38 protein-coding genes and 2 tRNA genes (1 of these 40 cut by a window edge) are annotated in these 46,352 nt (G+C 51.1%); 29 read left to right on the top strand and 11 right to left on the bottom strand.

Features of this window, described 5'->3' with window-relative positions:
• Positions 1-380: 380 nt before the first annotated feature.
• Positions 381-800, bottom strand: coding sequence for a UmoC family flagellar biogenesis regulator (gene umoC / locus AAZR23_RS19700; RefSeq protein ID WP_434694429.1), 420 nt, complete (start codon positions 798-800; stop codon positions 381-383).
• A 150-nt stretch (positions 801-950) separates the two neighbouring features.
• Positions 951-2,837, bottom strand: a complete 1,887-nt coding sequence (locus AAZR23_RS19695; protein ID WP_434694428.1) for a glycoside hydrolase family 3 protein — start codon at positions 2,835-2,837, stop codon at positions 951-953.
• Positions 2,838-3,011: 174 nt separating this feature from the next.
• On the opposite strand from AAZR23_RS19695, the gene AAZR23_RS19690 reads away from it, so the two are divergent.
• On the top strand, positions 3,012-5,171 hold the full coding sequence (locus AAZR23_RS19690) for an autotransporter outer membrane beta-barrel domain-containing protein (RefSeq protein ID WP_434694427.1): 2,160 nt from the start codon (positions 3,012-3,014) through the stop codon (positions 5,169-5,171).
• A gap of 59 nt (positions 5,172-5,230) precedes the next feature.
• Here the strand turns inward: AAZR23_RS19690 and AAZR23_RS19685 are convergent, their stop codons facing one another.
• Positions 5,231-5,674 carry a PACE efflux transporter gene (locus AAZR23_RS19685; RefSeq protein WP_166706921.1) on the bottom strand — a complete coding sequence of 148 codons (444 nt, stop codon included), beginning with the start codon at positions 5,672-5,674 and terminating at the stop codon, positions 5,231-5,233.
• Positions 5,675-5,778: 104 nt separating this feature from the next.
• On the opposite strand from AAZR23_RS19685, the gene AAZR23_RS19680 reads away from it, so the two are divergent.
• From AAZR23_RS19680 to AAZR23_RS19650, 7 genes are all read left to right on the top strand, one after another.
• A complete protein-coding gene (locus AAZR23_RS19680; protein WP_166706922.1) occupies positions 5,779-6,675 on the top strand; it encodes a LysR family transcriptional regulator in 897 nt (298 codons plus the stop codon).
• Positions 6,676-6,715: 40 nt separating this feature from the next.
• The gene (locus tag AAZR23_RS19675; protein WP_166706923.1) at positions 6,716-7,342 is read left to right on the top strand and encodes an ATP-binding cassette domain-containing protein; all 627 of its coding nucleotides are present in this window, start codon (positions 6,716-6,718) and stop codon (positions 7,340-7,342) included.
• Positions 7,343-7,421: 79 nt separating this feature from the next.
• Positions 7,422-9,002: an alpha/beta hydrolase-fold protein gene (locus tag AAZR23_RS19670; RefSeq protein WP_434694426.1), complete on the top strand. Its 1,581-nt coding sequence runs from the start codon at positions 7,422-7,424 to the stop codon at positions 9,000-9,002.
• Positions 9,003-9,083: 81 nt separating this feature from the next.
• On the top strand, positions 9,084-10,520 hold the full coding sequence (gene phoA, locus AAZR23_RS19665; protein WP_434694425.1) for an alkaline phosphatase: 1,437 nt from the start codon (positions 9,084-9,086) through the stop codon (positions 10,518-10,520).
• Between the two features lie 404 nt (positions 10,521-10,924).
• Complete coding sequence (locus AAZR23_RS19660) at positions 10,925-12,580, top strand: Na/Pi cotransporter family protein (RefSeq protein WP_166706925.1); 1,656 nt, start codon at positions 10,925-10,927, stop codon at positions 12,578-12,580.
• A complete protein-coding gene (locus AAZR23_RS19655; protein ID WP_431739823.1) occupies positions 12,552-12,872 on the top strand; it encodes a hypothetical protein in 321 nt (106 codons plus the stop codon). Before AAZR23_RS19660 ends, AAZR23_RS19655 begins: the two co-directional genes overlap by 29 nt.
• 179 nt (positions 12,873-13,051) lie before the next feature.
• Positions 13,052-13,312, top strand: coding sequence for a DUF1435 family protein (locus AAZR23_RS19650; protein WP_004237051.1), 261 nt, complete (start codon positions 13,052-13,054; stop codon positions 13,310-13,312).
• A gap of 41 nt (positions 13,313-13,353) precedes the next feature.
• On the opposite strand, the gene AAZR23_RS19645 is transcribed toward AAZR23_RS19650, so the two are convergent.
• From AAZR23_RS19645 to rsmC, 3 genes are all read right to left on the bottom strand, one after another.
• Positions 13,354-13,440, bottom strand: a tRNA-Leu gene (locus AAZR23_RS19645).
• Positions 13,441-13,488: 48 nt separating this feature from the next.
• Positions 13,489-13,575: transfer RNA gene (locus AAZR23_RS19640), tRNA-Leu, on the bottom strand.
• A 102-nt stretch (positions 13,576-13,677) separates the two neighbouring features.
• On the bottom strand, positions 13,678-14,691 hold the full coding sequence (gene rsmC, locus AAZR23_RS19635) for a 16S rRNA (guanine(1207)-N(2))-methyltransferase RsmC (RefSeq protein WP_046894020.1): 1,014 nt from the start codon (positions 14,689-14,691) through the stop codon (positions 13,678-13,680).
• 91 nt (positions 14,692-14,782) lie between these two features.
• Between rsmC and AAZR23_RS19630 the strand changes: the two genes are divergently transcribed.
• From AAZR23_RS19630 to deoD, 12 genes are all read left to right on the top strand, one after another.
• On the top strand, positions 14,783-15,193 hold the full coding sequence (locus tag AAZR23_RS19630) for a DNA polymerase III subunit psi (RefSeq protein WP_046894021.1): 411 nt from the start codon (positions 14,783-14,785) through the stop codon (positions 15,191-15,193).
• Entirely contained in the window at positions 15,162-15,614 is a 453-nt protein-coding gene (gene rimI, locus AAZR23_RS19625; protein WP_054423847.1) for a ribosomal protein S18-alanine N-acetyltransferase, read from the top strand. Before AAZR23_RS19630 ends, rimI begins: the two co-directional genes overlap by 32 nt.
• Before the next feature lie 99 nt (positions 15,615-15,713).
• Positions 15,714-16,946: a flagellin lysine-N-methylase gene (gene fliB, locus AAZR23_RS19620; RefSeq protein ID WP_434694424.1), complete on the top strand. Its 1,233-nt coding sequence runs from the start codon at positions 15,714-15,716 to the stop codon at positions 16,944-16,946.
• 125 nt (positions 16,947-17,071) lie between these two features.
• On the top strand, positions 17,072-18,661 hold the full coding sequence (prfC, locus tag AAZR23_RS19615) for a peptide chain release factor 3 (RefSeq protein ID WP_046894183.1): 1,590 nt from the start codon (positions 17,072-17,074) through the stop codon (positions 18,659-18,661).
• A gap of 227 nt (positions 18,662-18,888) precedes the next feature.
• The gene (locus tag AAZR23_RS19610) at positions 18,889-19,326 is read left to right on the top strand and encodes a BON domain-containing protein (RefSeq protein ID WP_166706929.1); all 438 of its coding nucleotides are present in this window, start codon (positions 18,889-18,891) and stop codon (positions 19,324-19,326) included.
• Positions 19,327-19,358: 32 nt separating this feature from the next.
• Positions 19,359-20,435, top strand: a complete 1,077-nt coding sequence (locus AAZR23_RS19605; RefSeq protein WP_434694423.1) for a patatin-like phospholipase family protein — start codon at positions 19,359-19,361, stop codon at positions 20,433-20,435.
• A gap of 4 nt (positions 20,436-20,439) precedes the next feature.
• Entirely contained in the window at positions 20,440-21,234 is a 795-nt protein-coding gene (locus AAZR23_RS19600; protein WP_434694421.1) for a TatD family hydrolase, read from the top strand.
• Between the two features lie 359 nt (positions 21,235-21,593).
• Positions 21,594-22,859, top strand: a complete 1,266-nt coding sequence (locus AAZR23_RS19595) for a NupC/NupG family nucleoside CNT transporter (RefSeq protein ID WP_171819742.1) — start codon at positions 21,594-21,596, stop codon at positions 22,857-22,859.
• Between the two features lie 445 nt (positions 22,860-23,304).
• Positions 23,305-24,084: a deoxyribose-phosphate aldolase gene (deoC, locus tag AAZR23_RS19590; RefSeq protein ID WP_107680475.1), complete on the top strand. Its 780-nt coding sequence runs from the start codon at positions 23,305-23,307 to the stop codon at positions 24,082-24,084.
• A gap of 92 nt (positions 24,085-24,176) precedes the next feature.
• Positions 24,177-25,499 carry a thymidine phosphorylase gene (deoA, locus tag AAZR23_RS19585; RefSeq protein WP_107680476.1) on the top strand — a complete coding sequence of 441 codons (1,323 nt, stop codon included), beginning with the start codon at positions 24,177-24,179 and terminating at the stop codon, positions 25,497-25,499.
• Between the two features lie 62 nt (positions 25,500-25,561).
• On the top strand, positions 25,562-26,785 hold the full coding sequence (deoB, locus tag AAZR23_RS19580; protein WP_046894029.1) for a phosphopentomutase: 1,224 nt from the start codon (positions 25,562-25,564) through the stop codon (positions 26,783-26,785).
• A 68-nt stretch (positions 26,786-26,853) separates the two neighbouring features.
• Positions 26,854-27,573 carry a purine-nucleoside phosphorylase gene (gene deoD / locus AAZR23_RS19575; RefSeq protein WP_024475051.1) on the top strand — a complete coding sequence of 240 codons (720 nt, stop codon included), beginning with the start codon at positions 26,854-26,856 and terminating at the stop codon, positions 27,571-27,573.
• A gap of 854 nt (positions 27,574-28,427) precedes the next feature.
• On the opposite strand, the gene AAZR23_RS19570 is transcribed toward deoD, so the two are convergent.
• The 5 genes from AAZR23_RS19570 to AAZR23_RS19550 all read right to left on the bottom strand — a co-directional run bounded on the left by AAZR23_RS19570 (position 28,428) and on the right by AAZR23_RS19550 (position 37,300).
• Positions 28,428-31,214, bottom strand: a complete 2,787-nt coding sequence (locus AAZR23_RS19570) for a M16 family metallopeptidase (protein WP_434694419.1) — start codon at positions 31,212-31,214, stop codon at positions 28,428-28,430.
• A complete protein-coding gene (locus tag AAZR23_RS19565; RefSeq protein ID WP_434694417.1) occupies positions 31,204-32,904 on the bottom strand; it encodes an ABC transporter ATP-binding protein/permease in 1,701 nt (566 codons plus the stop codon). The genes AAZR23_RS19570 and AAZR23_RS19565 overlap by 11 nt, the downstream gene beginning before the upstream one ends.
• A gap of 42 nt (positions 32,905-32,946) precedes the next feature.
• Positions 32,947-35,733, bottom strand: coding sequence for a secretin and TonB N-terminal domain-containing protein (locus AAZR23_RS19560; RefSeq protein WP_434694415.1), 2,787 nt, complete (start codon positions 35,731-35,733; stop codon positions 32,947-32,949).
• 65 nt (positions 35,734-35,798) lie between these two features.
• Positions 35,799-36,761 carry a FecR family protein gene (locus AAZR23_RS19555; protein WP_218427345.1) on the bottom strand — a complete coding sequence of 321 codons (963 nt, stop codon included), beginning with the start codon at positions 36,759-36,761 and terminating at the stop codon, positions 35,799-35,801.
• Positions 36,758-37,300, bottom strand: a complete 543-nt coding sequence (locus AAZR23_RS19550; protein ID WP_046894033.1) for an RNA polymerase sigma factor — start codon at positions 37,298-37,300, stop codon at positions 36,758-36,760. The genes AAZR23_RS19555 and AAZR23_RS19550 overlap by 4 nt, the downstream gene beginning before the upstream one ends.
• A 192-nt stretch (positions 37,301-37,492) precedes the next feature.
• Here AAZR23_RS19550 and AAZR23_RS19545 point away from each other — a divergent pair, with 192 nt between their 5' ends.
• The 9 genes from AAZR23_RS19545 to ureE form a co-directional block, all read left to right on the top strand.
• Entirely contained in the window at positions 37,493-38,269 is a 777-nt protein-coding gene (locus AAZR23_RS19545; RefSeq protein ID WP_166708902.1) for an energy transducer TonB, read from the top strand.
• Between the two features lie 670 nt (positions 38,270-38,939).
• The gene (locus AAZR23_RS19540) at positions 38,940-40,535 is read left to right on the top strand and encodes an ABC transporter substrate-binding protein (protein ID WP_434694412.1); all 1,596 of its coding nucleotides are present in this window, start codon (positions 38,940-38,942) and stop codon (positions 40,533-40,535) included.
• Entirely contained in the window at positions 40,535-41,503 is a 969-nt protein-coding gene (locus AAZR23_RS19535) for an ABC transporter permease (RefSeq protein WP_112549986.1), read from the top strand. The genes AAZR23_RS19540 and AAZR23_RS19535 overlap by 1 nt, the downstream gene beginning before the upstream one ends.
• Positions 41,500-42,306, top strand: coding sequence for an ABC transporter permease (locus tag AAZR23_RS19530; RefSeq protein WP_107680484.1), 807 nt, complete (start codon positions 41,500-41,502; stop codon positions 42,304-42,306). Before AAZR23_RS19535 ends, AAZR23_RS19530 begins: the two co-directional genes overlap by 4 nt.
• Entirely contained in the window at positions 42,306-43,094 is a 789-nt protein-coding gene (locus tag AAZR23_RS19525; RefSeq protein WP_046894038.1) for an ATP-binding cassette domain-containing protein, read from the top strand. The genes AAZR23_RS19530 and AAZR23_RS19525 overlap by 1 nt, the downstream gene beginning before the upstream one ends.
• A 400-nt stretch (positions 43,095-43,494) precedes the next feature.
• Positions 43,495-43,797 (top strand): urease subunit gamma, encoded by a 303-nt coding sequence (locus AAZR23_RS19520; RefSeq protein ID WP_025153862.1) that lies wholly within the window; start codon positions 43,495-43,497, stop codon positions 43,795-43,797.
• A 29-nt stretch (positions 43,798-43,826) separates the two neighbouring features.
• Positions 43,827-44,249 (top strand): urease subunit beta, encoded by a 423-nt coding sequence (locus tag AAZR23_RS19515; RefSeq protein WP_080948011.1) that lies wholly within the window; start codon positions 43,827-43,829, stop codon positions 44,247-44,249.
• 67 nt (positions 44,250-44,316) lie between these two features.
• Positions 44,317-46,035: an urease subunit alpha gene (locus AAZR23_RS19510; protein WP_046894041.1), complete on the top strand. Its 1,719-nt coding sequence runs from the start codon at positions 44,317-44,319 to the stop codon at positions 46,033-46,035.
• Positions 46,036-46,120: 85 nt separating this feature from the next.
• Positions 46,121-46,352, top strand: the 5' end (the start) of a protein-coding gene (gene ureE / locus AAZR23_RS19505) for an urease accessory protein UreE (RefSeq protein ID WP_052926008.1). The gene runs 446 nt beyond the window's last position; the window shows 232 of its 678 coding nt (coding positions 1-232); its start codon is at positions 46,121-46,123; its stop codon lies off the right edge, out of view.

Genomic DNA, 46,352 nt, shown 5'->3' with positions numbered 1-46,352 from the left:
AAGTGAAGAAGCCACCCTTTGGGTGGCTTTTTTGCGTTTGGGCGAAAAGAAAAAACATCTTTTTCACCTGAATACGTGTTCTGAACCGGATAGCATGAACCAAATTTTGCTAAGATAGTGGCGGACAAATACACATTCCTGACATACTGCTTTCATACTTTCATACTTTCATACTTTCTGTTTCACTGAACCCATAGAAGTCGCCGGACTATCTGAATAATACAGAAAATAACAGGGAGGTTGTCATCGTTTACGGGAGTTACTGTTTTCCGCCGGATGCGGTGCGACAGGTGTGAACTGACAGGATAATTTGCCGGTAAAATGAGTTGAAAAAGCAGCAGAAGGCGGATGGATAAACTATCTGCTGCGATTCCTTAAAATTAATTTTCCTGCAATTGCTGCGTTCGCCATTCAGTCAGTTCAATCTGGCAGGCTTTCATTATATCGCCCGCACCACTACCGCCAAACGTTGCATCATAGCGATACCGGCATTCAGAATCGCGGAAAGTAATAAAGGCAGATTGTGATGCATTCAGCGAGCGGATAGCTTCTTCGCTTCCGGCAGAATTGAGTGATGTAATTTCCTGTTTTTTCTGTAGCAGAACAGTATTCAGCTGTGTTTCAGCAGTATTCAGTTTTTTATCCAGACAGCCTGCAAGTTTTGTCCGTGGCATATCTCCGATAGTCTGATAACACTCTGCCAGTGGATCAGCTTTTTTTTCCTCTGCAGCGCTTACAGCAGAAAAACCAATACTCATACTGATAACGCCTGCAATTACTGCCATACGGGATAGATACATTTTAACGCCTTATTTTATATTCGTTATTACCGGAGAAGCTCCCGGTTCATAAACTCATCCTGAGGAGCATTCCATGAAAACACGTCTAAAACAGAATTTAAAAATAATATAATACCTGTGCCGGCTGACATGGCTGTTTGTGCTGTTATGTTATTGAGTATTCTGTTTGTCATAGGTTTCTCCCGTACCATAGGGATATAAAACAATGCCACTTTCCGGATCTTTAATATCTACAGGTAAACGTCCGGCGGGAGAGTTAAGCGGTTCACTGTTTTTTCCGGGGAACAGTGTCCTCAGGCCACTCCGGATATTAGTTTCCAGCGCGTTGCGCTGGCCATTCGTAATATCAAAGCCGGTAATACCATAGATGGCGATATTGGCTTTTACATTATTCAGATACGCAATATCATAAGGATCACGCGCAGATATCACGACTACTGGAATACCGGCACTATTGGCAGAATCAATAATAAATTGTGCGTCAGTATTCCGGTTTTTCAGATTGTAGGTAACCAGCAAAATAAGATCCTGTCCGCTGATCATGCTGTTTATTTTCTTTTCTGAGAGTCTTTTTTTATCCGTTTTTATTTTTTGTGTACTGACATGAATATGGGTTTCTGTTTCCCGCGCGATATCATCTAAGTGTTTCTTAATTAACTGATTACGGGGATGTTCATCAGAAATAACCAAAATCCGGTTATTCTGTTTCAGATGATAAGGCAGAATACCGTCATTTTTTATGACAGTAACCGCTTGTTCTGACACATAGTTTTCCTGATTTTTATGCTGTTCTGAAGCAACAACATGCTGTGCTATCAGCGGATCAGCGGCTGATCCACTGATAGCTTTATTCAGCTTCATCAGAACAACTCTCCGGACTGATTCATCTATACGCTGCTGCAGTTCCGGGTTCTTTTGTGCCTGTTCATCCAGATAACGGTACAGATTATCCAGGCGCTTAACAGCATCCTCGTCCCACATTTTCACCGGCATCAGAATAATATCAGCGCCTGCTGTCAGTGCGCGTTCCACGGCGAAATTGAGATTAAAATTATCGCTAATGGCTTTCATATCCATGGCATCCGTAATGATCAGCCCCTGAAAATGAAGTTCATCACGTAATATACCGGTCAGGATAGGTTTGGATAATGTCGCCGGTGTACCGGCTTCTGATCCGTCACGGGTTATTATTTTTGTGTCGTCCAGGGCAGGAACAATAATATGGGCTGTCATAACAGCATCAGCCCCGTGCTGTAACGCGTAAGTAAAGGGGGGTAATTCTGTTTGCCGCCAGCTTCTTTCATCTGATGTCACAACAGGAAGGGCAACATGTGAGTCTGCTGAGACATTGCCGTGCCCGGGAAAATGTTTTAATGCAGTGATAATGCCGTGCTGATGAATTCCGTCGATATAGGCCACTGACAGAATTTCTGTCAGTTCTTTTCGGTCAGAATAAGCCCGTACCCCGATAACCGGATTATTTTGATTATTGTTGATATCCGCGACCGGGCCAAAATTCATGTTAAATCCCAAAGCAGATAACTCACTGCCATGAATATCGCCTGTCAGTTTTGCTAATTCCGGATCTCTGGCTGCACCGAGGGCCATATTGCCCGGCATTTCAGTACCGACCCGTAACCGGGTGATATAACCGCCTTCCTGATCCGTACTGATAAATAAAGGCAGTTTGTAACGGGATGACTGAATATCATTAATTAACTGTACCGTCTGAGGCGTATCAATCAAATTTTCACGGAATAATATCACGCCACCTAATCTGTAATGAAAAATAATTTTTTTAATATCATTATTTATATTAATAACCGGAACAGGAACAGGGCTCCGGAATATATCCCAATAGCGAAAATCGAGTATCATCAACTGACCGATTTTTTCTGTCTGACTCATGCCGGCGACAATATATTCAGCGCTCTGTTCAGGATTATATCTGAGTTTTTTAAGTTCCTGTGGTGTCAGCGGAGCCGCTGCCAGCTGAAAATGCAGCAATAATATAAATAACAGTATACTTTTTTTCACATTGACATCCTTTTCATGATGTTATTTTTGTTGTTTATTTTCACCGGAATTTTTTATTTTCTTATTAATCAGACCGCTAATAATTCCTTTTATGCTGATAGCCCGGTTTGCCGGATTTTTGCTCTAATTTCCGTTTGTCAGCAGGATATAACGGATAAATAAGGAAATCAAAAAATGATGAAAAAAACAGCATTGGCTCGTGCTATCTGTGGTGTGTTATTACTGAATTCAATCACAGCTTCTGCGGCCATAACGTATAAATATGAAAAGGATGTTACCGGACGAACTGTTTATGATAATCAGGTCGGTATGAATCCGAATCTGCGACCGGGTGATCCTTATTACGATGGGAAGCAGGTTATTGGCCGGGGCGGAAAGTCAGTCAATAGCTGGATTTTTGATCGCGGTACAGTTGAGGTGGATGACGGTGGCATACTGGATAAAGCTAAAGTGGGTGCCCCGAGAACAGCCGCTGAGCTGAACAACGGAAGTCGCCAGAATTTATATGAGCCGACCAATCTTGACGGGGAAGTCCGTATATTTGGCGGCGGAAAGGCAACGGATACACAAATTATTGGTAAGGGAATCGTTAACGTTTATGAAAATGCGCTTGTCAGTAATACATCAGTAAAAGAGATGGGGGTTCTGCGTTTTCATGTCGGCGGGGAAAGCCGGGATGATCTGAATGTTGAGCGGCAGGCATTTCTCATTCTGGATAATGATAATTTTGATAGTACCGGAAAAAATACTTTAATAGAAAAAGTTAATCTTGCGGGTAATCTCTTAATTCAGGATATGAGAACAGAGAGAGACAATAAAGATTTTAATATAGAATGGGAAGGCCGTAATATCAGCATTGATCCGATAAGCTATTTTCAGGTCGCAAATATTGATAGTCTTCATTTAGACCATGGTTCTGTCAGTCTGAAGCCCAAAATAAATGGCACGAATGCGATATTTAATGAACTGGTTGTAAAAGATCTCAGCGGACAGGGAACATTTTCATTCCATTCTCAGATCGCGGATGATATCAGTGATAAATTGGTAGTAACCAATAATGCAACCGGCGATTTTAAGGTTAATGTTTATGATACAGGAAAAGATATTTCCGATCCGGATGAAACCGTTGAACTTATTGAAATTAACAAAGGTGATGCGGAATTTAAACTTGCCGGGAATAATGGCGTGGTTGATCTTGGTATTTATAAATACCGTCTGATTAAAGGTATAAAAAGTAACGGAAAATCAACCTGGTATTTAGCAACCAAAGCCGATCATATTCCGTATCCTGATATTGATCCTGACGGTGAAACCCAGGGGATACCGGATATCGATGAAAATGATGAGTATATTCAGGAAATAGATACAGAAACCGGAAAAGATGTTACAGCTGATACCAGCGTACCTGAATTGAGAGACGTGTTGTCCAACAGTGCACTGGCCGGATTATCCATGGCGTCAGTAAATCGTCAGATATTGCGCAGTGAAAATATGAGCGGGCCATCGCGTCGTCATATCACTGATCACTTGTCGGATAAAAAATACGGCGCCTGGGCAAATTATCGCTACGATAATTCAAAATTCAGTGACAGTGAAAGCCGTGCATTCAGAAACAGCCTGAATATTCTGGAAATCGGTTACGACAAACTCAATAAAGCGCGTTACGGTGATATTGCATTCGGTTTATTTACCAGTGCGGGAAAGACCAAATCGACATTTGATTATACGCCGGGGCAGGGACATACCGACAGCTTTGCTATCGGCGGGTATACCTATTGGCAGTATCAGGACTGGTATATCTCCGGGATGCTGAAAGGCTCCCATTTTAAAAATCAGCTGAATACACAAAGCAGCGGAGGGGCGGCGGTCAGCGGTTCCTTTAAGCAAAATGCACTGACAGTCAGTGCGGAAGCGGGTAAAAAACTGAATATTACGCCGGATATCAGTTTAACGCCTTATGGCCGGATAGATTACAGTCGTTTCAGTCAGGCTAAATACGCATTATCCAACGGTATGGATATTCATGAACATAACAGTGACAGTGTGAACGGTGAAATGGGTTCGCGTCTGAGCATGGATACACAAATTGGTGATATTAAAATAAGTCCTTTTATGAATATCGGTGTTTCACATGAGTTTGTGAAAAACAATAAAGTGACACTGAATAAAAAAGATTTTTCAGCCAGAAATGAAACCACCACCGGTAAATATCAGATGGGTGCCACTATTGCATTAACACCGGATACCCTGATAACCGGCAGCCTGGGTTATCGTCATGGTGATAAAAATGAATCCCCTGTTAATGCTTATATCGGATTGAAAGTCAGTTTTTAATTTTTGTGCCGATACAAAAACCACCATACCGTATCTCCGGTATGGTGGTTTTTATTGCGTTAATGCGTGGTACTTTCTTTCCGGGGTAATGCGGAGGCCGGAACTCCGAAGAGTTTGTCAAATGCCCAGTTAAAGAAAAACGTGTAGATCGGGATAAAAATAATCAGGGCAAAATCGAGCAGGAAAGCCTGTATTAAACTTACCGATAACCACCATGCAATCAGCGGAATAAGGAAAACCACCAGTGTCAGCTGAAACAGAACGGCGTGTACCAGTCTGCGGCGGAATGTCCGGATACGGGAGATCTGCCGGGATTCCCATAATTCAAACAGGGTATTAAAAATAAAATTCCAGCTGACGGCGATGGTGGTAATAGCCAGTGCCAGCGGCCCGGTAACACCGGCGGAATTACCGGAAAGGACTGCCAGTGCTACTGATGAAATAGCCCAGCCGATGAGTTCATAGGTGGTGATAAAGACCAGTTTTCGTTTTAAACCCTGCATAGTTATATCCTGCTGCTTACTGTGAAGAATTCAGCGAAAGTAAATCAATAGAGATGATAATAAAAGTCAGCTACTATCAGATTTTCTGACAGGCAGGAGGGGATATGCCGTTTAATAGTGATAATTTACAGCTCTTTCTGACGGTACTGGAAAAGGGATCATTTTCAGCTGCCGCGAGAGCACTGCACCGCGTGCCGTCTGCTGTCAGTATGGCTGTCAGTAATCTGGAGGCGGAACTGGGATTTGCGTTATTTGAGCGATCAGGACGGGCACCGGTTCCGACTGAAAGGGCGATGGCGCTGGCGCCGTATGCCAGAGAAATAACCGATAAAATTCATCAGCTGAATGTGTTTACCCGCGAACTGACACAGGATGTGGAGAGTACCCTGGCGGTGGGTGTCGCAACCTGTGTGAATCCGAATTGCCTGTTTTCTGCATTGCAGATACTGAATCAGCGTTATCCGTTGCTGAAGACGGAAATTTTATCCGGATCACAGGATGACATTCTGCCGCTGCTGCATCAGGGGCGTATCCAGCTGGCACTGGTCTTCGGCGGGCTGTATGTGGACCCGCTTGAGCAGTTTCACTGTATCGGCCATGAAGCCCTGGTGGCCACGATTTCTGCCGCACATCCTTCTCTTTCACAGCAACAGTCTGTTTATATTGAGGATTTGGTACAGGCGAAACAAATTGTTATTGCCAGTCTTCACCATTCTCTCAGTGATGTGCGTTCACAGATGGCGACGAAAACCTGGCAGACAGATAATTTTATGATGGCGCTGGGGCTGGTTAAAGCCGGTATCGGCTGGGGGAATCTGCCGGAATCCATGATCCGGGAAGATGTGGCGGCCGGTACACTGAAAGTGCTGTCATTCCGCAATACCCGCAATGGTCTGGTGCTGCCGGTGCATATCGTCAGCAGGAAAGGAGATGTGCTGAAACGCGGTGCACAGGAGTGTATCGGACTGCTGACGGAAAGCCGTGTGTCCGCGGGAAATTAATTGTTATGATAACGGGATGAATCAGCAGAGAGGTACGCGTATGTTCGAAGTCCGTGATTTACAGGTTATTCAGGGCGGGAAAACATTGTGGGATGGCTTTTCTTTCCGGCTGAATGCCGGGGAGCGTCTGGGGATTTCCGCACCCAGCGGGTTTGGTAAAACAACGCTGGGACGGATTCTGGCACAGTGGCAGCAGCCGCATTCCGGTGAGCTGCTGCTGGACGGAAAGCCGGTACCGGAAAACGGCTATTGTCCGGTGCAGCTGGTGCCCCAGCATCCGGAGAAGTGTTTTAATCCGTACCGCACAACCGGTGCCGGGTTATACGATGCCTGGAAACCGGATGCGGAATGGCTGGAAAAGCTCTGTATTGAGTCTCACTGGCTGGAACGGCGTCCGGATGAACTGTCCGGCGGCGAGCTGGCGAGAATTGCACTGCTGCGGGCGTTAGACCCGCGCACCCGCTTTCTGATCGCCGATGAGGTGACCGCTCAGCTGGATGCACATATTCAGGCGCAGGTCTGGCAGGTACTGATTGAAGAATCGGAAAATCGGCCGCTCGGGCTGGTGGTGTTCAGTCATAATAAAGCGTTACTGGAGAAGGTATGTACGTCGGTTTGGGTTGCGGGGGAACAGGAAGGCATGCAATTACCTGATTTGGCAGTTTGACTTTTCCGGCCGGTAACATAAAAATACGAAGCTGATAAATAATAATGATAATTATTACTGATTTTGAAGGATCAGCGACGTGAAAAAAACTCTGCTCTGCTGCGCGGCATTCTCCGCATTTTCCGCGCAGGCCTCTTCTTCCTGCCAGTCATTGTCTGTTCCGGATGAGAAACAGACGATGATTGTCACCGGGACTTTTGATCACAATGGGCAGGCGTGTGTGCAGGTGCCGCTGTCTGAAAAGCAGGTTGTGATCGCGGAAAGTGAGAATATCCGTGATTTGTCACTCTATGACAGTCAGATGACACCCCGCCGGACACTGATTACGGACAATCCTGTCACAGAAATGCAATCTGTGTCATTCACGTTACCGTTTGATGACACCTGGACGCTGGCACCGCAGGGTGTACCCGGTTCAGAATGGAAGTTAGCACTTACAAACTATTCATATCAGCCGGTGGCTGAAAATATCTCTCTGCCGGTGGACAGCGTGCGTTTACAGCAGCTGATAACCCTGATCAACGGGCGTGATACCTCTGCATTCTGGCAGGCAGTGACAGAAACGCCGCTGGTTGAGGAATATGATGAGCATCACAAGCGAATCACTTTCCTCTGGCGTAGTGCGAAAGTGAACGCTTACATACTTGGTGCACCTTCCGGGCAGCATGATCCGATGGCCAGACTGAATGATACTGATATCTGGTATCGCTCCTATATTGTCCCTGCCGGGACATTCAGCCAGTATAAAATTGCCCCCGACATTCCGTTGCTTGACGGTTCTGTTGAAGGCGCCCGCCGTAAAGCGCTGCTGAGTACTGCACAGGCTGATCCGCGTAATCCGCTGAGTGCGGGGGCTGACGGGGCAGATGAGTTTAACCGTCATGCTATCATTGCATTGGATAACAACCGGATATGTGATTTCCGGACGGCCGGGCAGCAACCGGTTTCCGGCACGGTGGCATTACATTCACTGCGCAGTCAGATCCTGAATAATCAGCGGGAAATTGCCGTTTACACGCCGGCCGCTCCGGGAAAAGAGCCCTGGCTGCTGGTGCTGTTTGACGGGCAGATATACCGCAAGAACTATCATATCGTCACATTTATTGACCAATGGCTGACCCGCGGGGAAATTCCGCCGCTGTATGTGGTGATGGTGGACAGTATCAGCAGTGAGCAGCGCGGCAAAGAATTGCCGCCGAATGAGCAGTTTCCGCAGTTTCTGGATAAAGAGCTGATGCCGTGGCTTGTACAGCAGGGTATTGATATCCCGGCGGCGCGGACAATTATTTCCGGCAGCAGTTACGGCGGCCTGGCTTCTTCCTGGAATGCCATGAAATTACCCCATCGTTTCGGTAATGTGCTGAGTATGTCCGGTTCCTATTGGTGGTCACCTGAAGGAGAACCACCGGAATGGCTGATTCGTGAGTTTGCAGGTACTCACAAACTTCCGCTGCGGTTTTTCCTGGAGGCCGGTGTTTTTGAAACCCGCGCCGGAGCCGGCGGAATTTTACACAACAACCGGGCACTGCATCAGGTGTTACAGGAAAAAGGCTATGACGTTGTCCGTGAGGAGCGTCCGGGCGGGCATGATTATGTTTCATGGTGTGAAACGCTGCAGTCCGGACTGATACACCTGACTGACACAAAGGGGTCACAATAGTGTCACGCTGATGTCATAAGAGCGGATTAGGCTGTCCTGCGTTGATAACTGATAATTTTATTAATGACAAGGATTCTGCTCATGCTTCATGCGACGATGAAAACACGGGTTGCGGCCGCCGTTCTGGCACTGCTGACAGGTTCTGCATTACCGGCGGTTGCCGCAGGGAATGCAGATGCCATTCTGGCACAGGATCGCGCTGCGAAAGGCAATATCACGGAGTTCGGCGGTGCACGCCGCCTGTCGTCCGATCAGACTGAGGCGCTGAAAGCCGCTATCGGTCAGACTAAAGCAAAAAATGTGATTCTGTTTATCGGCGACGGTATGGGGGATTCCGAAATTACCGTGGCGCGTAACTACGCAGAGGGTGCAGGCGGCGTGTTTAAAGGGATTGATGCCCTGCCGCTGACCGGTCAGTACACCACATATGCGCTCGATAAGAAAACACAGAAACCGAATTATGTTACTGACTCCGCCGCGTCCGCGACAGCCTGGGCGTCCGGTGTGAAAACCTATAACGGAGCGCTGGGCATTGATGTCACCGGCAAACCGCACACCACGATTCTCGAGCTGGCAAAGAAAAACGGCAAAGCGACCGGGAATGTTACTACTTCTGAAATTCAGGATGCCACGCCGGCAGCCCTGATCTCTCATATCAGCCAGCGTAAATGCTACGGTCCGGAAGAAACGGCTGAGCGTTGCAGTGCCGATGCCCTGGAAAACGGCGGATTGGGCTCTATCAGTGAGCAACTGCTGAATGCCCGCGCGGATGTCACACTCGGCGGCGGGGCGAAGAGTTTCCGTCAGACAGCAAAAGCTGGTGAATATGCCGGGAAAACGCTGGAAGAGCAGGCAGCAGCTCGCGGTTATCTGGTCGTGAAAGATGCTAAATCACTGGCGGATATAAAAGCGACAAATCAGGATAAACCGGTACTCGGTTTATTCAGTGACGGCAATATGGAAGTCGCGTGGGAAGGTCCGAAAGCCTCTTACCGCGGCAGTCTCGATAAGCCGGTGGTGGAGTGCAAACCAAACTCAAAACTTGACCCGGATGCACCGACACTGGCTCAGATGACGGAAAAAGCCATTGACCTGCTGAAAGATCACGAAAACGGTTTCTTCTTACAGGTGGAAAGCGCATCTATCGATAAACAGGATCACGCTGCAAATGCCTGTGGTCAGATCGGCGAAACCGTTGCACTGGATGAAGCGGTACAAATCGGTATGGAATACGCCAAAAAACATGGTGATACACTGGTGATTGTCACCGCTGACCATGCCCATTCCAGTCAGATTATTGAAGCTGATGTGGTATCACCGGGGCTGACTCAGGCACTGCTGACCAAAGACGGCAGCGTGATGGCAGTCAACTACGGTAACTCGGAATCAGATTCGCAGGAGCATACGGGTGCCCAGCTGCGTGTGGCGGCATACGGTCCGGGGGCGGCGAATGTGGTAGGTCTGACGGATCAGACAGATTTATTCTTCACCATGCGGGATGCGATGGAACTGAAGTAATCTGCGGTACCTGATATTCACAATGTTCTGAAATGCTTTTCTTCATGTTGATAGTTTTACGTTGATGGTATTACGTTGATGGTTTTACGTTGATGGTATTATTTTGCTGATTTCAGCAGTGGCTGCCGCCGGTACTCTGTACCGGCGGTTTTTTATTATCTTTTGTAACATGATGATTTTTGAAATATATTTACCATAAGGTATACTTATCCGATGTCTCCGCCCGGGGACAGACATCCTGTATTCCGTAAAACTGTGTGTTTTATGCGATTTTTTTCTTCTGATGGCAGCGGTGTTTATTACTATTATCACATTGTGACACGGTGATCGTGTGATATACCGTTGATCTGATCGTTTTAACGGGAACACCATACTAATGACAACACCAGGCTGACGAAAACATTATGCTGACATTACTCCATCTTCTTTCATCCGTTGCGCTGCTGGTCTGGGGGACACACATTGTCCGGACCGGGATTATGCGCGTTTTTGGTGCGGATTTGCGGAGTCTGCTCGGAAAAAGCATCCGGAAAACATCACGGGCGTTTCTGGCCGGTCTGGGTGTGACTGCACTGGTGCAGAGCAGTAACGCCACCGCATTACTGGTGATCTCATTTGTGGCGCAGGGCATGATTGCGCTGCCGCCCGCACTGGTGATTATGCTGGGGGCTGATGTCGGAACGGCGCTGATGGCGCGGGTGCTGACGTTTGACCTCTCCTGGTTATCACCACTGCTGATTCTGGCGGGGGTCAGCACGTTTCTCAGTCAGAAAAAGAGCCGGACGGGACAACTCGGGCGTGTTGGTATCGGGCTGGGTCTGATTCTTCTGGCACTTCAGCTGATCGTTACCTCCGCAGAGCCGATTACACAGGCTTCTGCGGTTCAGGCCGTTTTCACTTCACTGAGCGGGGATGCGGTGCTGGCTCTGCTGGTTGGCGCGCTGTTCGCCATGGTCAGTTATTCCAGCCTGGCGGCGGTTCTGCTGACAGCCACTCTGAGTGCCACCGGTCTGGTGCCGCTGCATATCAGTCTGGCGATAGTGATCGGTTCCAATCTCGGCAGTGGTTTTCTGGCGCTGATGAGCAGCCGGGGCCAGAATGCCGTTGCCCGTCAGGTCATGCTCGGCAGCCTGTTTTTCAAGCTGATTGGCTGTGTGCTGGTACTGCCGTGGGTAAAACCGCTGGCACTCTGGATCGGCCAGTACAATCTGCCGGCGGCGGAAGTGGTTATCTGGTTCCATGTTGTGTATAACCTGGCCCGCTGTGTGCTGATGCTGGCACTGGTAAAACCGATGGCACGATTGTGTCAGCGGCTGGTCGCTGAACCGGAGGCGGCAGAAGACACGGCGGCCCCCCGTTATCTGGATCAGAGCGCACTGGATACGCCGTCTCTCGCACTCGCCAATGCGGTACGGGAAACCCTGCGGCTGGGGGATGTGATTGAGCAGATGTTACAGCGCTTTGACAGCCAGCTTGCGGGAAAAGGTGAACAGAAACGGCTGATCGGCCATCTGGAAGAGGAAGCGGAACTGCTGCACAGCAGTATCAAGCTCTATCTGGCGCAGTTGCAGCAGACTGAGCTGGGAGAGAGTGATTCCCGGCGCTGGGCGGAAGTGATTGATACCGCGATGTCGCTTCAGCAGTCTTCCCTGATTATCGGGCGGATGTCGCACGATGTGGCGAATCAGACTGCTGATCCGCAGCGCATCTTCTCAAAAGACGGCTACAGTGAACTGACCACCATGATGTCGCGGCTGCAAAATAACCTTAATCTGGCGATGTCAGTGTTTGTGTCCGGGGATGTGGATAATGCGCGGCGGTTGCGCCGGGCAAAACACCGGTTCCGTCTGCTGAATCAGCGTTATTCTTTTGCTCACGTGGAACGGCTGCATGTCAATAATCTGCAGAGTATCGGCAGCAGCCGGTTACATATCGGGCTGCTGGGGGATATGAAGCGTCTGAATTCTCTGTTTTGCTCTGTGGCCTATCATGTGTTAGAAGGTGTCGCAGATATAAAAGCAGAGACAACAAATGATGACACTTCTCACGAGACTGCTTGAACGGCAGGAGATTCCGCAGGTCTGGTCAATCGACCGGACTGAACTGATTGAACATCTGTACCTGCATCAGAAAGGTGAACTGGTGCTCTCTGCGCAGCGTCAGCTCTTTGCCTGCTGTAAAACAGCGGCAAAAGAGATGGGCGCGAAAGGGTTTTATATTTCATCCATTCCGTCAGAAAATACCGTGCATTTTTATCAGCACCCGGGATGCGAACTGATTGCAAAGCCGGACCCGGCGCTGTTTGCCCTTGAACCGGAAGATATCCATTTCGTGTTTTTTTTCCGTGACTGATCATTTAACACATTAATATCCGGTCAATTTATAGACGCATTAATTATAGGTGTATGATTTTAAGGTATATAATCATGCACCTTTTTTGCATTTTATGTGAAAAAGCGGTTGCAACGGGCAGCAGATTATTTATGATAACAGGAATGATTCTCATTTCGTTATTGTAAGGAGTGGCTGTGATGCAAATCAAACACCCGCTTTCATCGTTTTTCTGGCAGCAGTTAACCGGGGTCGGTGGCATGATGCTGGCGCTGATACCGGTTGTGTTGTTTTTATCACAGGGGCATGAACAGGATGCTGCCCGCATTGCATTAGCGGTAGTGATTCTGCTGACAATGCCGATGCTGTATAACCGCGTATTGCGTCATTTCCTGCTGATTCCGGCAGGTATTGCATTTGTTCTGGGAAGTCTGCTCTGGTTTGAGCATCTGAGGATGTGATATCCGGAAGTAAAGATTATTGCAGAAGATTATCATAACAGTGGTGCGAAGGGGGGGACTTGAACCCCCACGTCCGTAAGAACACTAACACCTGAAGCTAGCGCGTCTACCAATTCCGCCACCCTCGCAGGTACTGTCATTCAATCTGCTGTCAGTTGTGTGTGATAAGATCTGATTGGTGCGAAGGGGGGGACTTGAACCCCCACGTCCGTAAGGACACTAACACCTGAAGCTAGCGCGTCTACCAATTCCGCCACCCTCGCAATTCAGAACTATCTTGTTACTGATAGCATGGAGGCGGATTTTAGCGGTTTTATCCGCGCCGTCAATAATTTTTTATCAAAATTGGTGACTTCGCTTAATTATTAGGCATTTGTAGCCAGGTAGATCTTAAATTTGCCGGTTTGCGCCAGCACCTTATGCTGACCAAACGTGCTGTCCAGCAGATCCGGGTACGGCAAAAAGGCGTTCGCCACGATGCAGAGTTTTCCGCCGCGGTTCAGTCGGGCTTTGGCACCGGAGATAAGGCGTTGTGCCGCGCTGTAGCTGGTGTTCAGTCCGTCGTGGAACGGCGGGTTAGCGACGATCCAGTCATAGCGGTCGCTGATATCAGAATACACATCACTGGCGATAACACGCCCTTCCAGCTGATTGTGCGCCAGCGTTTCGCGTCCGGCCTCAAGAGCGGCGGCAGAGACATCACTGAGTGTAAGGGTCAGTCCCGGATTGCGTTTAGCCAGTACGGTCGCGATAACACCACTGCCGCAGGCGATATCCAGCAGTGAGCCGGTCACCGGCTGATTCAGTGATTCCAGCAGCAGTGCACTGCCGACATCAATATTATCCTGACTGAATACCCCCGGCAGCGTCACGATTTGCGCACCTTCTGCGGTATAACTGCCGAACCACTCTTTCAGGGCAAAGTGTGCCGGCGTGGTCAGTTCACCGTAATAAAGACCGCAGCGGCGGGCGCTGTCGATTTTACGGAGTGCCGTGAACGGCTCTGTCATTTTTTCCGCACTGCGGACACCACTGCGGTTTTCACCGACAATAAAAATATTGCTGCCAACCGGCAGACAGGAAAAAATCTGCGTCAGCTGGAACAGGGCTTCCTGTTTACTCTTCGGCCAGAAATAGATCAGTGTGTCGCACTGTGCAGCCGCTTCCGGGCTGACGGTCAGTGCAAATGCAGCGCGATCACCCAGCGGTGCACGTAAAGCCTGCCACTGATGATACTGACTGGTGCTGACATACACTGATTGTGCGGAAAGCTGTGCGGCAAGGGGATCCTGAATGTCCCCGGCAAGCAGGACACGGCTCCCGGTAAATTCGTCTGCATGACGTAAAATCACTTCACTGGCCGGGGTAAGCATGGACATCCGTTAACTCCTGTAAATCATAATTCGGCAGCATTGGCGCGGGCAGCGCGCTTTGCTAAGATAGTGTCGTTTGTTATTTCAGGGATACATTATGACGCGACGAGACAGAATGCTGGCTCAGATGGGGATCACCCAATGGACGCTGCGTCAGCCGCAGCGCCTGAAAGGGGAGCTGTCTGTACAGATCCCGGCTTCGGCACGTCTGCTGATCATAACCGATGAGCAGGCAGATCTCACCTGTGATTTACTCAGCGATATATTTCGCAGCCTGAATATCACGGCGGAAGATGTTTACTGCATCACGCCGGATAATGTACAGAGTATCCCGGCGCAGACAAATTGCCTGTGCTGGCTGCCGGGAACGGAAGCTGAACTGCCGGATTCACTGCCTTCATTACACTCACCCCGTATTGCCGATCTGTATCAGGATGCGCAGGCAAAACGGGGTTTATGGACACAAATTTATCATTATGATCACGCTGTCACCGCTGCTTCCCGCTGATTTTGCCGCCGCATTCCGTATTGAGCAGGCCGCTCACGCCTATCCCTGGAGTGACGCCACATTCCGCAGTAATCACGGCGAACGCTACCATAACCTGAAGCTGGAAACAGACGGGGAACTGGCCGGATTCGCTATCAATCAGACTGTGCTGGATGAAGCAACACTGTTTAACATTGCCGTTTCACCTGAACATCAGGGAAAAGGCTATGGCCGTCAGCTTTTGGAAAAAGTGATTGAGGATCTGACCGCAAAAGGGATTGCGACACTCTGGCTGGAGGTCAGGGCGTCAAACAGACCGGCGATTGCGCTGTATGAATCGCTCGGTTTTAATGAGGTTTCTGTCCGGAAGAATTATTATCCGGCGGCGCAGGGCAAAGAAGATGCGCTGATTATGGCGCTTTATCTGAGTTTCGGAATGTAATAGCAGGATAAACCGGATAAAACGGTGTTTTTTTATCCTTTTCGGTAATTTTCTGCGTGCTACCGTGATGGTATATATCTATCACAGGTACGCCTCCTCATGTTTATCCATAAAATTATCACACCGATATTTATCCGGCGCTTTGAATGCGCCGGTTCTGAGTGTCTTTCGCACTGCTGCCAGGACTGGTTTATCAGTATTGATAAGAAAACCTATAAAAAATATCACAGTGCTGACAGCATTGAGATTAAACAGATTTCTCAGGAACATGTGCTTAAATCGGAGCGCACCGATGCATATGCCTATATCCGGCTGACTGACGAAAAACAGTGCCCGTTTCTGACGGAAAAACGCCTGTGCGGGATCTACAGTAAACTCGGGCCTTCCGCGATGAGTGATACCTGCCGCGAATATCCGCGCAGTGAAGCAAAATATCAGAATGCGACATTTAAACGTTTGTCACTCTCCTGTCCGGAAGTTGTCCGCCAGTTGCTGTTTTCCGCTGATGCCATGCAGCTGACGGAAGAAGACCTGTATCTGAAAAAAGTACCTGATGACGCGGCACTGACTGATCCGCAATACCTGGTGTATCTCTGGTGTCTGAATCTGGTGCAGGCACCGTCACCGGAGTTTGAGGATAACCTCTATGCCGTTATGCAGCTGCTGACGTTTATCAGTAAACTCAGTTATGACATTGAGGCGAATTTTGACCGTATTCAGGGCGTGTATGAATTTCTGCTCAATGCAACGGAAAACGGGGAACTGACAGCAGAACGCAGAGCATTGCCGCATCCGGTCAGTTTTCAGACCGCAGTGCTGAGTGTTTACGGTAAATTTATCCCGAAACTGTCCCGCAGCGGTACTTTTTTACTCTCCACCTATATCAACACGCTGAACCAACTGGGAATGGATGAGCAGCAGACCACAGAACGCACAGAAGAAAACATGGCGCGTCTGCGGGCGGAATGGAAGGTACAGCAGCAGAACAGCTGTCTGAATGAACCGTACTCACTGCGCAATCTGTTTTCTTATCTGCTGTATCACAGCCAGTTTCCGCACGCGGATAATTTCACCGGTGAGGTTACCGGTACCCGTAATGCAATGTCTCATTTCAGTCTGCTGGTGATGGATTATTTTTATCTGCGCACCAATCTGGCGGCACTGGCGGCAACGGAAAAACGGCCCCTGAAAGAAAGTGATGTGCAGTTGCTGATGGGCGCCTATTTTGCCCTGAAAATGCATATGGGTGATATTAATACGTACTTGCTGGCACTGATGGATCGTTGTCAGATGAGTGATGCGGTCGCCTGCATCTGCCTGCTTGATAACTGAACCCGGGGCATTTTTCAGGCTTTTGTTGTCTCACGGGGCAATCCGGGCGAAAATAAGCGCCATTAATGAGAAATCAGGGGCGGGAACCGCGTGTTTCTGTCCCGCAGCCCCAGAAGAACACTCAGATGTCAAATAATGCATTTTTACAGGAAGTGGCCAAGCGCCGCACCTTTGCGATCATTTCGCACCCCGATGCCGGTAAAACTACCATTACCGAAAAAGTCCTGCTGTTCGGACAGGCTATCCAGAAAGCCGGTACGGTCAAAGGCCGCGGCTCTAACCAGCACGCCAAATCTGACTGGATGGAGATGGAAAAACAGCGCGGGATCTCTATCACCACATCGGTGATGCAGTTCCCGTATCACGATGCACTGGTAAACCTGCTGGACACCCCGGGGCATGAAGACTTCTCCGAAGATACCTACCGTACCCTGACGGCGGTTGACTGCTGCCTGATGGTTATCGATGCGGCAAAAGGGGTCGAAGATCGTACCCGTAAGCTGATGGAAGTTACCCGTCTGCGTGATACGCCGATCCTGACTTTTATGAACAAACTTGACCGTGATATCCGTGACCCGATGGAGTTACTGGATGAAGTGGAAAACGAGCTGAAAATTGCCTGCTCACCAATCACCTGGCCTATCGGCTGCGGTAAGCTGTTCAAAGGGGTCTATCACCTGTACCGCGATGAAACTTATCTGTATCAGACCGGTCAGGGGCATACCATTCAGGAAGTCCGCACCGTAAAAGGGCTGAATAACCCGGATCTGGATGCTGCTGTCGGTGAAGAGCTGGCAGCACAACTGCGTGATGAACTGGAACTGGTGCAGGGCGCATCCCATGAATTCGATGAGGAACTGTTCCTCGCCGGTGAACTGACACCGGTCTTCTTCGGTACCGCACTGGGGAATTTCGGGGTGGATCATATGCTGGACGGCCTGGTTTCCTGGGCACCGGCACCGATGCCGCGTCAGACCGATGTCCGCGAAGTGACGGCGAAAGAAGACAAATTCACCGGATTTGTGTTTAAAATTCAGGCCAATATGGATCCTAAACACCGTGACCGTGTGGCTTTCCTGCGCATTGTGTCCGGTGTGTATGAAAAAGGGATGAAACTGCATCAGGTGCGTCTCAAAAAAGATGTCGTGATTTCTGATGCGCTGACCTTTATGGCCGGTGACCGTGCGCATGTGGATTGTGCGTATCCCGGCGATATTATCGGGTTGCATAACCACGGTACTATTCAGATTGGTGATACCTTCACACAGGGCGAGATTCTGAAATTCACCGGTATCCCTAACTTTGCACCGGAACTGTTCCGCCGTATCCGTCTGCGCGATCCGCTGAAACAGAAACAGCTGCTCAAAGGGCTGGTTCAGTTGTCTGAAGAAGGCGCGGTACAGGTCTTCCGTCCGCTGGCAAACAACGACCTGATTGTCGGGGCGGTGGGTGTGCTTCAGTTTGATGTGGTGGTTGCCCGTCTGAAAAGCGAGTACAACGTCGAAGCTATTTATGAGGCGGTTAACGTCTCTACCGCCCGCTGGGTGGAATGTGACGATGCGAAAAAACTGGAAGAGTTCAAACGCAAAAACGAACTGCATCTGGCACTCGACGGCGGCGATAACCTTTCTTATATCGCACCGACGATGGTGAACCTGAATCTCACCGCAGAACGCTATCCGGATGTGAGCTTCCACAAAACCCGTGAGCACTGACAGAAAAATAACGCGCCTCCGGGCGCGTTCAGGCCGTTGACAAACCCGCAGGGGTTGGCGACGACCGCCAGAGGTTGTAAAAATAAACCAGGAAAATCAATCTGTTGATTTTCGGCTGATAATACAAAGCAGGAAAACCGCGTTTTATCCTGCTTTGTCAGCAATCTCAGCGCGCCTCCGGGCGCGTTTTTTTTATGCCGGAGTTAAGATACACTGACGGAGAGATTATGTTCATCATGAAAATGAAGAAGGATAAGATAATGCGCAATACCATGAAATCACTGGCCGTCCTGCTGGTCAGCGGTGCGCTGTTCAGTGCATCCGCAATGGCGGAAGAATCCCTGAGTCAGAAAGCCGGACAGGCGTGGGACAGTGCTTCTCAGTCTGCTGGAGATCTGAGTAAACAAGCGGAGCAGAAATTTGACGGTGCGGTAAAAGATGCCTCACTGCTGGTGGATGACAGCACGATTACCGCCAAAATCCGCGGTCAGCTGTTAAGCGCTGATGGCATTGACAGTAATGATATCGCGGTGAAAACCATTAATGGTACTGTGTATCTCTCCGGGTTTGTCACCACAGAGGCTCAGCGCACACAGATTATTAATATTGCCAAAGGTATTCCCGGCGTCCGTGCGGTGGAAGTCAGCATCGGACAGTATAAATAACCGGCCGGCTGTTCGTGCCGGGGGATGAGAGAATGGGAACGTATATCCCGGTGACACCCGGGAAAATCGCACCACTGGCCTGGTTGCCTGATCCGCTTCAGGCAACCGGAAAACTGGCGCTGGTCTGCGAAGGCGGCGGACAGCGCGGGATCTTTACAGCCGGTGTGCTGGATGAATTCCTTAAAGCCGGGTTTAACCCGTTTGACTTACTGATAGGGACATCTGCCGGTGCGCAAAACCTGTCAGCATATCTGTGCGGCCAGCGCGGGTATGCCCGTCATATCATTACCCGTTATACCACTGATAAACAATTCTTTAATCCGCTGCGTTTTATCCGTGGCGGAAATCTTATTGATCTCGACTGGCTGATTAACACGACGTCGGCGGAATGCCCGCTGGATACCGCACATGCCTTGCGGCGTTTTGAGCAGGGGCAGGAGTTTTATATGTGTGCCAGCCGGGCGGATAACCTGGATGCCGCCTATTTTAGTCCGCAGGCCGGAGACTGGCTGGAATATATCAAAGCGTCCAGCGCCATCCCCGGGTTTTACCGCGAAGGGGTGGAGATTGACGGCATTACATATCATGACGGGGGGATCAGCGATGCTGTGCCGGTTATTGAGGCGTGGCGGCGGGGGGCTACCCGGATTGTGGTGATCCGTACTGTCCCGTCACAGCTCTATTACACGCCGGAGTGGGTGAAACGCATGGAGCGCTGGCTGGAAAAAAGTCATCTGAAGCGGATGGTGGCGATGATGAAACAGCACGCCAAAAGCTATTACCGGACACAAAAGTTTATTCAGTCACCGCCGCCGGGTGTTGAAATTGCTGAAATTTATCCGAATGCGCCACTGGCGAGCAATGCGCTCGGCAGCCGGGTAAAAACCCTGATGCAGGATTACCGCCTGGGCCGCCGCAGCGGACGCTATTTTCTCGCGACACTCGGTAACCGCTGGGCTGCTTATGAGCCGGTACGGACATCTGTACTGCGTGTTCCGCCTGCTTCTAACGACAATGATTCACAATTACCGGTTACTGATGGCTCCGCAGCAGTATTACACTCACCGGATTATTCACCGGGACACTCACCAGAAAAGCCGGCGGATTAAATAAATGCCATTTATTGATACTCACTGCCATTTTGATTTTCCGTTTTTTACGGATGACCTTGCCCGTCACAAAGCCGCAGCGGCACAGGCCGGGCTGACTGATATTATTATCCCGGCGGTCAGTCATTGGAATCTCGGTACTGTCGCCGGGTTATGCCGCTCATCCGGCAGTGAGCCTCCCCGCCTGCATGCCGCATTCGGTCTGCATCCGCTTTATATTGCGGAACATACATCAGCGCATCTGGAACAGCTTGAGTCGCTGATCAGCGAAAGCGGCGCAGAATGCGCGGCTGTCGGGGAGATCGGTCTGGATCGCTATATGGACGACCCGCAGTGGGATAAGCAGCTTGATTTTTTTATCGCTCAGCTGAAGTTAGCTGCGCGGGCGGATAAACCGGTTATTCTGCATTCCCGTAAAACCCATGACACGCTGGCGGCTGTTCTGCGCCGCCATCCGGTTCCCCGCGGTGGTGTGGTTCACGGTTTTGCAGGCAGTTTTGCCCAGGCAGATGCTTTTGTGAAACTGGGGTATTACATCGGCGTCGGCGGTACGATTACTTATGAGCGGGCGCAGAAAACCCGGCGGGCAATCGCACAGCTCCCGCTTTCTGCGTTATTACTGGAAACTGATGCTCCGGATATGCCGCTCAGCGGTTTTCAGGGCGAACCGAACCGCCCGGAGCGGATTGTCCGTACGTTTGAGGTGCTCTGTTCACTGCGCAGTGAATCTCCGGAGGAGATTGCTGCTCAGATTTATCGCAATAGCTGTACACTTTTTTCCCTGCAATCATCTGATTAAGATTCCTGAATCGATTTTCCCCCGATTTTGTTCTGTTGCAGCCGGTATTCCGTGTGCCAAAACACCTGAAATCACCTACAATTGTAAGCAGATGTTATTTCATGTTAGTTATCTGATTAAATATCCGTCAATTCCCGGATTCTCAGGGATTTTTCAGAGAAAAACAGTTCAATAATGTGATTGTCATCATGTTTTCGTATTTTTTGTTACTTTTTTCAGTCGTTATTTGTGACGCAAGTTGATTGTTAACCGGACTGACCGGGTATAATCAGCGCCACAGGGTCCTGCTCTGAGCTGCATGCGGAACAGGACTATTAATCTTCATTATCGTGAACAGGGATACTTCCATGCAACTCCTTATGAGTCTGGTCGGGATGGCAGTGCTGATCTTTATCGCAGTACTGTTTTCCAGTGATCGCCGGGCAATCAAACTGCGGACTGTTATCGGTGCCTTTATTATTCAGGTGCTGATCGGCGCGCTGGTTCTTTATGTCCCGATGGGACGCAAAATCCTCCTTGCAATGTCTGACGGTGTCGCCAGTGTTATCGGCTACGGCCAGAAAGGGATGGACTTCATTTTCGGCGGCCTGGTCTCTGACAAAATGTTTGAGGTATTCGGCGGCGGCGGTTTCGTCTTTGCCCTGCGTGTTCTGCCGGTTATTGTGTTCTTCTCCTCGCTGATTGCTGTTCTGTATTACCTCGGTATTATGCAGTTTGTGATTAAAATTCTCGGCGGCGGCTTACAGAAACTGCTGGGCACATCCCGTACCGAATCCCTGTCCGCGACAGCCAACATCTTTGTGGGACAAACAGAAGCCCCGCTGGTGGTGCGTCCGTATATCTCCGGGATGACCAATTCCGAACTGTTCGCGGTAATGTGTGGTGGTCTGGCATCCGTGGCCGGTTCTGTTCTCGCCGGGTATGCGCAGATGGGCGTTCCGCTGGAGTACCTGATCGCAGCATCCTTTATGGCGGCACCGGGTGGTCTGCTGTTTGCGAAACTGATGGTACCTGAGACCGAGCACTTTGATGACCGTACCGAAGCCATGGCCGGTATGGCGGAAGAAGAGCGCCCTGCCAACATCATTGATGCGGCGGCAAGCGGTGCCTCTTCCGGTATGCAACTGGCGCTGAACGTAGGTGCAATGCTGCTGGCGTTTATTGCGCTGATCGCGTTAATCAACGGGATCTTAGGCGGTGTCGGCGGCTGGTTTGACTATCCGCAGCTGTCACTGGAACTGATCCTCGGCTGGCTCTTCTCACCAATTGCTTTCCTGATCGGTGTACCGTGGAATGAGGCGATGACTGCCGGTTCGTTTATCGGACAGAAAATTGTGGTCAACGAATTTGTTGCCTTCATGAACTTCGGTGAATACATGAAGCCGGATGCGCAGGTTATTGCTGCCGGTTTACAGCCGCTGTCTGATCACACCAAAGCGATTATCTCCTTTGCACTGTGCGGCTTTGCCAACCTGTCTTCAGTCGCGATCCTGCTGGGCGGCCTGGGCGGTATGGCGCCTAACCGCCGTAAAGACGTGGCACGTCTGGGTATGAAAGCGGTAATGGCCGGTACACTCTCCAACCTGATGAGTGCAACCATCGCCGGCTTCTTCCTGGCACTGTAACTGCTCCTCCCGCACAGGTGAATCCGGTTCACCTGTGCGTTTTACTGATTCGGTGTACTTGTCTTTCTGTCTCTCCCTGTCTATCTGTTTCCTGCGCTATACTATGCTGTGAATATGTGCTGTTATTTTGTGCATATCAGGCTGTTATTGTGATTTTTATCACATAACTGTATGTATTGATGTAAATGCCGTTATATAAACGTGATGAAAGGCACGTATTATAGTGCCAAGACATGCTCCAATAAGGCATGGATACCTTATAACGGATTCGGTGTTCTGTTTACAGTCACCTGTATTACAGCGCGGTGAGAAGGACCTCAGCGTTAACTCTTATCACAAGAGAGGCAACGTCTTCACGGAACCAAGTCCCGCTCGCCAACACATTTTGCATCGTTCAGATATTGCGTCTGCCCGCTAATGGCGCAGACATACGTTGGAGAGTTTTATGACCGATTTAACCGCCGCAGCGCAGCGCGCGTTGTCTTTAATGGATTTAACCACCCTGAATGATGATGATACTGACGCGAAAGTCACTGCGTTGTGTCATCAGGCGAAAAGTCCGGCAGGCCAGACTGCGGCTGTCTGTATTTATCCGCGTTTTATCCCGTTAGCCCGTAAAGTTCTGCGTGAGCAGGGGACGCCGGAAGTGCGTATCGCAACTGTCACCAATTTCCCGCACGGTAATGATGATATTGAAATCGCGCTGGCGGAAACCAATGCCGCGATTGCTTACGGCGCAGATGATGTGGACGTGGTATTCCCGTACCGTGCTCTGATGGCCGGTAATACGCAGGTTGGTTTTGATATGGTAAAAGCCTGCAAAGAAGCCTGTGCCAAACACAATGTACTGCTGAAAGTGATCATCGAAAGCGGTGAGCTGAAAGATCCGGCATTAATTCGTCAGGCATCTGAAATCTCCATCAAAGCCGGTGCTGACTTTATTAAAACCTCCACCGGTAAAGTCCCGGTCAACGCCACGCCGGAAACCGCGGAAATCATGATGACAGTGATCCGTGATATGGGTGTTGGTAAAACCGTTGGTTTCAAACCGGCCGGTGGTGTCCGCACTGCGGAAGAAGCCGCGCAGTATCTGGCGATGGCTGACCGCATCATGGGGGAAGGCTGGGCCGACTCCCGTCACTTCCGCTTTGGCGCATCCAGCCTGCTGGCCAGCCTGCTTAATACGCTGGGCTATGCAGACGCCAAATCTGACAGCAAGTATTAATCACATTTACCGGGCTGCTTTGCAGTCCGGTTTTTTGATTAACCCGGCACCTCAGGTACCGGGACGGATCCGGTATTTTTAAGGAGAACACCGTGTTTCTGGCTCAGGAAATTATCCGCAAAAAACGGGACGGACATCCGCTCTCTGATGAGGAAATTCGTTTCTTTATTAACGGCGTACGTGATAATTCAGTCTCTGAGGGACAAATTGCGGCGCTGGCGATGACTATTTATTTCCATGATATGAACCCGCAGGAGCGCGTCTCGCTGACACTGGCGATGCGGGACTCCGGATCGGTTCTGGACTGGAAACACCTTAATTTACCGGGACCGGTTGTGGATAAACATTCCACTGGTGGTGTCGGGGATGTAACCTCCCTGATGCTCGGACCGATGGTCGCTGCCTGCGGCGGCTATATCCCGATGATCTCCGGCCGCGGTCTGGGGCATACCGGCGGTACGCTCGACAAACTGGAAGCGATTCCCGGTTTTGACATTTTCCCGGATGATGAAACCTTCCGCCGCATCATCAAAGAGACCGGTGTGGCGATTATCGGCCAGACTAACTCTCTGGCACCGGCGGACAAGCGTTTTTATGCAACCCGCGATATTACGGCAACCGTAGATTCAATCCCGCTTATCACCGCCTCTATCCTCGGCAAAAAACTGGCTGAAGGCCTGGATGCGCTGGTGATGGATGTGAAAGTGGGCTCCGGGGCATTTATGCCGACATATGAATTATCAGAGCAGCTGGCGCAGGCGATCGTACAGGTTGCCAACGGCGCGGGCTGCCGGACGACCGCACTGCTGACTGACATGAATCAGGTGCTGGCCTCCAGTGCCGGTAATGCGGTGGAAGTGCGTGAAGCGGTGCGTTTCCTGACCGGTGAGTACCGCAATCCGCGTCTGTATGACGTTACCATGGCACTGTGCAAAGAGATGCTGGTCTCCGGCGGACTGGCGGCTGACCGCACAGAGGCGGAAGAAAAACTGCAGCGTGTGCTGGATAATGGCAAAGCGGCGGAAATTTTCGGCCGGATGGTAGCCGCACAGAGCGGACCGGCTGATTTTATCGAACGCTATTCGCACTATCTGCCATCGGCAGTACTCAGCAAACCGGTCTATGCTGAAACTGAAGGCATTGTCACCGCGATGGATACCCGCGCACTGGGCATGGCGGTTGTTGCACTGGGCGGCGGACGCCGTAAAGCCAGCGATCCGATTGACTACAGCGTCGGGTTAAGTGATATTGCGCCGATCAACAGTATTGCGGACGGACAGATGCCGCTGGCGATGATCCATGCCAATAATGAAGAAGCGTGGAATGAAGCGGCTCAGGCAGTACGTCAGGCCATCACACTGAGTGAACACCCGGTTACTGATACCCCGCTGATTTACCGCCGGATCAGCGAATAAGAACAATTTTGTTATTCACGCGGAGCCCTGCATCCTGACGTGATCTGACACAGGAGAGAAGTATGAAACGTACATTTATTATGGTGCTGGATTCATTCGGTATCGGCGCAGCACATGATGCCGCTGATTTCGGCGACACCGGTGCTGACACGTTAGGTCATATCGCACAGGCCTGTGCCCGCGGTGAAGCAGATAAAGGCCGTAAAGGGCCGCTGCATCTGCCGAATCTGTCCCGTCTGGGACTGGGTAAAGCCGCAGAAGAATCCACCGGGCATTTCCCGGAAGGTCTGGATAAAGATGCAGAGATCATCGGCGCATACGGCTACGCCGGGGAATTATCTTCCGGTAAAGATACCCCGTCCGGTCACTGGGAAATTGCCGGCGTACCGGTTCTGTTTGACTGGGGCTATTTCAGCGATCATGAAAACAGCTTCCCGCAGGAATTACTGGATATTCTCGTTAAACGCGCCAATCTGCCGGGCTATCTCGGTAACTGCCACTCATCCGGCACCGTGATTTTAGATCAGCTCGGCGAAGAGCATATGAAAACCGGCAAACCGATTTTCTATACCTCTGCGGACTCCGTTTTCCAGATTGCCTGCCACGAAGAAACATACGGCCTGGAAAAACTGTATGAGCTGTGTGAAATTGCCCGTGAAGAACTGACCAAAGGCGGTTACAACATCGGCCGTGTGATTGCCCGTCCGTTTACCGGCGAAAAAGCCGGTTCATTTGAACGTACCGGCAACCGTCACGACTACGCGGTAGAGCCGCCGTCAGCCACCATGCTGCAAAAGCTGGCGGAGGAAAAGCAGGGGGAAGTGGTCTCCATCGGTAAAATCGCGGATATTTATGCCCATGTGGGTATCACCAAAAAAGTGAAAGCAACCGGGATTGATGCGCTGTTTGACGCATCGCTGGAAGAGATGAAACTGGCTGGCGATAACACTATCGTCTTTACCAACTTTGTTGATTTCGATTCCTCCTACGGCCACCGCCGTGATGTAGCCGGTTATGCCGCAGCGCTGGAGTTATTTGACCGCCGTCTGCCGGAAATGCTGAAGCTGGTGAAAGAGGATGATATTCTGATCCTGACCGCCGATCACGGCTGTGATCCGACCTGGCCTGGTACCGATCATACCCGCGAGCATATTCCGGTATTGGTTTACGGACCGAAAGTCAAACCGGGCTCACTGGGCTACCGTGAAACATTTGCGGATATCGGACAGACAGTTGCGTCCTATTTTAATTTATCCCCGATGGATTACGGCAAAAACATGCTGTAATGTGTTTCTTTTTTCGGGCAGACAGTCAGTCTGCCCTTTCCCTTTGGATTGACTGAAAGGATTTTTTTATGGCTACCCCTCACATTAATGCTGAACGTGGTGATTTTGCTGATGTTGTTCTGATGCCCGGCGACCCGCTGCGTGCAAAATACATTGCAGAAAATTTTCTGGAAGATATTAAACAGGTTAACAATGTGCGTGGCATGCTGGGTTTTACCGGAACCTATAAAGGCCGCCGTATTTCCGTGATGGGTCACGGTATGGGTATCCCGTCCTGCTCCATTTATGCCAAAGAGCTGATCACCGAATTTGATGTGAAAACCATTATCCGTGTCGGTTCCTGCGGGGCTATCAGCCGTGATGTCAAACTGCGTGATGTGGTCATCGGGATGGGTGCGAGTACGGACTCCAAAGTGAACCGTCTGCGTTTCAAGGATAACGACTTCGCGGCTATCGCGGATTTCGGCCTGGTACGCAATGCCGTTGAAGCTGCTGAAACTGCCGGTATTCCGGCGCGTGTCGGTAATATCTTCTCTGCCGATTTATTCTATACGCCGGACCCGCAAATGTTTGACGTGATGGAAAAATACGGCATCCTGGGCGTGGAAATGGAAGCTGCCGGTATTTATGGCGTAGCGGCGGAATTCGGAGCGAAAGCGCTGACTATCTGTACTGTTTCTGACCATATCCGTACCGGTGAAAACTTACCGGCAGAAGAACGTCAGACTACTTTTAATGAAATGATCACTATTGCACTGGAATCTGTTTTACTGGGCGATAAGAAGTAATTTATTTCAGTCATTATAAAAACCGCTGCCGGTATTATTCTCCGGCAGCGGTTTTTTTATTATTTACTGTTATCAGGTCCGGTATGAATTTCTGAAACACCATTTCCTATCGCAATTTTAAAACTAAAATCACAGGTTTTATTGAGAACTTTGGCATAGGCTATGAATATAATTAACGTCAATAATACTACCATAAAGGATAAGCTGATTATTCTTGCGGCGGATATTATAAAATTAAAAATAATTATGGGTAATTCTGGTATTTTTATCATATTAAAAGAACACATAAGTAAGTTAATAAGAAAGTAAAATAAGGTGCCTGATTAACCGCTACCTGCAACAGAGAGAAACGGGGGGATTTCTCCCCCCTCAGCATCATTTATCACTACAGGACAATGTTGCGTCAACCAGCATATCTCCGCCTTTCAATGAAAAATCGGATACCCGATGATTATTGAGTAACGAATTTACAACATCAGAAATTGTAAGAGCGATTATTAATACCACTGCAACTATAGCTAATGTTGTTATTGATCTTTCGGTCATTTCTCTTGACTCCTTTAATTTAAGGAGGCAAAATCCCTATTGTCTGGTAGGGATTCGGCCCCGGTTTATGTTGAAAAACGTAATCGGGGCTTTCTTCTATCAGGAACAGGGAATATATAGCCTGATCCGGACAGAATCAGGCACCCGCAGAAAATATAACAACTGTGTTTCTCTTTATCTCTCCCCCGTTCGGGGGATAATGCGGAGATATATCACAAAATATTAGTCTCACTATCCATTAATACAATAATTGTTATTTTTGTCAGTTAACGGAAATAATAAAGCCGCTATTAAGCGGCTTTATATTATTATGGCGGAGTGAGCATAAATAATTTTTCATTCTCACCGCTGTAGCGGGATAATGCACGGTTAATATCTTCTGCGGTAATCTGATTGATTAACGCCTCTTCCGTTACTATGCGGGTAAATTCATTATCATCCCCGGCAATCTGAGCCAGTGATTCTGTCCAGAATGCAGCACTCTGATAAACTTGCTGTTTTTCCAGTAACCAGTTGGCTTTGGCTTCTTTCAGCGCATTTTCACTGATACCTTCTGCTTTCAGTTTTTTCAGCACAGTCCGGCTTAATGCGGTCATCTCTGCTGCGCGCTGAGGATCGGTGGTGAAATTCAGCCGGGCGCTGTAGTACGGTGCCGGCAGTTTTGCCAGCATAGAGGAGAAACTCAGGGCATAAATACCGCCGGCTTGTTCACGCAGTGCGGTGCGCAGCTGTTTACTGATGATGCTGTCAGCCAGTTGCAGGGTCAGGCTCTCTTTATGTGACCACTGTGCCGGTGCGGCATACTGAATACTTCCCATGGTCTTGTCAGAACTGGCGATCGGGTAAGTCCGGCTGAAAGACGTCATTTTCGGCGCAATGGCCGGGTCCCGCCATTGCAGGTGCTGCCCGGAAGCGGGCAGGGTGGCAATCCATTTCTCAACAGCCTGTTTTATCGGTTTTTTATCTGCCGCACCACTGATCACTAACGTCATGTCCTGTACCGGGCTGAGCAGAAGCCGGTGGTTGCTCTGTAACTGTGCGGCCGTAAACTGACGCCAGCCACCGTTTTCACTGATCACCAGACGATCGCCGTTAGTATGGCTTTCGCGGTTGATGGCATCCAGGAAACGGCGCTCCACCGGGGTACTGCTCAGGCTTTCCAGCATCAGTTGCTGATTGCGGAGAAGTTTCTCACCGCTGAACTGCGGCTGTGTGATCTTCAGATGCAGCAGTTTCAGCAGCGTATCCAGCTCTTCCGGCGGTGCCTCACCACGGAAGCCGTGATTCAGCAGTTCACTGTACGGCCGCAGTGTGAGGCTGTGCTGCTTACTGAATAATGTCAGCTCACGGGCACTCAGTTCGCCATAACCGCTGCTTTCCGGCAGTTTCAGTGCCCAGTCGGTCAGACCTTCCTGTCCGGCGGGTTCCAGTGAACGGCCGCCCGGGATGCGCAGGTTGATCTGAATATTGTCTTTCAGATTTTTATCCTGATGCACAATCACCCGCAGACCATTGGATAACTGCCACGATTCTGTGGACGGCAGCGGCAGTGATTGTTCCTGCACGATGGTACCGGCCGCCGCCGGGGTGACATTCAGCGCCACCTGCCGCACTGTCAGGGAGAACGGTCCCGGGGCTGATTGGCGGATTTGCTGCCAGCGGTCAGTAAACGCTTTTTCCGTAAAACGTGTTTGTTCGCTGTCCGGCCCGAGCAGCGCCAGACGCGGTGATGCCTGATTCAGGAATCCGGACACATGCGTTTTCAGCGTATCCGGCGTAACCGGTTTGAGCAATTCCCAGGCAGTAGTAAGCTGCTGACGTTTGTCCTGAACCGGCATCCGGTATTCCAGCGCAGTGGTGATGGTATCCGCGAGATAATCATGGCCGTAGCGGGATTCTCCGGCGGCCTGCTGACTGAGTTTTGCCAGCAGACTCTGCCGTGCATCATCCAGCTCTGCCTGTGTGACCGGCTGTACCGCCAGGCGCTGAATCTCTGTCCACAACAGGGTGATGCTGCCGAGATAATCCCCGCCCTGAGGATGCACTATCATCAGTTGCTGAAGACGGCGGCTGTCCAGCATAGCCCCCTGCGGGTTGATACTGGCAGCAGGCAGCTGTCCGTTATCCACCAGCGCAGTCAGGCGCTGATTGAGAATTGTTACCCAGAGATTATCCAGCAGGTCGTCATACTGTCCGTCACGGGTGTTGAGCGGGGCACGGATATCTCTCTGCAGCGCGAACTGCATAATGCGCTGTCCCTGCTCCTTATCAAAGACCGGCTTTACCAGCAGACCCGGCTGAGGGGCAAAACGCTGACGGGCCGGATCATCTTGTGCGGCATCTTTTTTGGCAGGCTGATTAAAATACGCTTCCGCCAGATTGCTGACATCGTGGCGGTTAAACTGCCCGATAACCACCAGGCTCATACGCTGCGGCTGATACCAGGTCTGATAGTAGTCTTTTGCCGTGCTGACCGGCGCGTGGCGGATCACATCCAATAACCCGATCGGGTCACGTTCCGCATAGAGACTGCCTGCATAGCGCAGCTGCTCAAGAGCATTATTGATACGGAAGCCGATACCCTGGCGCAGCCGCCACTCCTCAATAATGACAGAGCGTTCTTTATCAAAGGCATCCGGGTCAAACGTCATGCCCTGTGCCCAGTCGGCGAGAACCTGTAAACCGGTCTGGATTTGTTCCGGCGTGGCCTGCGGCAGTGACAGTTTATAGACTGTTGAATTGAGGCTGGTGGCGGCATTGACATGACTGCCGAGGTTCAGCCCCTGTTTTTCCAGCTGTTTAAAACTCTGTGTATCCGGAAAATGGGTGGTGCCTTTAAAGGCCATATGCTCGGTAAAATGTGCGAGGCCGCGCTGTTCCTCTGTTTCCTGCAATGAGCCGCTTTCCACCAGCAGCCGCAGTTCCGCGCCGGGCTGCGGGCGTGACAGCAGATACACATTCATGCCGTTTGCCAGGCGGATGTGCTGTAAATCACTGCGCTGCGGCAGCGGACGATTATCTGTGCCCGTGGTGCCGGCTGCGGTACAGCCGGTGAGGATCAGCACCGCACCGGCAAAGGTCAGTTTATAATGCATATCGTACTCCTGGTGTGCAGGTGGCGGCAGGGGCGGACAGGGCGATCACACGGTCCGCCTCCTGCTGAAGAAAACGCTGGTGACTGACCAGCAGAAGTGTGCTGCCGGGCAGACGGCTGCGGAGCAGGCGGATCATGCGGACAGCATTGTCATCATCCAGTGCCGAGGTAATTTCATCGAGCAGCATCAGTTTCGGCTGACTGAGCAGCAGACGGGCTATCAGCAGGCGCTGCTGTTCGCCGCCGGACAGACGCTGACGCCAGTCGGCATCGGTATCCAGCTGTGGTGCGAGTACGGCAAGCCCGGTGGCACCGAGGACATCACGGTAATCGTCCGTCGTGAACTGTGATGCGGCATGCGGATACGCCAGCAGGGATTTCAGTGTCCCTGACGGCAGGTAGAGTGATTGCGGAACCCACATGACATCCTGTTCTCGGCTGATATTGCCGCGGTAGTAAGGCCAGTGGCCGCTGAGCGCGCGCAGCAGGGTGGATTTACCCAGCCCGGAGCGGCCGCTGATAATGGCAAATTCCCCGGCACGCAGGGAAAGAGAAACATTTTCCAGCAGCGGGCGGTTATCCGGCAGCAAAATATCGGCGGAAACGTCCAGGCGTACTGCCGACTGACGGGTTTCAGTGACATCAGACACCGCATCATTTTCCAGAAGACGGACAAAATGGTACAGACGGGTTACCGTTGCCTGCCAGGCGGCAATTTCTTTATAGGCAAAAATAAACCAGCCGAGAGAGGTGGCGACACTGGTAAATGCCTGACGCAGCTGCATTAATCCGCCCAGCATCAGTTCACCGGCGAGGAATTTCGGCAGTGCAAACAGAATGGGCGCAAGTGCGGTAACCTGCTGATAACCCACGGTATAAAATGCCAGATTCCGCTCACAGCGGATCAGCTGATTCCAGTTGGCTGCCACGCGGGCAAAACGGGTCAGCAACTGCTGTTTATCCTGCAACTCTCCCCGCTGTCCGGCGATGGCGTCACCATGCTGTCTGCGGGTGATCAGCGCCGCACGGTAATCCGCCTCACGCTGCTGTTTTTCCATATTCAGTTTACGCAGCGGCCCGCCGATAAGCTGTGTCAGCGCGATACCAACCAGGGTGTAAGCGATACAGGCCCAGAACATATAGCCGTTGATCCGCCAGTCCGTCCCGGCAACAGAGAGCAGAATACTGCCGGAGAGCTGCCAGAGAATGGCGGCAAAAGAAATCAGGGTCAGCAGTGAGTGCAGGAACGTGATCAGCAGGCTGAGGGTGGATTCCACCAGCAGGCGGACATCCTCGGCAATCCGCTGATCCGGGTTATCCGGCTCCTGCGCGGTCAGGCGCAGCAGGTAATGACGGCTCTGCGGCGACAGCCAGCGGCTGAGGATCTGTTCTGTCATCCCCTCCCGCCAGCGGATAGCCAGTTTCTGCCGGAACCAGGTGCCGAGTACCACCACCAGAATCAGTCCGCTGACCAGCACGACAAAGAATTTGATCAGCTGATACAGCGCCGCACCGTCCAGCTTTTGCAATGCATTATAAAAATCCCCGTTCCACTGGTTCATGCGGATATTGAACCAGACGGAAGAGAGTGTCAGCCCGAGAGACAACAACAGTAAGAACCAGCAAAACAGGGCGGCACGCCGCCCCCAGAACGGCTTCACCAGCCAGATAAATTGTTTTATTGTTTTCATTGATTATTCATAACGTTAAGAGACATTGCTCACATGCTCAGATTAAAAATCGTAATTCAGCTGTAACCAGAACTGACGGCCCGGATCATAGGCAATCACCTTGTTACCGGCATAGATAAAGGTATCCGCGACATTTTTGTTATTCAGAACGTTATTCACTTCCAGTGAAACGGATGCGCCGTAAGCAAACTCCGGTTTCCAGTTCACGCGGGTATCCCAGGTGAATTTGGATGCGAAATGCTCTTTCTGATAAACACGTAATTCACCATACTGCGGATCACGGACCACTTCGTTGTCATGACGGACGGCCTGATTACGGGCTCCCCACCATTGCAGGCGGTTGTACCAGGAGATGTTGTAGTTATCCCAGTCACTGGTCAGCTCGACATTCAGTTTCAGCGGTGAGTTAAAGTTGCTGGCAGGCAGGTCACTGACATCGATCACTTTGCCGCCGTACATCACTTTGTCGGAGTTAATGGCAGTACCCGGTTCAAAGAAGGCATAGCCCTGGTCAGACGGGAAGTTGGTTTTGGTATCCTGCCAGACGATTGAGGAGGTAAAGACATGGCTTGCCTGTCCCCATTCCCACGGCTGACTGTTACTGACGGCCAGGGTGACGGAGTCATGTTTACTGCGCCCGGCATTATCAAAGGTACGGATTTTGCCTTTATCGGAGTATTTATCCGACCCGGTCAGGTTGTTGTATTTGGTGCGGCTGCGCACTTCATCGTAACCTTCACGGTGAACATAGGTCAGACGCCAGGTGGTGCTGAGGATTTCCTGTTGCAGACCGAGAGAAATCTCATCGTTATACGGGGTTTTCAGTGAATCCAGACCTTCATAATCATTGGTTTTATCCCAGGTCGGTTCCATTCCCATAAAGCCGCACATATAACATTTTTCCAGCCCGGCATTTTGCGCGCCGTACAGGGCGTAAGTCAGCATAGAGCGGCCGTAATAGCGGTTGGCACCGGCAATCAGTAATGTCTCTTTATTACCGAACAGGTCATAAGTGGCGGCCAGACGCGGGGCGATATTGGTTTGCCGGACAAAGTCATCACGGTCAACACGGACACCCGGACGCAGCGTCAGCCGGCCGATTTCAATATTGTCATCGGCAAACAGGGAGTAGTTGTTATAACTGACCGAGGCGGTTCCCGGCAGGAAGCGGTGCACATTGACAACCGGGTCCTCAATCCCCCATTCCGCGTAGCTGACATAGTCTTCGCTGGTGTGGTAATGCGACTTATCGCGGATATAACGGCCTTTGGTATGGGTGGTTTCCATCCCGAGGGTCGGGCGGTGTGTCATCCCGAAGCCCTCTGACGGCAGGAAACGGGCAACGGCTTTGGTGGTGATATTGTCCTGCTCTGTCTGCAGATCACCCAGCCCGCCCATTTTGGTGTTAATGACCGTTTTGCCGTCCGGTAACTTATCCTTCATTTCATAGAAATTCTGCTCATCATTCACGCGGTTATCTTTCAGTTTCTGATAACCCAGGGTGAATTCCAGATCAGCCAGGCTGGTCTGGTGTTTCAGAACACCGGTCACACCTAAGCCTTTATGGTTATTGTCATAACCGGAGTTGGCAATATTGGAGGCGAATAAACGTGCTTTGTAATCGGAGTAATTCAGGGATATATCGGCGGTGGTCACCGGCGAAAGATCCATCGCATACTTCACAAACAGGTTGTCCGAGGTACGTTTCTGGTTACGTTTGCGCTTATCAAACTCATACCCGACGAGCTCTTCACCCTCCATCACCGCCATCAGTACCGATGTATTCGCCGGAATCGTGGAGGTGCGGCGGGAGGCCGATACTGTCAGGCCGCTGTTTTCGGTTACACCGACTTCAAACCAGCCGCCGAAATCGTGTTTGTTATATTCATTCTGGAAACGGGCCGGATGACTGATATCATTTTTTGATGAATCAATCGGCTGCGAAGAATCCTCAAACAGATGATTCCAGGAAGAGCGGGTGGTGCGGTAATACATATGGCCGCTGTTTTCGCCGTTCCAGCGGCGGCTGGTGACATCCACACTGCCGCCGGTAAAGCCGCCGAATTCCACCGGAATGTTGTTATCGTAAACGGTCACGCTGTCGATCAGGCGGCTGTCGATGTACATTCCCTGATCGCCGCTGTCCAGTCGCGTGGAGGTTTCGCCCAGCGTATCTTTTGCCGGGTCGAAATCGTTATTAAAACTGATGCCGTCGAGTTTATAGGCGTTCTGGAAACTGGAGGCGCCGTGAATGGAGATCCGTGACGGTTTGATTTCGCCCTGGTTGAGGGACGAACTGTCATTACCGGCAAACTGTACGGCAGGGTTGGTGCGCAGCAGTTCTGTGACGTTACCGTCACCGGTATTGCGCTGGCGGATCTCCTCCGCGGTAATATACTGCGGGGCAGACATGACATCGGTGGCCGGATGGTAAGCCAGTTCGCCCTGAACCCGAGTTTCCGGGATTAAAATCGTTTCCGCTTCGGTGGTCAGCGGGCGGATAACATAACTGCTGCCCTGCTGCACCAGTGTCAGACCGGAGCCTGCCAGCAGTGTCTGAATGGCGGTCTGCGCTGAATAATTGCCGTGAAGCGCCGGGGCACGCAGTGCGCCGAGTTGTCCGGCATCATACAGTAACTGGATTTGTCCCTGTTGCGCGATAGTATTCAGTGAACGGCTCAGTGCCTGTTCCGGCAGATCAAGAGTGAGATCTGCCGCTCCTGCCGGAGCCGCTGTCAGTCCGAGCGCCAGCACAATGGCAGAACTGACCGCCCTGATGCTGAATGGTGATGGTGTTATTGTCATTTTTATCATTTCCGGAAGTGTCATAGTTATCCCCTGTATCAGAAGACGCGGAAATGAGAACTATCCTCACCTGATAATCATTCTTTTTTTCATTTATTTTTATTTTTCTTCACAATCAGCAGACTGCCGTCATGCAGTTCGGTGACTTCAACCGGTAACAGCAGCGGCAGAGCCGTGAAAAAAGCATCTGTTTCAGAAAGGGTGACCCGGCCGGAGACAGTCAGATCCGTCGCATTGGCGGCAAGTGACACCGGGCGGTTGCTGTAAGGTGCGAGGCGGGCAACAACATCGTGCAGCGGGGTATTGGTGAGGGTGATTTGTCCGTTACGCCATTCTCCGGCCTGTTCCGGCGGAATATGACTGAGCAGCAGGGCGTGCCCCGGTGCGGGACTGACGGCGTTATCCCCGGCACGGAGATAAACCGGTTTTTTATCTGCGGCATCCCGCAGGGCGACAATCCCGTTCGCCACAGAGACAGCCACTTCTGTCCCCCGGCGGCTGACATCAAATTCTGTCCCGACAACCGTTATCTCCCTGCCGTCCGCCTGAATCACAAACGGCCGCCACGGATTGGATTTCACCTGAAAAAAAGCGTTGCCGCGCACCAGCGTAATACGGCGTTGTGTCTGCTCATAGGCAATATCCGCTTCACTGTCACGGTTGAGAAAAATACGGCTGCCGTCCGGCAGGATCATAGATTTACTCTCTGAGGCAGTGGCGAGCGTCAGGTTATCCATCAGCAGAGCAGGTAACTGGCTGTAGGGTAAAAACAGCATTACCAGGATAAACAGCCCGGCGAGGGTATGGCGCAGCGGGCGCAATACCGAAAACGGCCGGTCAGGTGCCGGGGCTGTGACGTCAGGACGCGGCAGGGCCGACATATCACCCCACAGCTGCGCCATCTCATCAAATGCCCGGCGGTTTTCCGGAGATTCCGCCAGCCATGACTGCAAGTCACGCTGCTGCTGCGCCGTCATACTCTGGCTGTGCCAGCGTGTAAACCACAGTGCGGCGGCTTCTTCCCGTTCATCCTGTTCACGCCGGTCAGTCATTCCCCGTCCTTCTGTTCTTCGGTATTCATGGCGCGTTTGCATTGCAGCAGGGCACGGGCGATATGTTTTTCCACCATACTGACAGTGATATCCATCCGTTCGGCAATGTCACTTTGTGAGAGTCCGTCAAACCGGTAAAGCACAAAAGCTTCCCGCTGACGGGGCGGCAGTTCATTCAGCACCTGATACAGCCTGTCCAGCCGCTGGCGGTGTTCGAGCTGAACCTGAGGATCGGCTTCCTCCTGTGCCACTTCCGCGGTCAGCGAGTCATCCCACTCACTGACGCGGTCACGACCCTTCCGCTGGTTGTAGCGCCAGTGGTCGGTCAGCACATTATTGGCGATCTTAAACAGGAACGCGCGGGTTTCCTGAACAGAAGTATCGTTGCCGCCTTTCAGCCAGCGGGCAAACACATCCTGCGACAGATCCCGTGCATCCTGACTGTTGCCCAGCCGCTTGTGGAAGAAGCGGACAAGCTGATGGTAGGTTGAGTGATAAGCCCCGGCGATAAGCCTGCTTACCGATTTTTCAGTTGTCATTTTTCTGGTGTGTATCGAAGTCGTCGTAATTGAAGGAGTCATTACGCATTGCTTAGAAAAAGCTAAAAAATCTCATTGTTGTTATTTGAATTATTATTTAATAATAAAAAGCAATATCATTTGCGTTATCATTATGCCTGTAATTTTACAAATTGAAATACGTGAATAACGATTAAAAAAGAGAGTTGAGTGATGTTGAATGTGGCTGCGGCCTGTTATCAGAACAGGCGATATTCAGTCGGCGGTACGGTTGCCAGTGTGGGCGCACACGTACTGTTGCTGGCATTGTTCCTGGGCTGGCTGACGTTTTCTGCGGAAGAACCGAAAGGCATGCTGCCGCCGGCATTTGTGCTGATGCCGGGCGTTTATCAGCTGGAAAGTGCACCACCGGAAAAAGCGGAAGGGGTCAGGCAGGTGATGTCACAACCGGCACCACAGCCGCTGGCGGAACCGGAGCGGGAATCTGCGGTTGATAAACTGGCGGTATCTGATCAGGGCACCTGGACAAAAAAAGCGGAGAAACCAAAGAAAAAAGCAGAGAAAAAGCCGCTAACGGAGATTAAAATGCCGGAAACGGACAACCCGTCACCGGTACTTGCCGAGAGCACATCCGCACCGCGTCAGGGCGACAGCTCTGCCAGCCGTGCTGATTTCACCAGTCATGCACCACAGCCGGTCAGCGGCAGTACCGGCTGGGAAAGCACAGTACATTCGCATCTGGCGAAATATAAACGCTATCCGCGTGCACTGCTGCGCTATAAATCCACCGGTGTTTCTCATGTGAGAGTAACGCTGAATATGCAGGGAAATGTTGTCTCTGCCGAACTGGTTAATTCATCGGGCACAAAACTGCTGGATAAAGAAGCGCTTGCCACAGTACAACGGGCATCACCTTTCCCGCTGCCGCCACAGGAGCGCAGCAAAAATGGCCATATTGAGATAGTCACCCCCATCGGTTTTTACCTGTAACCAGCAGACAATTCCCGAAATACCATTTTTATTACCAGGAATTGTCTGTATTTTCCCCTTTTTTGTTTCCTTGTTTATTTTTTCCCTGCTTAACATTTCGGTTTTTCTATAGGTTCTCATAATTTATTTAAATGAGTTTCAGTCACTCATATCGCAACAAGCACAGTAAAGCCGGTTCCGGCACGGATAAAATTCTGTTATTACCCGTCGTAATAAAAGTACCAAAATGAAAATAATTAATTTAATTAATAAGTATTGCTGGTGGATATCCGGCGGTGATTATCGAAAATAGTGTGTTACACTGCTAAAAAATAGCGGGCGATGGTAGTGTTTACTGTGGCAGATAGCTGGTGAATGGACAATATAATGCCTTGGCAAATAATCATTTTTAGTCTGTTTAAGGGTATATTGTTACAAAATATTTCATCCGTGAATTATCAGGAAAATATGTAATAATGTTATTATTCAGCAGCAGGATTGAATAAAAGAATTTAATATATAAGAAATCCGATTTTTATCACTATTCATTAGTATGCATCATTTTCGGACGTGACTTTAGTGATATAAACTCTGTTTTCTTTGATAGATTAATTTTTTATAGGTGATTTTGCGTAATACCAGATTAACTCAAAATTAAACATCGTGAATTTTAGTTAGGTAAGGATAAGTGATGACTAAAAAGTCTGTTTTTGCAAGAACACTCGTCTCTTTGCTATTAGGTACAGCTATTAGTGCTTCAGCGCTGGCTGCGGCAGAAAATACCGGTCATACATTACGGCTGGCTATCGGCGCAGAACCGACAGAGGGATTTGACCCGATGCTCGGCTGGAGCCACGGCAGTTACTTATTACTGCACAGCCCGCTGCTCAAACAAAAGGCCGATCTTTCCTGGCACAGCTATATGCTGGACAGTTACGACCACAATGCCGACGGCAAAGAGTGGACGCTGAAACTGAAAAAAGATCTGAAATTCTCGGACGGCTCCCCGCTGACCGCCAAAGACGTTGCTTTTACCTATAACAATGCCGCCGCCGGCGGCGGTAAAATCGACATGGGGAATTTTGCCAAAGCGGAGGTCATTGACCCGCTGACCGTGAAAATGACCCTGTCCGAACCGCAAAGTACCTTTATTAACGTACTCGGCTCTCTCGGGATTGTGTCCGCCGATAAATATGATGCCAGAGAGTATGCCCAAAAACCGGTGGGTGCCGGGCCATACCGCCTGGTGGCTTTCCAGCCGGGCCAGCAGCTGATTGTTGAGGCGAACCCGTATTACGCCGGGCCGAAAAACGACTTTAATAAGCTGGTGTTTGTCTTCCTGGATGAAGATGCCGCTTTTGCAGCCGCGCAGAGCCGTCAGCTTGAAGTTGTCCGCATTCCGCCGGTGATCGCTGCGACTGCCGGTGATGTCAAAGGGATGAAACTGGTAGAGCGTGCCAGCGTGGAAAACCGCGGTATTGTCTTCCCGATTCCGAAAGCCGGTGAAAAAGATGCACAGGGTAATCCGATCGGTAACGATATCACCTCCGATGTGGCTGTCCGTAAAGCCATCAACTATGCCATTGACCGTAAATTACTGTCTGAGCAGGTGATGGAAGGGTATGCCGTACCGGCCTTTACCGGTGTTCACGGGCTGCCGTGGAACAATCCGGAAGCCGCTTTTAAAGATGGTGATGCGGAAAAAGCCAAACAGATCCTGGAAGAGGCAGGCTGGAAACTGAATAAAGACGGACTGCGCGAGAAAGACGGCAAAGTCGCCAAACTGACGCTGTGGTACACCAGCGGGGATACCACCCGCCGTGACCTGGCACAGGCTATCCGCGCATTCCTGAAACCAATCGGTATTGAACTGGATTTACAGTCCGGCAGCTGGGAAACCGTCGAACGCCATATGCACGCAAACCCGACCCTGTTCGGCTGGGGCAGTCTTGACCCGATGGAGTTAGTCCATCATTACAGCAGCAAAGCGGCAGGTGTGGAGTTCTACAACCCGGGCTATTACAAAAATCCGCAGGTGGATGCCATTCTTGAGAAAGCGGTGAGTGCGCCGGATCAGGAAGCTGCAATTCCAATCTGGCAGCAGGTGGACTGGAACTGTAAAACCGGCACAGGGATTAAAGGGGATGCTGCCTGGGCGTGGCTGCTGAATGTGCAGCATACCTATGTGGTCAGTGATTGTGTGGACCTGGGCAAAGGCGCGCCGGAGATCCACGGATCATGGTCACTGCTCAACAGTGTGGATGACTGGGCCTGGACCTGTAAATAATGCGCAGTGCCCTGTTCCTTTTCGTGCGGTTTTTTTGTCTGCTGACGGTCACGGCGGCGGGAGTGTTTATCCTCCTGAGTTATTCGCCGGTTGACCCGATCAGAGCCTATATCGGAAATGATCTGCTGCATGTGCCGCCGGAGCAGTATCCGGCGATCGCCGCCCGCTGGGGACTGGATCAGCCGCTGTGGCAGCGGTTCTGGATCTGGTTCTCGCAGATGCTGCGCGGTGACCTCGGCTACTCCATGCTGTATAACGCGCCGGTTTCAGAAGTGATTTCGGCGCGGCTCGGGCCTTCACTGGCACTTCTTATCAGTGCCTGGTTTTTCTCGGGAATTACCGGGCTGCTGCTGGGGCTGGTGGCAGGGCGGTATCTGAACCGCTGGCCGGACAAAATAATTTCGGCGCTGTCGTATCTGCTGGCCTCGATACCGACATTTTGGATAGGGCTGCTGCTGCTGTCACTGTTTGCGGTCACCCTGAACTGGGCACCGATCTGCTGTGCCTGGCCGATGGGTGAGGATGCGGATACCGCCACGTTCGGTGAGAAAATTCATCACCTGATCCTGCCGGTGCTGGCACTGGGATTACTCGGCGTCGGTAACATTGCCCTGCATACGCGGGCAAAAGTGGCGGAAGTGATGGGAACAGAGTTTATCCGTTATGCCAGAGCGCAGGGGGATAAAGGCTGGCCGATGATTAATTTTCATGTGCTGCGTCACGCTATTACCCCGGCACTCTGTTTACAGTTTGCCTCGGTGGGGGAACTGCTGAGCGGTTCACTGCTGGCGGAGAAAGTGTTTGCCTATCCCGGTCTGGGACAGGCGACGATAGACGCGGGACTGCGGGGGGATATCCCGCTGCTGATGGGTATTGTGATGTTTTGCGCGATCCTGATTTTTATCGGTAACAGCACGGCGGATATTTTACTGCGCCGCGTGAATCAGGGAGTGATCCGCGAGTCATGACGTATAACCCGAACCGCGCCCTGTTAAAATTGACGGGCACATTACTGATGCTGATCCTGCTGGGCGTATATGCCATCTGGATCACACACACAGATATTGATATGGATTTCCTGGCGCGGCGGCAGGCACCTTCTGTCGCGCACTGGTTCGGTACTGACAGCCTTGGGCGTGATCTGTGGGATCGCACCTTTCAGGGCATGGCAACCAGTCTGCAAATCGGACTGATTTCTGCCCTGACCAGCGGGCTGGTGGCACTGACCATGGCCGGGTTATCCACCATTAACAAAGGGACAGATTATCTGGTGCGCGGGGTGATTGATACACTGCTGGCGCTGCCGCACCTGCTGCTGCTGATTTTAATCTGTTTCACCCTGGGCGGCGGAAAATCCGGCGTGATCTGGGCGATAGCCCTGACACACTGGCCGAAACTGACGCTGATCCTGCGCTCGGAAATTCTGCGGGTACGGGAAACGGATTATGTGATGCTGGCACAGCGCATAGGAAATTCACGGTTGTATTGCTGGCGTCATCATTATCTGCCAATGTTATTACCGCAGTGGATTGTCGGCACACTGCTGATGTTCCCGCATTCGGTACTGCACAGTGCGGCGCTCAGTTTTCTGGGCTTCGGGCTTGCGCCGCATGAGGCATCTCTGGGGATACTGCTGTCAGATGCGCTGCGTTACCTCAGTACCGGCGCCTGGTGGCTGGCATTTTTCCCGGGACTGGTGCTGGTCGGACTGGTGTTACTGTTTGATCAGTTTGCGAAAGCGTTACAACAGCTCTGGCTGAGGATCGCATAATGCTGAAATTTGACCGGCTTGCCATTGATGTCGCGCAGTTCGGCTGGCTGCGGAAAAAACGCTGGCAGCCGCTGCTGACGGATATTTCCCTGGCGGTTCAGCCCGGTGAACTGGTGGCGCTGGTCGGCAGCAGCGGAGAAGGCAAAAGCCTGCTGCTGCAAAGTGCGCTGGGTCTGCTGCCGGACAACATGCGCTGCCGCGGTGCTATCTCGCTTGCGGGGGAAACGCTGACGGAAGAGAGTAAACAGCTGCATCGCGGCAATACCCTGTGTTATGTGCCGCAGGGGGTCAGTGCGCTCAATCCGCTGGTGCGGGTGGGGCCGCAGCTGGAACGCGCAGCCACGCTCAGCGGAATGCATGTGAAGATGCATGATGTGGCACGTCAGCTGCAACGTTATAACCTCCGGCCGGAACTGACGGCCGCCTTTCCGAACCGGCTCTCCGGCGGGATGGCAAAACGGGTGCTGACCTGCGGGGCGACCCTGACCGGGGCGCAGTATATCCTGGCGGATGAAATTACATCCTGGCTGGATGATGAACATGCCGCACAATTACTCGCGCACCTGAAAGTATTATGTGCGGACGGGCGTGGTGTGTTGTGGGTCACGCATGACCTGGCGATGGCGGCCCGTTTTGCTGACCGGATAGCGGTGCTGCGTCACGGGGTTTTACAGGAAACACTGACATCACAGGCATTGCTGAACGGAGAAGGCAGTCCGTGGCTGCAGTCACTGTGGGATGCACTGCCGGAGCATCGTTTTTTATCCGGGCAGAATAAACTCAGATGATAATCCGCTTTATTTCGTCCTTATCTGAGTATTTATTATTTATTTACTGAAAATCAGTATGGTGATTGATTTTATATTTAAACACAGTAGCAGATATTAATTCATCTATATGCGGTAACGGAAACACAGCATAGTCATCAAAGGATCTGAACATCGTTTTCTTATTCAGGAGAACAGCGGTGAATGATTTATTTTTTTATGGCTGATTAGCCACTTACATTTTTTCACGCTTTGTATTTCCGGGTGTGCGTCTGCGCATGTCCGGTGGCCGGTGGCGTATTGTGCATGCTGTTCAGCAGATACGTTACTGAAATAAAAACTGAAATCACGGTGATCCGGAAACCATCATAATCCGGGTTGCTGTCTGATGACTCTGTTTTCATCCAATTGTGGAGGCGTTATGCAATTAACCCCGAGAGAAGTTGAAAAGCTGATGATATACACCCTGGCGGATGTCGCGCAGCGACGCCGTGACAGAGGGGTAAAACTGAACTACCCGGAAGCGGTCGCGATTATCACGGTGACAGCACTGGAAGGCGCCCGTGACGGCAAAACAGTGGAAGATGTGATGAAAGAAGCCGCTACTGTGCTGACCAAAGCCGACGTGATGGAAGGGGTGGATGATTTAATCCCGAATGTGCAGGTTGAGGCTATTTTCACAGACGGCAGCCGTCTGGTGACGGTTCATAACCCAATCAAATAAACGTACAGCAAAAAGGTGAGGTTCTGATTATGAGTAATACAAAACAACCCACGCCGTTAGGCGGAGTCATTTTTGCGGATACCCCGATTGAATTTAATACCGGTAAGCCGGAAACCAAAATTAAAGTCCGTAATACCGGGGATCGCCCGATTCAGATCGGTTCGCATTTTCACTTCTTTGAAGTGAACCATGCCCTGGAATTTGACCGCGAAGCGGCTTACGGCAAACGCCTGAATATTTCATCCACCACCGCAATCCGTTTTGAGCCGGGTGATGAAACGGAAGTTTCTCTTATTCCTTACGGCGGCAAACAGACAGTGTACGGGTTTAATAACCTGGTGGACGGCTGGGCCGGTAATAATGTCGCCATCAGCGAACGTCCGGCAAAAGCGATTGCCCTGAATGAGGCGATTGCCCGCGGTTTCAGTCATAAAGCAGAAGCGAAGAAGTAATTCTCCGTCCTGATACGATTTTCCGGCAGAGATGCTCAGGCATCCTGAACGAAATAAGGAACACGTTATGCCACAGATTTCCAGACAAGAATATTGCGGCCTGTTCGGGCCGACCACCGGAGATAAAATCCGTCTCGGTGATACTGATCTTTATATCGAAATTGAAAAAGACTTACGCGGTTACGGCGAAGAATCTGTTTACGGCGGCGGGAAATCCCTCCGTGACGGGATGGGTGCGAACAACACGCTGACCAGCGATAACGGTGTGCTCGACCTGGTTATCACCAACGTTACGATTCTGGACGCCAAATTAGGTGTCATCAAAGCGGACGTGGGTGTGAAGGACGGTAAAATCGTCGGTATCGGTAAGAGCGGTAACCCGAACCTGCAGGACGGAATCACCCCGGGAATGGTTGCCGGTGTATCGACCGATGCTATCTCCGGTGAACATCTGATCCTGACAGCGGCGGGTATTGATACCCACATCCACCTGATTTCACCACAGCAGGCTTATGCGGCGCTGTCTAACGGTGTCACCACCTTCTTCGGCGGTGGTATCGGGCCGACAGACGGCACCAACGGTACAACGGTTACTGCCGGTCCGTGGAATATCCGCGCGATGCTGCGTTCACTGGAAGGTTTACCGGTTAACGTCGGTATGCTCGGTAAAGGTAACTCTTTTGCCCGCGATCCGCTGGTTGAACAGATCATTGCCGGTGTTGCCGGTCTGAAAGTCCACGAAGACTGGGGTGCAACCTCCAACGCCATCCGTCATGCCCTGCGTGTGGCAGATGATTATGATATTCAGGTTGCGGTACACACCGACAGCCTGAACGAAGGCGGCTATGTGGAAGATACCATCGAAGCCTTTGAAGGCCGCACGATCCACACATACCACACCGAAGGTGCGGGCGGTGGCCATGCGCCGGATATCATCAAAGTGGTCAGCCAGCCGAACGTGCTGCCGAGCTCCACTAACCCGACCCTGCCGTACGGTATCAACAGCCAGGCAGAACTGTTCGACATGATCATGGTATGTCACAACCTGAACCCGAATGTCCCGGCTGACGTTTCCTTCGCGGAAAGCCGTGTGCGTCCGGAAACCATTGCGGCGGAAAACGTGCTGCATGATATGGGTGCTATCTCCATGTTCTCCAGTGACTCCCAGGCGATGGGACGTGTCGGTGAGAACTGGCTGCGTGTGATCCAGACTGCCAACGCCATGAAAGCAGCACGCGGCAAACTGCCGGAAGATGCGGCGGGTAACGATAACTTCCGTGTTCTGCGTTATGTGGCAAAAATCACCATCAACCCGGCGATTGCCCAGGGTATCAGCCATGTGCTCGGATCAATCGAAGTCGGCAAAATGGCGGACCTGGTCCTGTGGGATCCGCGTTTCTTCGGTGCGAAACCAAAACTGGTTATCAAAGGCGGCATGATCAACTGGGCAGCGATGGGTGATCCTAACGCTTCCCTGCCGACACCGCAGCCGGTCTTCTATCGTCCGATGTTTGGTGCGATGGGTAAAACCCTCCAGGATACCTGTGTGACCTTCGTTTCTCAGGCTGCACTGGAAGATGGTGTGAAAGAGAAAGCCGGTCTGGAGCGCCAGGTTGTTGCGGTTCAGGGCATGCGCACCACCACCAAACGTGACCTGGTCCGTAACGGCGAAACGCCGGATATTGAAGTGGACCCGGAAACCTTCGCGGTGAAAGTCAACGGAGAACACGCAACCTGCCAGCCAATCTCGGTGGCGGCGATGAACCAGCGTTATTTCTTTGGTTAACAGAATTCGGGGCTGAACGTCCCGGATTAACAGACTTCCCCGGCGGGCGCAGTCAGCCTGCCGGGCATAACAAAAAGGTAATTCCATGATCCTCATTGAGCACATTCTCGGCAACGTCAGAAAAGAGCAGGCGTGGGCTGATAAAGCGAACGATATGACGGTGGATATGCTGATCCTCGATCAGCGGGAAGCCCAGAAAAGCCGCTGCCGCAAACATACCCAAAACGGGCTGGATATCGGGATCGCGCTGGATCGCAACGTGCTGTTGTCTGACGGAGATGTGATCCATACCGATGATGCCACCAATACGATGGTTG

Source organism: Morganella sp. Je.2.23, assembly GCF_051129855.1.
In the GTDB taxonomy this organism is placed as follows: domain Bacteria; phylum Pseudomonadota; class Gammaproteobacteria; order Enterobacterales; family Enterobacteriaceae; genus Morganella; species Morganella sibonii.
The sequence above is the reverse complement of the archived record's forward strand: the minus strand, read 5'-3'. Positions and strand labels throughout refer to the sequence as shown.

Excerpts from the sequence above, each read along its gene's own strand:
- rimI (WP_054423847.1), top strand. The coding sequence starts at position 15,162 with ATGATCACGCTGTCACCGCTGCTTCCCGCTGATTTTGCCGCCGCATTC.
- AAZR23_RS19680 (WP_166706922.1), top strand. The coding sequence starts at position 5,779 with ATGCCGTTTAATAGTGATAATTTACAGCTCTTTCTGACGGTACTGGAA.
- deoD (WP_024475051.1), top strand. The coding sequence starts at position 26,854 with ATGGCTACCCCTCACATTAATGCTGAACGTGGTGATTTTGCTGATGTT.
- AAZR23_RS19660 (WP_166706925.1), top strand. The coding sequence starts at position 10,925 with ATGCTGACATTACTCCATCTTCTTTCATCCGTTGCGCTGCTGGTCTGG.
- phoA (WP_434694425.1), top strand. The coding sequence starts at position 9,084 with ATGCTTCATGCGACGATGAAAACACGGGTTGCGGCCGCCGTTCTGGCA.
- AAZR23_RS19650 (WP_004237051.1), top strand. The coding sequence starts at position 13,052 with ATGCAAATCAAACACCCGCTTTCATCGTTTTTCTGGCAGCAGTTAACC.
- AAZR23_RS19605 (WP_434694423.1), top strand. The coding sequence starts at position 19,359 with ATGGGAACGTATATCCCGGTGACACCCGGGAAAATCGCACCACTGGCC.
- AAZR23_RS19510 (WP_046894041.1), top strand. The coding sequence starts at position 44,317 with ATGCCACAGATTTCCAGACAAGAATATTGCGGCCTGTTCGGGCCGACC.
- AAZR23_RS19610 (WP_166706929.1), top strand. The coding sequence starts at position 18,889 with ATGTTCATCATGAAAATGAAGAAGGATAAGATAATGCGCAATACCATG.
- AAZR23_RS19515 (WP_080948011.1), top strand. The coding sequence starts at position 43,827 with ATGAGTAATACAAAACAACCCACGCCGTTAGGCGGAGTCATTTTTGCG.
- AAZR23_RS19545 (WP_166708902.1), top strand. The coding sequence starts at position 37,493 with ATGTTGAATGTGGCTGCGGCCTGTTATCAGAACAGGCGATATTCAGTC.
- AAZR23_RS19630 (WP_046894021.1), top strand. The coding sequence starts at position 14,783 with ATGACGCGACGAGACAGAATGCTGGCTCAGATGGGGATCACCCAATGG.
- AAZR23_RS19530 (WP_107680484.1), top strand. The coding sequence starts at position 41,500 with ATGACGTATAACCCGAACCGCGCCCTGTTAAAATTGACGGGCACATTA.
- AAZR23_RS19595 (WP_171819742.1), top strand. The coding sequence starts at position 21,594 with ATGAGTCTGGTCGGGATGGCAGTGCTGATCTTTATCGCAGTACTGTTT.
- AAZR23_RS19600 (WP_434694421.1), top strand. The coding sequence starts at position 20,440 with ATGCCATTTATTGATACTCACTGCCATTTTGATTTTCCGTTTTTTACG.
- AAZR23_RS19655 (WP_431739823.1), top strand. The coding sequence starts at position 12,552 with ATGATGACACTTCTCACGAGACTGCTTGAACGGCAGGAGATTCCGCAG.
- AAZR23_RS19555 (WP_218427345.1), bottom strand. The coding sequence starts at position 36,761 with ATGACTGACCGGCGTGAACAGGATGAACGGGAAGAAGCCGCCGCACTG.
- AAZR23_RS19570 (WP_434694419.1), bottom strand. The coding sequence starts at position 31,214 with ATGCATTATAAACTGACCTTTGCCGGTGCGGTGCTGATCCTCACCGGC.
- AAZR23_RS19535 (WP_112549986.1), top strand. The coding sequence starts at position 40,535 with ATGCGCAGTGCCCTGTTCCTTTTCGTGCGGTTTTTTTGTCTGCTGACG.
- AAZR23_RS19560 (WP_434694415.1), bottom strand. The coding sequence starts at position 35,733 with ATGACACTTCCGGAAATGATAAAAATGACAATAACACCATCACCATTC.
- AAZR23_RS19565 (WP_434694417.1), bottom strand. The coding sequence starts at position 32,904 with ATGAAAACAATAAAACAATTTATCTGGCTGGTGAAGCCGTTCTGGGGG.
- AAZR23_RS19675 (WP_166706923.1), top strand. The coding sequence starts at position 6,716 with ATGTTCGAAGTCCGTGATTTACAGGTTATTCAGGGCGGGAAAACATTG.
- rsmC (WP_046894020.1), bottom strand. The coding sequence starts at position 14,691 with ATGTCCATGCTTACCCCGGCCAGTGAAGTGATTTTACGTCATGCAGAC.
- deoB (WP_046894029.1), top strand. The coding sequence starts at position 25,562 with ATGAAACGTACATTTATTATGGTGCTGGATTCATTCGGTATCGGCGCA.
- AAZR23_RS19690 (WP_434694427.1), top strand. The coding sequence starts at position 3,012 with ATGATGAAAAAAACAGCATTGGCTCGTGCTATCTGTGGTGTGTTATTA.
- fliB (WP_434694424.1), top strand. The coding sequence starts at position 15,714 with ATGTTTATCCATAAAATTATCACACCGATATTTATCCGGCGCTTTGAA.
- deoC (WP_107680475.1), top strand. The coding sequence starts at position 23,305 with ATGACCGATTTAACCGCCGCAGCGCAGCGCGCGTTGTCTTTAATGGAT.
- AAZR23_RS19540 (WP_434694412.1), top strand. The coding sequence starts at position 38,940 with ATGACTAAAAAGTCTGTTTTTGCAAGAACACTCGTCTCTTTGCTATTA.
- AAZR23_RS19685 (WP_166706921.1), bottom strand. The coding sequence starts at position 5,674 with ATGCAGGGTTTAAAACGAAAACTGGTCTTTATCACCACCTATGAACTC.
- AAZR23_RS19525 (WP_046894038.1), top strand. The coding sequence starts at position 42,306 with ATGCTGAAATTTGACCGGCTTGCCATTGATGTCGCGCAGTTCGGCTGG.
- umoC (WP_434694429.1), bottom strand. The coding sequence starts at position 800 with ATGTATCTATCCCGTATGGCAGTAATTGCAGGCGTTATCAGTATGAGT.
- AAZR23_RS19520 (WP_025153862.1), top strand. The coding sequence starts at position 43,495 with ATGCAATTAACCCCGAGAGAAGTTGAAAAGCTGATGATATACACCCTG.
- AAZR23_RS19550 (WP_046894033.1), bottom strand. The coding sequence starts at position 37,300 with ATGACAACTGAAAAATCGGTAAGCAGGCTTATCGCCGGGGCTTATCAC.
- prfC (WP_046894183.1), top strand. The coding sequence starts at position 17,072 with ATGTCAAATAATGCATTTTTACAGGAAGTGGCCAAGCGCCGCACCTTT.